Source organism: Mesorhizobium sp. M0830, from assembly GCF_040319965.1.
GTDB lineage: Bacteria > Pseudomonadota > Alphaproteobacteria > Rhizobiales > Rhizobiaceae > Mesorhizobium.
Window position 1 is genome coordinate 1 of the sequence record NZ_JAMYOR010000058.1, and the last position, 43,615, is coordinate 43,615.

At 61.7% G+C, this 43,615-nt stretch carries 38 protein-coding genes; 16 read left to right on the top strand and 22 right to left on the bottom strand.

The features are described 5' to 3' along the window. Window positions 1-126 precede the first annotated feature (126 nt). The gene (locus tag NKI20_RS26565) at window positions 127-396 is read right to left on the bottom strand and encodes a DUF6455 family protein (protein WP_023759211.1); all 270 of its coding nucleotides are present in this window, start codon (window positions 394-396) and stop codon (window positions 127-129) included. Between the two features lie 165 nt (window positions 397-561). After that, entirely contained in the window at window positions 562-1,374 is an 813-nt protein-coding gene (locus tag NKI20_RS26570) for a putative universal stress family protein (protein ID WP_352835935.1), read from the bottom strand. A gap of 229 nt (window positions 1,375-1,603) precedes the next feature. Here NKI20_RS26570 and NKI20_RS26575 point away from each other — a divergent pair, with 229 nt between their 5' ends. Both NKI20_RS26575 and fixJ read left to right on the top strand, forming a co-directional pair. Next, a complete protein-coding gene (locus tag NKI20_RS26575) occupies window positions 1,604-3,115 on the top strand; it encodes a PAS domain S-box protein (protein WP_352835938.1) in 1,512 nt (503 codons plus the stop codon). Beyond that, window positions 3,105-3,719 (top strand): response regulator FixJ, encoded by a 615-nt coding sequence (gene fixJ, locus NKI20_RS26580; RefSeq protein ID WP_352835941.1) that lies wholly within the window; start codon window positions 3,105-3,107, stop codon window positions 3,717-3,719. The genes NKI20_RS26575 and fixJ overlap by 11 nt, the downstream gene beginning before the upstream one ends. Here fixJ and NKI20_RS26585 read toward each other — a convergent pair. Beyond that, on the bottom strand, window positions 3,716-3,940 hold the full coding sequence (locus NKI20_RS26585; protein WP_352835944.1) for a hypothetical protein: 225 nt from the start codon (window positions 3,938-3,940) through the stop codon (window positions 3,716-3,718). The two genes, fixJ and NKI20_RS26585, sit on opposite strands and share 4 nt — an antisense overlap. Window positions 3,941-4,119: 179 nt before the next feature. On the opposite strand from NKI20_RS26585, the gene NKI20_RS26590 reads away from it, so the two are divergent. Continuing rightward, the gene (locus tag NKI20_RS26590) at window positions 4,120-4,566 is read left to right on the top strand and encodes a pyridoxamine 5'-phosphate oxidase family protein (RefSeq protein WP_352835947.1); all 447 of its coding nucleotides are present in this window, start codon (window positions 4,120-4,122) and stop codon (window positions 4,564-4,566) included. A 92-nt stretch (window positions 4,567-4,658) separates the two neighbouring features. Here NKI20_RS26590 and NKI20_RS26595 read toward each other — a convergent pair whose 3' ends face one another. Next, window positions 4,659-4,961, bottom strand: coding sequence for a DUF982 domain-containing protein (locus tag NKI20_RS26595; protein WP_023759217.1), 303 nt, complete (start codon window positions 4,959-4,961; stop codon window positions 4,659-4,661). A 289-nt stretch (window positions 4,962-5,250) separates the two neighbouring features. Between NKI20_RS26595 and NKI20_RS26600 the strand changes: the two genes are divergently transcribed. Beyond that, window positions 5,251-6,708, top strand: coding sequence for an NCS1 family nucleobase:cation symporter-1 (locus NKI20_RS26600; protein ID WP_352835952.1), 1,458 nt, complete (start codon window positions 5,251-5,253; stop codon window positions 6,706-6,708). Window positions 6,709-6,776: 68 nt separating this feature from the next. On the opposite strand, the gene NKI20_RS26605 is transcribed toward NKI20_RS26600, so the two are convergent. The 5 genes from NKI20_RS26605 to tpiA all read right to left on the bottom strand — a co-directional run bounded on the left by NKI20_RS26605 (window position 6,777) and on the right by tpiA (window position 11,887). Next, on the bottom strand, window positions 6,777-7,316 hold the full coding sequence (locus NKI20_RS26605) for a DUF1697 domain-containing protein (protein WP_352835955.1): 540 nt from the start codon (window positions 7,314-7,316) through the stop codon (window positions 6,777-6,779). 81 nt (window positions 7,317-7,397) lie between these two features. After that, on the bottom strand, window positions 7,398-9,035 hold the full coding sequence (gene pyrG, locus NKI20_RS26610; RefSeq protein ID WP_084025403.1) for a CTP synthase: 1,638 nt from the start codon (window positions 9,033-9,035) through the stop codon (window positions 7,398-7,400). 136 nt (window positions 9,036-9,171) lie between these two features. After that, window positions 9,172-10,287: a L,D-transpeptidase gene (locus NKI20_RS26615; protein WP_352835960.1), complete on the bottom strand. Its 1,116-nt coding sequence runs from the start codon at window positions 10,285-10,287 to the stop codon at window positions 9,172-9,174. Between the two features lie 209 nt (window positions 10,288-10,496). Beyond that, a complete protein-coding gene (secG, locus tag NKI20_RS26620) occupies window positions 10,497-10,949 on the bottom strand; it encodes a preprotein translocase subunit SecG (RefSeq protein ID WP_023759222.1) in 453 nt (150 codons plus the stop codon). Between the two features lie 170 nt (window positions 10,950-11,119). Continuing rightward, the gene (gene tpiA, locus NKI20_RS26625) at window positions 11,120-11,887 is read right to left on the bottom strand and encodes a triose-phosphate isomerase (protein WP_023759223.1); all 768 of its coding nucleotides are present in this window, start codon (window positions 11,885-11,887) and stop codon (window positions 11,120-11,122) included. A 143-nt stretch (window positions 11,888-12,030) separates the two neighbouring features. On the opposite strand from tpiA, the gene NKI20_RS26630 reads away from it, so the two are divergent. The 5 genes from NKI20_RS26630 (at window position 12,031) to NKI20_RS26650 (ending at window position 17,536) form a co-directional block, all read left to right on the top strand. Next, entirely contained in the window at window positions 12,031-13,923 is a 1,893-nt protein-coding gene (locus tag NKI20_RS26630; RefSeq protein WP_352835965.1) for a SurA N-terminal domain-containing protein, read from the top strand. Next, window positions 13,920-14,930, top strand: a complete 1,011-nt coding sequence (gene trpD / locus NKI20_RS26635) for an anthranilate phosphoribosyltransferase (protein ID WP_352835969.1) — start codon at window positions 13,920-13,922, stop codon at window positions 14,928-14,930. Before NKI20_RS26630 ends, trpD begins: the two co-directional genes overlap by 4 nt. 3 nt (window positions 14,931-14,933) lie before the next feature. After that, a complete protein-coding gene (trpC, locus tag NKI20_RS26640) occupies window positions 14,934-15,782 on the top strand; it encodes an indole-3-glycerol phosphate synthase TrpC (RefSeq protein WP_352835972.1) in 849 nt (282 codons plus the stop codon). Window positions 15,783-15,848: 66 nt separating this feature from the next. Next, on the top strand, window positions 15,849-16,331 hold the full coding sequence (moaC, locus tag NKI20_RS26645; protein ID WP_352731800.1) for a cyclic pyranopterin monophosphate synthase MoaC: 483 nt from the start codon (window positions 15,849-15,851) through the stop codon (window positions 16,329-16,331). Beyond that, entirely contained in the window at window positions 16,331-17,536 is a 1,206-nt protein-coding gene (locus NKI20_RS26650) for a molybdopterin molybdotransferase MoeA (protein ID WP_352835975.1), read from the top strand. Before moaC ends, NKI20_RS26650 begins: the two co-directional genes overlap by 1 nt. A gap of 46 nt (window positions 17,537-17,582) precedes the next feature. Here the strand turns inward: NKI20_RS26650 and NKI20_RS26655 are convergent, their stop codons facing one another. After that, window positions 17,583-18,413, bottom strand: coding sequence for a hormone-sensitive lipase (locus tag NKI20_RS26655; RefSeq protein WP_352607454.1), 831 nt, complete (start codon window positions 18,411-18,413; stop codon window positions 17,583-17,585). A 318-nt stretch (window positions 18,414-18,731) separates the two neighbouring features. On the opposite strand from NKI20_RS26655, the gene NKI20_RS26660 reads away from it, so the two are divergent. The 4 genes from NKI20_RS26660 (at window position 18,732) to lexA (ending at window position 23,713) form a co-directional block, all read left to right on the top strand. Continuing rightward, window positions 18,732-20,357: an AMP-binding protein gene (locus NKI20_RS26660; RefSeq protein WP_023759230.1), complete on the top strand. Its 1,626-nt coding sequence runs from the start codon at window positions 18,732-18,734 to the stop codon at window positions 20,355-20,357. After that, on the top strand, window positions 20,354-21,190 hold the full coding sequence (gene kynA, locus NKI20_RS26665) for a tryptophan 2,3-dioxygenase (protein WP_031260180.1): 837 nt from the start codon (window positions 20,354-20,356) through the stop codon (window positions 21,188-21,190). The genes NKI20_RS26660 and kynA overlap by 4 nt, the downstream gene beginning before the upstream one ends. A gap of 80 nt (window positions 21,191-21,270) precedes the next feature. Then, window positions 21,271-22,518: a kynureninase gene (gene kynU, locus NKI20_RS26670; RefSeq protein ID WP_352835980.1), complete on the top strand. Its 1,248-nt coding sequence runs from the start codon at window positions 21,271-21,273 to the stop codon at window positions 22,516-22,518. 442 nt (window positions 22,519-22,960) lie between these two features. Next, window positions 22,961-23,713: a transcriptional repressor LexA gene (gene lexA, locus NKI20_RS26675; RefSeq protein ID WP_023759233.1), complete on the top strand. Its 753-nt coding sequence runs from the start codon at window positions 22,961-22,963 to the stop codon at window positions 23,711-23,713. Here the strand turns inward: lexA and NKI20_RS26680 are convergent. After that, entirely contained in the window at window positions 23,707-26,172 is a 2,466-nt protein-coding gene (locus tag NKI20_RS26680) for a ComEC/Rec2 family competence protein (RefSeq protein WP_352835983.1), read from the bottom strand. The genes lexA and NKI20_RS26680 overlap by 7 nt on opposite strands. Before the next feature lie 100 nt (window positions 26,173-26,272). Between NKI20_RS26680 and gltX the strand changes: the two genes are divergently transcribed. From gltX to NKI20_RS26695, 3 genes are all read left to right on the top strand, one after another. Beyond that, window positions 26,273-27,697 carry a glutamate--tRNA ligase gene (gene gltX, locus NKI20_RS26685; protein ID WP_352731757.1) on the top strand — a complete coding sequence of 475 codons (1,425 nt, stop codon included), beginning with the start codon at window positions 26,273-26,275 and terminating at the stop codon, window positions 27,695-27,697. Window positions 27,698-27,882: 185 nt separating this feature from the next. Beyond that, on the top strand, window positions 27,883-29,211 hold the full coding sequence (gene gltA, locus NKI20_RS26690) for a citrate synthase (RefSeq protein ID WP_031260182.1): 1,329 nt from the start codon (window positions 27,883-27,885) through the stop codon (window positions 29,209-29,211). A 431-nt stretch (window positions 29,212-29,642) separates the two neighbouring features. Beyond that, window positions 29,643-31,880 carry an adenylate/guanylate cyclase domain-containing protein gene (locus NKI20_RS26695; protein WP_023759236.1) on the top strand — a complete coding sequence of 746 codons (2,238 nt, stop codon included), beginning with the start codon at window positions 29,643-29,645 and terminating at the stop codon, window positions 31,878-31,880. A 253-nt stretch (window positions 31,881-32,133) separates the two neighbouring features. Here NKI20_RS26695 and lpxB read toward each other — a convergent pair whose 3' ends face one another. The 11 genes from lpxB to pyrH form a co-directional block, all read right to left on the bottom strand. Continuing rightward, entirely contained in the window at window positions 32,134-33,312 is a 1,179-nt protein-coding gene (lpxB, locus tag NKI20_RS26700; RefSeq protein ID WP_352835988.1) for a lipid-A-disaccharide synthase, read from the bottom strand. Beyond that, window positions 33,305-34,222 carry an LpxI family protein gene (locus NKI20_RS26705; RefSeq protein WP_352607472.1) on the bottom strand — a complete coding sequence of 306 codons (918 nt, stop codon included), beginning with the start codon at window positions 34,220-34,222 and terminating at the stop codon, window positions 33,305-33,307. The genes lpxB and NKI20_RS26705 overlap by 8 nt, the downstream gene beginning before the upstream one ends. After that, window positions 34,194-35,027 carry an acyl-ACP--UDP-N-acetylglucosamine O-acyltransferase gene (gene lpxA, locus NKI20_RS26710; protein ID WP_352607474.1) on the bottom strand — a complete coding sequence of 278 codons (834 nt, stop codon included), beginning with the start codon at window positions 35,025-35,027 and terminating at the stop codon, window positions 34,194-34,196. Before lpxA ends, NKI20_RS26705 begins: the two co-directional genes overlap by 29 nt. A gap of 13 nt (window positions 35,028-35,040) precedes the next feature. Then, window positions 35,041-35,508 carry a 3-hydroxyacyl-ACP dehydratase FabZ gene (fabZ, locus tag NKI20_RS26715; protein ID WP_023759240.1) on the bottom strand — a complete coding sequence of 156 codons (468 nt, stop codon included), beginning with the start codon at window positions 35,506-35,508 and terminating at the stop codon, window positions 35,041-35,043. Continuing rightward, window positions 35,501-36,559 (bottom strand): UDP-3-O-(3-hydroxymyristoyl)glucosamine N-acyltransferase, encoded by a 1,059-nt coding sequence (lpxD, locus tag NKI20_RS26720; RefSeq protein WP_023759241.1) that lies wholly within the window; start codon window positions 36,557-36,559, stop codon window positions 35,501-35,503. The genes fabZ and lpxD overlap by 8 nt, the downstream gene beginning before the upstream one ends. Window positions 36,560-36,635: 76 nt before the next feature. Further along, window positions 36,636-39,008, bottom strand: a complete 2,373-nt coding sequence (gene bamA, locus NKI20_RS26725) for an outer membrane protein assembly factor BamA (RefSeq protein WP_352607478.1) — start codon at window positions 39,006-39,008, stop codon at window positions 36,636-36,638. Window positions 39,009-39,225: 217 nt separating this feature from the next. Next, the gene (rseP, locus tag NKI20_RS26730) at window positions 39,226-40,368 is read right to left on the bottom strand and encodes an RIP metalloprotease RseP (protein WP_352835993.1); all 1,143 of its coding nucleotides are present in this window, start codon (window positions 40,366-40,368) and stop codon (window positions 39,226-39,228) included. A gap of 103 nt (window positions 40,369-40,471) precedes the next feature. Next, window positions 40,472-41,287, bottom strand: a complete 816-nt coding sequence (locus NKI20_RS26735; RefSeq protein WP_352835996.1) for a phosphatidate cytidylyltransferase — start codon at window positions 41,285-41,287, stop codon at window positions 40,472-40,474. Next, window positions 41,284-42,018, bottom strand: coding sequence for an isoprenyl transferase (locus tag NKI20_RS26740; protein WP_023759246.1), 735 nt, complete (start codon window positions 42,016-42,018; stop codon window positions 41,284-41,286). Before NKI20_RS26740 ends, NKI20_RS26735 begins: the two co-directional genes overlap by 4 nt. Before the next feature lie 34 nt (window positions 42,019-42,052). Next, on the bottom strand, window positions 42,053-42,607 hold the full coding sequence (gene frr, locus NKI20_RS26745; RefSeq protein WP_352836000.1) for a ribosome recycling factor: 555 nt from the start codon (window positions 42,605-42,607) through the stop codon (window positions 42,053-42,055). 87 nt (window positions 42,608-42,694) lie between these two features. Continuing rightward, window positions 42,695-43,417: a UMP kinase gene (pyrH, locus tag NKI20_RS26750; RefSeq protein WP_023759248.1), complete on the bottom strand. Its 723-nt coding sequence runs from the start codon at window positions 43,415-43,417 to the stop codon at window positions 42,695-42,697. Window positions 43,418-43,615 lie beyond the last annotated feature (198 nt).

A 43,615-nucleotide genomic window follows, 5' to 3' on the forward strand; every position in this document is an offset into this window, starting at 1 on the left:
ACCGTCGTCTCTGAGCTCCACCCCCGACCCTGTGCAGTTCCAGCCAATCCGACTGCTTTGCACACTCGCGCCAAGCAGTTGTTCCCTCTCGCCTTCAGCCTTGACAGGGAACATGAGAGACTACGACTAGCGTTGGCCGGCCGCATGTTGGAGACGTGCGATCAAATCCCGGTTGCGGCAATAGTCGGGTGGATCATCGGCTTGCTGGTGTTCGTCGAGCCAAATTGCGCATTCGTCCTGGTGGCCGCAGGAGCGGCAGCGGTCCGCCGCTCGGTGGACGACGGCTTCATGGTCCGACACGATTTTCAATTGCCTGTCGACGCCAAGCTTGCGCATCATGCGATCCATCAACGCGGTCCTTGCGTCAACCGAGACTAGGTAGTCGAGAAAGTTCATGTCGGTTGCTCCTCCTTCTTTGCGATCATCGCATGCTGGCGGCAGACGACATTGATCTCGGTCAACAGGCGGAGCCGCTGCCAAGCCGAGGGCAGTCAAAGGATGGAGCGACCTCAATATGAGGACGTTCATTATCCAAGCCATCCGGCAGTGGGCATCGAACCGTCAATACGACATGAAACGGCTGATGCTGCTGTCTTCGATCAATGTGCGTGTGATGCCGCCGAACGCCCATTCCCGGAGGCGGCTGTGGCCATAGGCGCCGGAGACGATCAGGTCGGCATGGATCGACCGCGCGAACGCCAGCAGCCGGTCGCCGTCGGCGTCGCCGGCGATCAGTTCGGTTCGCGCCAAAATGCCGTGATGTTCCAGAAAAACGGCGACATCGGCGAGGCTGTCGCGAATGCTTTTGTCATGGTCCGTATCGATCGTGGCGACCACGACTTCGTTGGCCTTGGCCAGGAAAGGCAAGGCATCTGCTATCGCGCGTCGGGCCTCCCTGGCGTCCTTCCAGGCAATAAGCACGGTTTTTGCCACGAGATGGTCGACATTACTCGCAGCAACCAGGACCGGTCGACCGGCACCGAGCACCAGGCTACCGACATCGACTGCGCGAAAGATATTGTCCGCCTTCTCGCTGCCGGTAACGACAAGATCCGCGCCTCGCGCGGAGACACTCAGGAAGCGAGTCGGGCTGCAAATAGCTTGCACCCATTCGCTGAACATCGAAGCAGGAACCAGCCTCTCGAACTCGGCCCGCAGTTCGGCAAGTCGCTTTTCGATTTCCGTCCGCTGGACCTGCATGATCTCGCCTTCGTAGACCATGCCGTCCCCTGTCGCGACCAACGGCGGGACATCTGCAGCCGCCAGGCCAATGAGGCGGGCTCCAAACCGCTCCGCTAGCTCGATTCCGACCTTCACGATGGATACGGGAGGCGCATCGACGGCAAGATTCACGACAATTGACTTGTAGCACATCGCACGGGCCTTTCGCTGAACGACGGAATGCACGATGAATGCATTTGCTGGCACCCGATGCTTTGATGCGCGTCAAAGGGCCTAAGCGCATCCGTATCCGAGAACGTCGGCCCCGATCCGTTTTGCGTGCGCGGCGAGAAGTGGTAGTTAGCCCTTCTCGCAGGCGTGTCGAATCCAAGGATTTCAGGTGAGCCAAGACGAAGCGCCTATTTTGTCGGCCGGCGGGACGATGCTGAAGTCGGTCTTGTCCCAAATGTTCGAACAGGCCCCGGGCTTCATGGCTATCATGCGTGAGCCGGATCATGTCTTTGAACTGACGAATACCGCCTATCAACGGCTCATCGGCGACAGGCAAGTGATTGGGAAATCGCTGCGCGAAGCCCTTCCCGAACTCGAAGGCCAAGGGTTCTTGGAACAGCTGGACCATGTCTACAGGACCGGAGGGCCATACAGGGGCCAAGGCATCAAGGTCGGTCTTCGCAACAGGGACGACCAGCCGCTTGAGGAGCGTATCCTCGATTTCGTCTATCAGCCGATCAAGGCCGACGATGGCCGCGTCACGGCCATCTTTGTCCAAGGCACTGATGTCAGTGAGCTTTCCTTCGCAAATGCAGCCCTTCAGCTGCGCGAAGATCATTTGCGTTCGATCCTGGCGACGGTGCCCGATGCAATGGTGGTTATCGATGAACTGGGCAGCATTCAATCGTTCAGCACAGCTGCGGAAGCGCTGTTCGGTTATCAGGCCAGCGAAGCCATTGGGCGAAACGTCAACATACTGATGCCGTCGCCCTACCGCGACGAGCACGACGCCTATGTGCTTCGCTACCTGACGACCGGTGAGCGCCGGATCATCGGGCTAGGCCGCACGGTCACCGGAATGCGGAAGGACGGTTCGATCTTTCCAATGGAGCTTTCCGTTGGCGAGATGCATCCCGGAACCGGGCGCTTCTTTACCGGCTTCTGCCGTGACCTGACCGAGCGCCACAGGGCGGAAGCGCGAATACAGGACCAGCAGCTGGAACTGCTCCACATGGCCCGGTTCACCGCGCTAGGCGAAATGGCCTCGACGCTTGCCCATGAGATAAACCAGCCGCTCACGGCGATCACAAACTACCTCAAAGGCAGCCGCCGGCTTCTTGAGAAGAGCACGGAAGAGAACGCACCGATGCTGAGAGAGGCCGTCGAGAACGCGGCTGAGCAAGCTTTGCGGGCTGGAGAGGTCATTCGTCATCTTCGCGATTTCGTCGCCAGGGGCGAAAGCGAGCGTCAGGTCGAACGCTTGCCGATGCTGATCGAGGAAGCCTCCTCACTGGCTTTGGTGGGCGCGAGGGAAATAGACGTGCGCGTCAGCTACCAGCTTGATCCGGAGGCCGAACTGGTTTTGACTGATCGCATCCAAATTCAGCAGGTGCTGCTTAACCTGATACGCAACGCCGTGGAGGCCATGCAAGGCGCGCCGCGCCGCGAGTTGAAAGTCACAACTGTCGCCCGGGACGATGGCATGGCGGAGGTAAGCGTGATCGACACCGGCCCCGGCCTCGCGCCGGAGGTCTCCGCACAGCTTTTCCAGCCATTTGTCACCACAAAGAAGCAGGGCATGGGCGTCGGGCTCTCGATTTGCCGTACCATCGTCGAATCGCACGGAGGTCACATCTGGACCGAGCCAATGCCGGCTGGAGGGACCGCTTTCCGGTTCACGTTGCGCATTGTGGAGAAGGAGGAGGTCACAAATGTCGGTTAGTGATCTGGTGCACGTGGTTGACGACGATGTGGACGTGCGCAAATCGCTTGGCTTTCTTCTGGCGACAGCCGACTTTGCCGTGCGGCTGCACGAATCGGCGACAGCTTTTCTGGCTACCGCGACGGGCAATCCCGACGGTTGCATCGTCACCGACGTGCGCATGCCGGGCATCGACGGAATCGAGTTCCTGCGGCAGCTCCGAACCCGCGGACACATGCTTCCGGTCATCGTGATGACGGGCCATGCTGATGTGGCGCTCGCCGTTCAGGCAATGAAGGAGGGGGCGTCCGATTTCATCGAAAAACCTTTCGACGACGATATTCTGATAAGTGCGATCCGTTCCGCTTTGGATAAGCGCAATCAGGCGAACACTACGCACCCACAATCCACGGAAATCAACGGCCGTTTATCGACGCTGTCGGAACGAGAGCGACAAGTGCTGGATGGACTTGTCTCAGGTCTTCCAAACAAGACGATCGCTTATGACCTCGGAATCAGCCCACGTACGGTCGAGATCCATCGCGCCAATGTCATGAGCAAGATGAGCGCGAGCAGCCTGTCGCACCTCGTGCGCATGGCACTGATCGTAGAACCCAAATCCTAGGAACCATCCTCAAAGGAGTTGTCGTCGAGAGCCGGCACACTGTGAGACCCCCAGTCGCGCCAGTGAGTCGGGCGGATGTCTACCCATGCGCCGGTGGCGGCGTTCCTCCAGCCTTCCCGCTCCTTCATGCAGGGAAACACGAGCGCATGCTCGCCATCCTCGTCGAAGACGGCCAGTGTGAGGTTGCGCCCAAACGGAGCGGTGAGGATCGGTTTCCACATCTCCAGATGATTCTCCAGAAGCGCCAGCCCGCGCCTTGATCTGAATCATTTTCCGCAATTGCCAAATGCGCGAATGTGGACTTTGCCAGCCATGAGCCGGGCGGAAGCACCCGGATGGTGATGGTTCAAAGCGGCGCAAACAACACCTTGGGATGGCCGCGAAATAGGAGACGGCACCGATGCTGATCCAAACTCTTTCCACCCTGGAAAGTACGAGATTGCTGACGGCCAATCGGGTCGGACGGCTCGCATGCGCAAAGAACGGGCAGCCTTACGTCGTGCCCCTCTACTACGCACATGCGGATAATCACCTCTACGCATTTTCAATGCCGGGCAAGAAGATCGAATGGATGCGAGCCAATCCGCTGGTATCCGTCCAGGTCGACGAGCGCGGCAAAGGGCGTGGATGGAGAAGCGTCGTAGTCGATGGCCGCTATGAGGAATTGCCGGACCGGGTTGGCCACAAGATCGAGCGCGACCATGCATGGTCAGTGCTGAGCAAACACGCCGACTGGTGGGAGCCTGGTGCGCTCAAGCCGGTCGTGCCTCCTGTGTCGGACAGCACCCCACATGTGTTTTTTCGCATCCTGATCGAGCAGGTGTCGGGTCGCGAGGCAAGTGAATAGCTGAACGACCACCCCGACCACAGATGGGACGGCTGGGCCGACGGAACCCGTTGTCGTAGGTACTTCCCCGTAAGGATGATGATGCGAGCCACCTACCGCCGCAGCGCGTGCACGCTTGCCTTGTCCTCGCCGGCCGCCGGCAATGCCATGTCATCATCGAGAAGGCGTGTTATGCGGGCAAAGCCTGTGAAGGCTTTCCGAGCTTCCTCGGCCGTCATCTGGCCCGACAGGGCGGCCGAGCAGCAATTCAGCGCGCACTGATAAACCGGACCGCGCCGTCCCGTCGGCCATTTCCGCAAGAACGCCATGGCCTCGGCAACACTATCAATTTCTTCAGTAGGGTGCCCCTGCCCGCGCGAGATCCGCACGGGCGAAATGAAATGCAGGTCGTTCATCGTTTCCTCCCCGTCGATCGCGATGCGCTCAATCGAACCCAATGAAACGCGCCATTCGACAGCCGGTTCCACGCAATCCGAGATTTCTTTTTAGGAGATCGGAATTTCGAATCATCGGCCCGGCAGATCCAGAGGCGGCCCACCATGGAGTGCCGTCGATAATCGCAGTTCTCATTGAATATCTTTAAGGCCAAAGCCGACAAATAGATTGCTTGTCGGTTCCCCTGCGTCAGGCTTACCCTGCACCGCCAACGCGTGAGGGCGCGTGCTGCAAAAGGGGACCATTGCAATGACAATACAGGGTGCTTCACCTGATCTGTACAACGACGACCTGGCGCCTGCCAAAACTCGAAACTGGGGACCATTCTCGATCTTCAACGTCTGGACATCGGACGTTCACAGCCTCTGGGGCTACTATCTCGCCGCCAGCCTTTTTCTATTCTGTGGCGGGTTCGTCAATTTCCTCATCGCCATCGGCATCGGTTCACTGATCATCTACGCGCTGATGAACATGGTCGGCTACGCCGGCGTGAAGACAGGCGTGCCCTACCCCGTGCTTGCGCGTGCCTCTTTCGGCATCTGGGGCGCCAACATACCGGCGCTGGTGCGCGCCGTGGTCGCCTGCTTCTGGTACGGCGCACAGACCGCCGCCGCCTCAGGCGCGATCGTGGCACTTTTGATCCGCTCGCAATGGTTTGCCGATTTCAACGCCAACACGCATCTCCTCGGCCATACCGGCCTGGAGGTGATCTGCTTCGTGGTCATCTGGGCGCTGCAATTGCTGATCATCCAGAACGGCATGGAAACGGTGCGCCGCTTCCAGGATTGGGCAGGACCGGCAGTCTGGGTGATGATGCTGATCCTGGCGATCTACCTCTGCGTCAAATCCGGGAGATTTGCCTTCACCAGCGATATCCCTATGGACGTGCTGCTGGACAAGACCAAGGACGCGGGCGTACCGGGCACGCCGGGATCATGGACGTCGCTGTTTGCGGTGGCGGCGATCTGGGTCACCTACTTTTCCGCGCTTTATCTCAATTTCTGCGATTTCGCCCGTTACGCGCCGGACAAGGCATCGCTGCGCAAGGGCAACATCTGGGGCCTGCCGATAAACCTGATCCTGTTTTCCCTGGTCGCCGGTGTCACCACCATTGCCGCCTTTGACGTCTATGGCGAAGTGCTGCTGCATCCCGACCAGATCTCGGCGAAGTTCGACAGCTGGTTCCTGGCAGCGCTCGCGGCCTTGACCTTTGCCGTGGCAACCCTCGGCATCAACGTGGTGGCAAACTTCGTCTCGCCGGCCTTCGACTTCTCCAACGTCTTTCCCAGGCAGATCGACTTCAAAAAGGGCGGCTATATCGCGGCCGTCATCGCGCTCGTGCTCTATCCCTTCGCACCGTGGGAAGGCAGTGCCGCTTCCTTTGTCAACGTCATCGGTGCGACGATGGGGCCGATCTTCGGCGTGATGATGGTCGACTACTATCTGATCCGGAAGGGTGAGGTCGATGTCGAGGCACTCTATCGCGAGGACGGCGAGTTCCGATTCCAGGGCGGCTGGCATGTCAATGCCTTCATCGCCGCCGGTATCGGTGCCATCTTCTCGTCGATCCTGCCGAACTTCACCAACTGGCTGCCGTCGTGGTGGGGCGTCTATGGCTGGTTCTTCGGCGTGGCGATCGCCGGCATCATCTACTACGTGCTGCGCACCGCCGCTTTGGGCGCTGGCGCCAAGACGGCAAAGGCTTGAAAATGAGGCAGTAGGCAGTAGGTGCAAGGGAGTAGAGAACCGCTTCCCTACTGCCTACTGCCTACTGCTTACTGCCTACTGCCCACCATCTCGGCCAGTTTGCGCACCGTGTTCCAGTTGCGGGATGTACCGACGCCCAGGCGCTTGTGGCTGGTTGCCGTCAGAAGCCGTGAACTGGCGCGCGAGAAGACAATCCAGATATCGCCACCGACGGCGTGCATCTTTTCGTCCTTGCCGACATAAGAGCCGAGCGCCGTGACGGCTTCGTCCGGCACCGGTTGGCGCATCACGCGCACCGTCACCTGATCCGCGGTCGCATTCGATTCGTCCGGAAACGGATTGCTGGCGGCAAGCTTCAGCCAGTCCTCGGCACTCCGCACGATGATGTCGATATGGCGGCCGAAGATCTTTTCGAAGGCTGCTTCCAACCGCCGTTCCAGATCGGCGATATCCGTCGCCGGCGCCTCGAAGACCAGGTTGCCTGTCGCCACCAGCGTGCGCGGGTTCTTCAGCCCGAGCTCTTCGGCCATCGCCTTGAGGTCGGCCATGGCGACCCGTCGCCCCTCGCCCAGGACGATGCTGTAAAGCAGCGCGACGTAGGTCTGCATTGTCCGACCGGCCTAAAGCATGATGCCGAAAAGTGTGAAGTGGTTTTCGGACGACATCATGCTCATCTCTTTGACTTGGAGCTACACCAGCCGGCTCTGCTCCACCGCCGCCTCGATGAAGCTGGCGAACAGCGGATGCGGGTCGAGCGGCCGGCTTTTCAGTTCCGGGTGATATTGCACGCCAATGAACCAGGGATGATCGGGGTACTCGACCGTTTCCGGCAGCACGCCGTCGGGCGACATACCGGCGAAGACCAGGCCGCAATCCTCGAGCCGCTCCTTGTAGTCGACATTGACCTCGTAGCGGTGGCGGTGGCGCTCGGAAATCTGTGTGTCGCCATAGATCTCGGCGATCTTCGAGCCCTTGGCGAGCTCTGCCTGATAGGCTCCGAGCCGCATCGTACCGCCGAGGTCGCCGGTCTCGCGGCGCTTCTCCAGCATGTTGCCTTTCAGCCATTCGGTCATCAGGCCGACGACCGGCTCCTTGGTCGGGCCAAACTCGGTCGATGACGCATGCTCGACGCCGGCCAGCGACCGCGCTGCCTCGATGCAGGCCATCTGCATGCCGAAGCAGATGCCGAAATACGGCACTTTTCGCTCACGCGCGAACTTCGCCGCCAGGATCTTCCCTTCCGCGCCGCGCTCGCCAAAGCCACCGGGAACCAGGATGCCATGCACCTTTTCCAGCCAGGGCGTCGGATCCTCCTTTTCGAAGATCTCCGATTCGATCCAGTCGAGCTTGACCTTGACGTGGTTGGCCAGGCCGCCATGCGACAGCGCCTCGATCAGAGATTTGTAGGCATCCTTGAGCCCGGTATATTTGCCGACCACGGCAATGGTGACTTCGCCTTCCGGATTGTGGATGCGGTTGGACACCGCTTGCCAGGGCTCCATGCGCGGCTTCGGCGCCGGATCGATGCCGAAGGCGGCCAACACTTCCGAATCGAGCCCTTCCTTGTGGTAGGCCATCGGCACGTCGTAGATATGCGGCACGTCGAGCGCCTGGATCACCGCACTCTCGCGCACGTTACAAAACAGCGACAGTTTTCTGCGCTCTTCCTTGGGAATAGCGCGGTCGGCGCGGACCAGCAGGATGTCGGGCGCGATGCCGATGCCGCGCAGTTCCTTGACCGAATGCTGGGTCGGCTTGGTCTTCAGCTCACCGGCCGTCGGGATGTAGGGCATCAGCGTCAGATGGACGTAGACGGCATTGTTGCGCGGCAGGTCGTTGCCGAGCTGGCGTATGGCTTCCAGAAATGGCATCGCCTCGATGTCGCCGACCGTGCCGCCGATCTCGCACAACACGAAATCATAGTCGTCATTGCCGTTGAGGACGAAATTCTTGATCTCGTCGGTAACGTGCGGGATGACCTGCACGGTGGCGCCGAGATAATCGCCGCGGCGCTCGCGCTCGATGATGTTCTTGTAGATGCGGCCGGTGGTGATGTTGTCCTGCTGATTGGCGGAACGCCCAGTGAAGCGCTCGTAATGGCCGAGATCGAGATCGGTCTCGGCGCCATCATCGGTAACGAAAACCTCGCCATGCTGGTACGGCGACATCGTGCCCGGATCGACATTGAGGTAGGGATCGAGTTTTTTGATGCGTGCGCGATAGCCTCGCGCCTGCAAGAGAGCCCCAAGGGCCGCTGCGGCTATGCCTTTTCCAAGTGAGGAAACCACGCCGCCTGTGATGAATACATATCGCGCCATGGGAGTCATCGCTTAACGCGGCCGGATTGATTCCGCCAGAGAAAAAACCACCGCGAAGGTTTTTTCCCAAGAAGGCGCTTGGACGATAGGCAAGGCAAAAGAAAAGGGCCGGCTGAGCCGGCCCTTTGGCAGGATGACGAAAACGTCAGATGATGACGACCTTGGTGCCTACCCTGACGCGGCTGTAGAGGTCCATGACGTGCTCGTTGATCATGCGGAAGCAGCCATTCGAGGCGCTGGTTCCGATCGACTGCGGCGCGATGGTGCCGTGGATGCGCAGATGCGTGTCCTTCTTGCCGTCATAGAGATAGATGGCGCGGGCACCGAGCGGGTTTTGGCCACCGCCGGGCATGCCGTCCTTGTACTGGCCGTAATGCTTCGGCTCGCGCTTCTGCATGTCCAGCGTCGGGATCCAGCGCGGCCATTCCTGCTTGTCGCCGACCGCCACCGTGCCTTTGTACTGCAGGCCTTCGCGGCCGACCGCAATGGCGTAGCGGCGAGCGGTCGAAGATGATTCGACGAGGTAAAGCCGCCGCGCGCTGGTGTCGATGACGATGGTGCCGGCGTCATAGCCGGTGAATTCCACGTCCTGCGGCACGAATTCCGGCTTCACCTTGAACTGCTTCTTGGCTTCCTTCTTGGCGAGGGCCTGATCGAGAGCCCGCGTCTCGGGAAGATAGCTCATCGACGAGCCGGATGAGGTACCGCCGAAAAGACCGGCGAACAGACCGCCGCCGCTTGGCCGCTTCTGGCCGACGACCTCGCTGCGCAGCTCGCCATTGTTGCCGGTCAAGGCGACATTCATCGCCTCTGCCGGAAGCGGCTCGGCCGACTGGATCGGCGCGATTGGCTCGATGATCTTTACAGCCTGCGTCTTGGCCGGCTTGGCGTCAGCCACTTCGGTAGCCGGCGCGCTCTTGCCCTTCTTGGCCAGGAACGCCTGCCGTTCAGCGTCGGCCCTGGCCTTGGCCGCCTCGCGCATCGCCAGCTTCCTGGCTTCGAGAGCCTTGGCTTTGGCGGCTTCCTTGTCGGCAACGATCTTGGCCTCGATCTTCTTGATCTGGGCGAGATCGTCCGGCGTCGGATTTTTCTTCTTCTTGAGAAGCTTCAACTGCGACGCGTCACTCTTGACGGCGACATTGATGGCGCCGGTTTTCTCAACGGAAGGTGCGGCCATATTTGCCGGCGCGCCGGCGAAGGCTGGGGAACTCATGCCGAGTGCGGCGCAAAGTCCCAGGAAAATGAAGCTGCGAAGCTGCATGGCGAAGATCCGATCGTTCTATGCTTGTTGCCCACGGCGTCGCCCAGCGCCCCCAAGGCGCCGGAAATGCCGCGCGCAATCTATAGTCGAATAAACGCGAACGCCTCAAGCGCGAGGCCGCGCCTCACCACGTCGAATCTTCGTGATTGTGCTGCATTTGCCGCGACTGTGTTCAATCGACAACAGGCCGCGGCTGCAGAGCCTGGAGATTACTGGTTCGGAACCTGCGGGGCCGCCGGAGCGGTGCCATTGGTCGAAGACGGTTTCGAGCCGGCGGCAGGCGCCGTGCCCGCCGGAGCTGCGGCGTCGTTGCCGGACGGCGGCGTCGGCGTGGCGTTGCCGGCGGGCGCCGGTGTGGTCGTGCCTGGCAATTGGTTGAGGACACCCTTGCCGGCACCATCCGATGTCGCGGGCACGCGGTCGAGGATGTCGATCGGCTTCTCGCCATAGCGGGCGACGATCGACAGTGTCAGCGACGTGGCAAAGAAGGCCGCCGCCAGGATCGCCGTCGCACGCGTCAGCGCATTGGCGGCACCGCGCGCGGTCATGAAGCCGGATCCGCCACCGATGCCAAGGCCGCCGCCTTCGGAACGCTGCAGCAGCACCACCCCGACGAGGGCGAGCACGACCATGAGATGGATGACGATCAGTACGGTTTCCATAGTTTATCCTGGCAAAGCCTTGCCCGGTCGCGGACACGACCGGTGAATTGGAGGCGGCTCAATACAATGCTTTGATGGCATTTCCAAGCCCGTGGCCGGAATATGGGAAGCAATGCCTTCTTTGCAACGATTTCCAGCGCCGGGAGCCCCGTCCGGCGTGGCGAACATGTTCAAGCGATGTTGCGATAAGCCTCGGCGATGGCAAGAAAATCCGCGGCCTTCAGGCTGGCGCCACCGACCAGCGCGCCGTCGACATTCCTGACGCCGAGCAGTTCGACTGCATTTGAGGGCTTGACCGAGCCGCCATAGAGGATGCGCACCTTTGCCGCAACGCCGCCGAGTTTTTCCGCCAGCTTTTCGCGGATATGTGCGTGTGCTTCGGCCACATCGGCCGCGGTCGGCGTCAGGCCGGTACCGATCGCCCATACGGGCTCATAAGCAATGATGGTGTTGGACGGGGTGGCGCTTGGCGGCACCGATCCGTCGACCTGACGCGACAGCACGTCGAGAGTCGCGCCCGCTTCACGCTGCTGCTGGGTCTCGCCAATGCAGATGATGGCCACGAGCCCGGCACGCCAGGCGGCGGAGGCCTTGGCTTGTACCGTCGCGTCATCCTCGCCGCGCTGCTCACGGCACTCGGAATGGCCGACGATGACATGGCTGGCGCCCGCATCCTTGAGCATTTCCGCCGAAATGCAGCCGGTGTAGGCGCCGCTCTCCCTGCTGTGGCAATCTTCACCGCCGGCATGCACCGGCGTGCGCGACAAGATCTCCGCGGCATGGGCTAGCAATGTCGCGGGAACGCAGACCAGCGCTTCGGTCTCCGCATCGAGCCCACTCAGGAAACCGTTGCCGATCATTCTGAGTTCGTTGAGCGAGGCACTGGTGCCGTTCATTTTCCAGTTGCCGGCGACAAGCGGGCGAATTCCTGGCGTCATGGTTTGCTTCTCCGGGCGATATCGGGCTCTGGCCCTCACTACCAAAATCAGCCCACAAAGCAATCGACAGTGGACCGGAAGGGCGCTATTGCGCTTGGTTCAGACTCGGCGCATGCGAAATTGCGCATAAATCGGAAGTAACGATGCTTGGTGTATTGAGAAGCGCGGCAGGTACCTGGGTCGCGAAGACGCTGCTTTCGCTGTTGGTGGTCAGTTTCGCCGCCTGGGGCATTTCCGGACGGCTGATGGGCGGTTTCGCCGGCCATGATTCGGTCATAACCGCTGGCGGCACCAAGGTGTCGATCAAGGAATACCGGCTCGCTTATGATCGCCAGCTTGCGGTCATGTCGCAACAGTTTGGCCAGCGTCTCAGCCACGAACAGGCAAAGGCGCTCGGCGTCGATAACCAGGTTCTTGCCCAGCTCGTCTCGGGCGCCGTTCTCGACGAACAGGCCCGCAAGCTTGGCCTCGGCCTCTCCAAGGACCGGCTGGCCGAACTGACGCGCGAAGATCCGGCCTTCAAGGGCCCGGGCGGCCAGTTCGACCGCAGAACCTTCGAATACATGCTGCGGCAGATTGGCATGCGGCCGGAGGACTATCTGAAGAACCGTGCCCAGGTGGCGGTTCGCCAGCAGATCGTCGAAGCGGTCTCGGATGGTCTGAAAGCCCCGGACACCTTCTTCAAGGCCGTCGCGCTGTATCGCGGCGAAGACCGCACGATCGACTATCTGACGCTGCCCAAAGCACTGGTCGAGCCGATCGAGGCGCCGTCCGACAGCGTGCTTTCCGCCTATTTCGAGGCGAACAAGAAGAAGTATGCGGCGCCCGAATACCGCAAATTCTCCTATGTCAGGCTTGAACCGGTCGACATCATGGATACAACCGCCGTCACCGACCAACAGGTCAGAGACGATTACAACAAGAACAAGGCGCGCTACACCACGCCGGAAATGCGCACCATCGAGCAGCTTGTGTTCAAGACGCCTGATGCGGCCAAGGCCGCGCTCGATTCGCTTAAGACCGGTGTGACGTTCGACAAGCTCGTCACGGCGGAAGGCAAAACCCCGGCCGACACACTGCTCGGCACGTTGGCCAAGGACAAGATCGCCGACAAGGCCGTCGCCGATGCGGCCTTCGCGCTCAATACCAATGAAGTCAGCCAAGTCGTGCAAGGCGCCTTTGGTCCGGTGTTGCTGCGCGTCACCGAGATCAAGCCCGAGGTGGTGAAGCCGCTGGCAGAAGTGTCCGGCCAGATCCGCAAGGACCTGGCGCTGGGCGAGGCAAGCCGCATCCTCCTCGACGTGCGTGACAATTACGAAGACACCCGCGCCGCCGGCGGTTCGCTTGCCGATGCCGCCGCCAAGCTGAAGCTGAAGGTCGTCACCATCGACGCCATCGACCGCAGCGGGCTGCGGCCCGACGGAAGCATCGTCAAGGACCTGCCGCAATCGCCAGAGCTGATCAAGGCCGTCTTCGATGCCGAGCCCGGTACGGAGAATGACGCTTTGACAACCGCCGACAACGGCTTTGTCTTTTATGAACTGGCTTCGGTCACGCCGGCTCGGGATCGCACGCTGGACGAAGTTCGTCAGAAAGTCGTCGCCGACTGGACGGCGGCGGAGACAACCAAGCGGTTGGCCGCCAAGGCAGATGAGCTTGAAAAGCGGCTCAAGGCTGGCACCACGCTCGACGTCATCGCGGGCGAACTGAAGTTGGAAAAGCAGACCAAGCGCGGCGTCAAACGTGAGGCCGACGATGTCGATTTCGGCAAGGAGGGCGCCGCGGCGATGTTCGGAGTCGGCGAAGGCGGCACCGGCCTGATCCCCTCGCCTACCGGAGACGGGCAGATCCTGTACAAGGTCGCCGAAGTGTTCGAGCCTGCAGGGGCCGATGCCAGCTCGGTGCCAGACGATGCGCAGAAGTCCTTCACTTCCGGCATGTCTGACGACCTGCTCGACCAGTTGGTGGCGCAGTTGCAGACGCAGTACGACGTTCGCGTCGACCAGGCCGCAGTCGCCCAAGCCTCGACAAGATGAGCGCGCTGAAAACTTATATCGCCAAGGTCGCGACCGGAAGCGCGCTTTCCTTCGAGGAGGCGCGCGAGGCCTTCGACATCATCATGTCGGGTGACGCCACGCCCGGCCAGATAGGCGGCTTCCTGATGGCGCTGCGCGTGCGCGGCGAAACGGTGAGCGAGATTTCCGGCGCCGTCGCCACCATGCGGGCCAAAATGTTGCGCGTCGAAGCGCCTGACAGCGCCATCGATATCGTCGGCACGGGTGGCGACAATTCCCACAGCGTCAACATTTCGACGGCATCGGCCTTTGTCATTGCCGGAAGCGGTGTGCCGGTTGCCAAGCATGGCAATCGCGGCCTGTCGTCGCTGACAGGAGCCGCCGACGTGCTGGTTGCACTCGGCGTCAAGATCGACATACCGCCCGAGTTTATCGGCCGTTGCATCCACGAGGCGGGCGTCGGCTTCATGTTCGCGCCCGCGCACCATCCGGCGATGAAGCATGTCGGCCCGACCCGCGTCGAGCTCGGCACCCGCACCATCTTCAACCTGCTGGGGCCCCTCTCTAATCCGGCCGGCGTCAAGCGGCAGATGGTCGGCGTGTTCCTGCCGGAATGGATCCTGCCGGTAGCCGAGACGCTGAAGGCGCTGGGCGCCGAGCATGCCTGGGTTGCCCATGGCGACGGCTATGACGAGATCACCACCACCGGCGAGACGCAGGTCGCCGAACTGATCGGCGGCGAGATCCGCAGCTTCACGCTAACCCCTGAAGCGGTCGGGTTGGCGCGCCATACCAAGGATGAGTTGCGCGGTGGCGACGCGGACTACAACGCCAAGGCATTGCGCGATATGCTGGGTGGCGCTGCCGGCGCTTATCGCGACACCGTGCTGATCAATGCCGGCGCCGGACTGGTCGTGGCAGGCAAAGTGACGACGCTTGGCGACGGCATCGCGACGGCGGCGCAAGCCATCGACAGCGGCCGGGCGCTGCAAGTGCTCGACAGGCTGGTCGAGATTTCGAACGGATAGAACGTGTCTGACATTCTTCGCAAGATCGAGGCCTACAAGCGCGACGAGATCGCAGCGGCAAAGGCACATGTGCCGCTCGCCGAAATCAAGGCGCGCGCGAAGGATGCCGATGCACCGCGCGGCTTTCTTGCCGCGCTCGAAGCGAAGCGCAAATCCGGCGCTTTTGCGCTGATCGCCGAGATCAAGAAAGCGAGCCCATCCAAGGGCCTGATCCGCGCCGATTTCGACCCGCCAGCGCTGGCACAGGCCTATGCGAAAGGCGGCGCTGCCTGTCTTTCGGTGCTGACCGATGCGCCGTCGTTCCAGGGTGCGCCTGAATTTCTCACCAGGGCGCGAGCCGCCGTCGCCCTGCCCGCGCTGCGCAAGGATTTCCTATTCGACCCGTATCAGGTCTACGAAGCCCGCGCCTGGGGTGCGGACGCCATCCTCATCATCATGGCCAGCGTCGACGACACCCTGGCCAGCGACCTCGAATCCACGGCGTTCGAACTTGGCATGGATGCACTGGTCGAAGTGCATGACGAGGCCGAGACGCAGCGCGCGCTAAAGCTGTCGTCGCGGCTGATCGGCATCAACAACCGCAATCTGCGCACGTTCGAGACTAGCCTCGAGACCTCAGTGCGGCTGGCGACCATGGTGCCGGCGGACCGCTTGCTGGTCAGCGAGAGCGGAATTTTCTCGCATGACGATTGCCTCAGGCTTCGAAAGAGCGACATTGGCACCTTTCTGGTCGGCGAGAGCCTGATGCGGCAACAGGACGTCGTCGCGGCGACACGCCTGCTTCTGACGGGCAAGGCGCCGGAGGCATCGGCCCGAAAATCGGAATCGATTTTCGGAGAGCACGATGCATAGATTCAAAGTGATAGAGCGTACTTTGTGCGTCCGAACGGACGCACGTCGCTCTATGGCGATCTGACGATGACATCAGGCCTCACCCATCTCGGCGCGCAGGGCGAGGCCAACATGGTCGATGTCGGCGACAAGATGGAGACGACACGCACGGCGATCGCCGAGGGCTTTGTCGCGATGCAGCCCGAGACCCTGAAGACGATTCTCGCCGGCAACGCCAAGAAGGGCGATGTACTCGGCACCGCGCGTATCGCTGGCATCATGGCGGCGAAGAAGACACATGAACTGATCCCTCTCTGCCATCCGCTGCTTCTGACCAAGGTTTCCGTCGACATCGAGCCGGACCATGCCCTGCCCGGCCTGAAGGTCACGGCACTGGCGCGCGTCACTGGCAAGACGGGCGTCGAGATGGAAGCGCTGACCGCCGCTTCGGTGGCTTGTCTGACCATATATGACATGGCCAAGGCGGTGGACCGCGCCATGGTCATCTCTGGCGTTCGGCTGGTCGAAAAGACCGGCGGCAAGTCGGGCGCGTACAAGGCAGGCGCCTGATGGCGCTGGTTCCAATCGCCGAAGCGCTCGAGCGCCTGCTCGAGGGTGCAGCACCTTTGGCCGGCGAAAACGTTCCCCTGTTCGAGGCGGCGGATCGCGTGCTGGCGGAACCGCTTGTTGCGCTGCGTACCCAGCCGCCCTTCAACGCTTCCGCCATGGATGGCTACGCAGTCCGCGCTATCGATGTGGCGTCGGTGCCGTCGCGACTTTCGGTGATCGGCATGGCGCCGGCCGGACGCGGCTTTGACGGCACCGTCAGCCACGCTCAGGCCGTGCGCATCTTCACGGGTGCGCCGCTGCCCGAAGGCGCCGACACCATTGTCATCCAGGAAAATGTCAGGGATCTCGGCGGCAGCGACGTCGAAGTGATCGAACCAACCGCCCAAGGGCGAAACATCCGCCGCATCGGCCTCGACTTTTCAAAAGGCGACGTGCTGCTGGAAAAAGGCCGCGTGCTGGATCCGGCGGCGCTGTCGCTGGCGGCTTCGGCAAACCATTCCCGGGTCAGCGTGGTAAAACGGCCGCTGGTCGCCATCATCGCCACCGGCGACGAATTGTTGCCGCCCGGCAGCGAACTTGGGCCGGACCAGATCATCTCATCCAATGCCTATGGCGTTGCCGCGACAGCGCAATCCGTCGGCGCCCACGCGCTCGATCTCGGCATTGCCGCCGACCGCAAGGACGCGATTGCAGCCTTGGTGAAAGAGGCGGTCAGTGCCGGCGCGGATGTCATCGTCACGCTTGGTGGTGCCTCGGTCGGCGATCACGACCTGATCCATAACGTGCTGACCGGCGAAGGCATGACGCTCGGCTTCTGGAAAATCGCCATGCGTCCCGGCAAGCCGCTGATGTTCGGCCGCCTCGGCGACATCAGGTGCATCGGCCTACCCGGCAACCCGGTGGCAAGCCTGGTCTGCTCGCAGCTGTTCCTGAAACCGCTGCTGGCGCGGCTCGGTGGCCGCGACTATCGCCAGGACATTCGTCCGGCGCGATTGGGCGCCGCAATGCCGGCCAATGATCTGCGCCAGGACTATGTGCGGGCGGTGGTCAGGGAAGACAATGGCGCGCTGGTGGCGACGCCGTTCGGCATCCAGGATTCCTCGATGCTGAGAATGCTGGCCAACGCCAACGGGCTGATCGTGCGCGTGCCGTTTGCTCCCGCTGCGGCCGCAGGCGAGGCCTGTAGCGTGCTGATGCTGCGCTGAAGAAGCTCGGGCAAACCTTTAATAGAGTTGTGAAAATTGTGCTCGGCTATTCCGAGATCAAGGCCTGTGTCAGCGGATGCGCCGGATCTGCGAGGCCGTCGACAATGTTGTAATGATGACGGTCGGGCTCGACCACGGTGCTGGTGGTGGCGCCGAGGCCGGTCCAGATGTTGGCAAGCAGCGCGTTCTGGCGCAGGAATTCGGCGCGCTCACCACCACCAGCCCAGCAGGTGATGCGGGCGCCATCCATGGGTCGCAGCAGCGCCGGGCTTTCAGCCAGCGCCTCTTCTTCGTCGATTGCCAGTGCCTTGTTCATCCCGGTGCGCATAAGCGGGCGCAGGTCGTGGAGGCCGGAAATCGAAATGACGTGGCGTATGCGCCGCGCCACATCGGTCGCCAGGGGCGCGGTCGTCGACACCATCCGGGTGGCGAGATGGCCGCCGGCCGAATGTCCCGTCAGCATCAGCGGCCCGTCGATCATTGCCGCTGCCTTGCCGATAGCCGCGCCGATTTCCCCGACTATACCGGCAATGCGTATGTCCGGGCACAGCGTGTAGGACGGCATCGCCACGGCAAAGCCGCTGCTGACCGCGCCATTGGCGAGGTGCGACCACATGCTCTTGTCGGTCTCCAGCCAGTAACCGCCGTGGAGGATCACCACCAACCCCTTGGGCGCGGCATTGGGAAGGAAAAGATCGAGCCGATTGCGCGGTCCGCCACCATAGGCGATGTCGAGCCGTGCCCGGCCCTCCATTGAGAGCGCATCACGAAATGCTTGCGCCGGCTCCGCCCACGCAGCCGGCCAGCGGTCACTGCCGGCGATGTTCGCGCCGTTGGCATAGGCATCATCCCAATCGACAATGTGACGTTCGAACATCTGCGCCTCCCCCAAAACGTCATCGCTTATGAGCTAGCAATGGCCACCGTCACGCCATGCGTCAATGCTTCAAGGCCAAAACATTTTAGGCTTGAAACAAATTTCGACTGGTGCGATCCTGACAAGACGATCAGCCGACGAAATGGGAGGTCTGCTGTGCTGCCCTGACCCCGTAGATGCTCGTGCTTTCCCGGTGGCATAGTCGAGCTGGCACGATTGGCGGTACGAAAACCTCCCGCGAAAGACAGGAACTTCAAATCCACCACACAGGTCAGGCACATCGCGCACTGGCCAGGCAGCAGACGGGATAGCGGCGACATGCTTGGGCCTTCAGCGCATATCGACACGTTCACGCGCGATCACCTGCCGCCTCCGGAGCAGTGGCCGGATTTCCTGCTCGACGGCTTTGATTATCCCGAACGTCTCAATGCCGGCGTCGAACTGACGGACAGGCTGGTCGAGAGGGGCCTCGGTGACCACACCGCGCTGATCGGCAATGGCCGCCGCCGCACCTACAAGGAACTGTCCGACTGGACGAACAGGCTAGCCCACGCGCTGGTCGAGAACTACGGCGTCAAGCCGGGCAACCGGGTGCTGGTCCGCTCCGCCAACAACCCCGCCATGGTCGCCTGCTGGCTGGCCGCCACCAAGGTCGGCGCCGTGGTCGTCAACACCATGCCGATGCTGCGCGCCGGTGAGCTTGCCAAGATCGTCGACAAGGCGGAAATCACCATCGCGTTGTGTGACACCAGGCTGATGGACGAGATGACAGCCTGCGCCAAGGACAGCGCGTTCCTCAAACAGGTCATCGGCTTCGACGGCACCGCCAACCATGATGCTGAACTCGACCGTGCCGCTCTCGATAAGCCGGTGACGTTCACCGCCGTCGACACCGGCCGCGACGATGTCGCGCTGCTCGGCTTCACCTCGGGCACGACTGGCGTGCCGAAGGCGACGATGCATTTCCACCGCGACCTCCTGATCATCGCCGATGCGTACGCACGCGAAATCCTTCGGGTGACACCGGACGATATCTTTGTCGGCTCGCCGCCGCTGGCCTTCACCTTCGGCCTTGGCGGGCTCGCCATCTTCCCGCTCCGCTTCGGTGCGGCAGCGACACTGTTGGAACAGGCGACGCCGCCCAACATGATACACATCATCGAGACCTATAAGGCGACCGTCTCCTTCACCGCGCCGACCGCCTACCGCGCCATGCTGAAGGCCATGGATGAAGGGGCCGATCTGTCATCGCTGCGTGTCGCCGTTTCGGCTGGCGAAACCTTGCCCGCTCCGGTTTTCGAAGAGTGGACGCAAAAGACCGGCAAGCCTATCCTCGACGGCATCGGCGCCACCGAGATGCTGCACATCTTCATCTCCAACCGCTTTGACGACATGAAGCCGGCGTCGACCGGCAAGCCGGTGGGCGGCTACGAGGCGCGCATCGTCGACGAGGAGATGCGCGAGCTGCCGCGCGGCGCGACCGGCAGGCTGGCGGTGCGCGGACCGACCGGCTGCCGCTACATGGCCGATAACAGGCAGAAGGACTACGTCCGCGACGGCTGGAACCTCACCGGCGACACCTTCACGCAGGACGAAGACGGCTTCTTCCATTTCGCCGCGCGCTCCGACGACATGATCGTCAGCGCCGGCTACAACATTGCCGGACCCGAGGTCGAGGCGGCACTCCTGTCGCACCCGGATGTTGCCGAATGCGCGGTGATCGGCACGGAAGATGCCGAACGCGGCCAGATCGTCGAAGCGCACGTCGTGCTGGTGCAGGGCGTAGCGCCGGACGCATTGACGACCAAGCGCCTGCAGGACCACGTCAAGGCAACGATCGCGCCCTATAAATATCCGCGATCGGTGAAATTTATCGCCGCGCTGCCCAAGACCCAGACCGGCAAGATCCAGCGTTTTCGGCTGCGCACGGAGAAGATCAATTGAGCGAACCCTACGATCCGGCGTCCGAAGGCGCACAGATGTCGTTCAAGGAGAGCATGTCCTACAGCGACTATCTGCACCTGGAGAAAGTGCTGGAGGCCCAGACGCCGCTGTCTTCGGCGCATGACGAGATGCTGTTCATCATCCAGCACCAGACCTCCGAACTGTGGATGAAGCTCGCCCTGCACGAGATTGGCGCTGCGATCCGCTCGATCCGCGCCGATCGCCTCGAGCCAAGCTTCAAGATGCTGTCGCGCGTCGCCCGCATTTTCGAACAGCTCAACAACGCCTGGGATGTGCTGCGCACGATGACGCCCAGCGAATATACCGAGTTCCGCGATGCACTCGGCCAGTCCTCGGGTTTCCAGTCCTGGCAGTATCGCGCCATAGAGTTCATGGCCGGCAACCGCAACCTCGCCATGCTGGGCCCTCACAAGCACCGGCCGGACCTCAGCGGCAAGCTGGAGGCGATCCTGGCGGAGCCGTCGCTCTACGACGAAGCGCTGCTGCTTCTGGCGCGCAACGGATTCGACATCGGCACCGATGCCAGGCGCACGGATTGGCGTGAGACGCGAACCGAGAATGAAGAGGTTCTGGTCGCCTGGCAGACCATCTACCGCGACCCGCAGCGCTACTGGATGTTCTACGAACTGGCCGAGAAGCTGGTCGACTTCGAGGACTATTTCCGCCGCTGGCGCTTCAACCACGTCACCACGGTCGAGCGCATCATCGGCCTGAAACGCGGCACCGGCGGCACGTCGGGTGCTTCGTATCTCAAGAAGATGCTCGAGGTCGTGCTGTTTCCGGAGCTGTGGGCAGTCCGTACCCGGCTTTGACACAATCGAAATGAGAACAGGCACATCGAGGGCGCGCTTGCAGCGGAAAACCTTCGCGAACAACCGAGGACTGACTGACCATGAGTGGAATTCCTGATCTCGCTGCAATCGAAGCGATGGATGCCACGGATCCGCTCCGCGCCATGCGCGATCGTTTCATTCTGCCGGAGGGGGTGATCTATCTCGACGGCAATTCGCTTGGGGCAGCGTCGCATGCCGTTTTCGGCGAGCTGCAGCAGGCGGCCACCGAGGAATGGGCCAAGGATCTCATTCGGGCCTGGAATACAGCCGGATGGTTCGAGATGCCGATCGAACTTGGCGACCAGCTCGGACGCTTGATCGGGGCCGCAGCCGGACAGACTGTTGTCTGCGACACGACGTCGATCAACATCTACAAGGTGCTACATGCCGCGATGGAGATGCGGCCCGGCCGATCGGCCATCGTCGCCGAGGCTGACAGTTTTCCCACCGACCTCTACATCGCCGAAGGCGTTGCCTCGACCCGCGATGGGGTCCTTCTGCGCCTCGCGGGCGTCGACGCGCCAACCATCGAAGAGCTGATCGACGAAAGCGTCGCGGTGGTGCTGATCAACCACGTCAATTACAAATCGGGTGAACTGCGCGACATGGCGGCGCTGACGCGCATAGCTCATGCGGCCGGAGTGCTGATCGTCTGGGATCTATGCCACACCGCTGGCGCTCTGCCAGTCGAGCTCGATCATGCAAAAGCCGATTTCGCTGTCGGCTGCACCTACAAGTACCTCAACGGCGGTCCAGGCGCGCCAGCCTTCATCTATGCCGCGCAACGCCACCACGGCGCGATCAGCCAGCCGCTCAGCGGCTGGTGGGGGCATGCACGGCCCTTTGCCTTCGAACGAGGCTATGTTGCCGGCACCGGTATCCGCCGCTTTCTGTGCGGCACGCAGCCGGTCCTGTCGATGCGGGCGCTCAAAGGTGCGCTCGCAATCTGGAACGACGTCGACGTGGCGGCATTGCGAAAGAAAAGCGTCGCGCTGACCGAACTGTTCATCCAGCTCGTCGAAGCGAAGTGCGGCGCCTATGGCCTCACGCTGGAGAGCACCCGCGACGCGACCAGGCGCGGCAGCCAGGTGTCGTTCGTTCACGATCATGGCTATCAAATCATGCGGGCGCTGATCGAGCGCGGAGTGATCGGTGACTTCCGCGCGCCGTCAACCATCCGTTTCGGATTTACGCCGCTCTATGTCGGCTACAAGGACGTGTGGCTGGCGGTCGAGGTGCTGGAAGACATTCTGCGAACGGATGCATGGAAGGACCAGCGTTTCGCCGTCAAGGAGGCCGTGACCTGACGCAGTCGTCCCAACTGTTGTCGCATCGTTGCCTCTTGGTCGGATGATGGAGGGACGAATTTCCAGTGCACAAATCCGGTTGCCGCTGCTGGCCAACACTGGCATCAACAAATTAACCAAGGTTGGCATTTTGGCTTCGTTTCGTTCACGGCAGACGAACGCATGGAAGGCTGGAAATGCCCCGTCGCGGATCCATGGGCAGCTCATGCCAAAGCTTGGGCCAACGATGGGCGGCAGCCCATTAACCATAACAATTTCAATGCCGGAAAGCGCCTTGTGACGGCATGCCGTGATCACCCAAGCGCGCTGGCGCGCGCCAAATAATTTCAGCGGCCTTAACAGATTCATTAAACTTTAAACGGTTGCAGAACACAACTGGAACATATAGTGTTTGTTCTGGGTTTGTTTTCTGATTCTGGTTTTAGGTACCCTGGGGGCCGCCATGCTGACACGCAAGCAACACGAACTGCTGATGTTCATTCATGAACGCCTGAAGGAAAGCGGCATTCCGCCATCCTTCGACGAGATGAAGGAGGCGCTCGACCTTGCCTCCAAATCCGGGATTCATCGTTTGATCACGGCACTGGAAGAGCGCGGCTTCATTCGCCGGCTGCCCAACCGGGCGCGCGCGTTGGAAGTGCTGCGGCTGCCGGATTCGATCGCGCCCGGCCTCAACGCGGCGAAAAAGTTCTCGCCTAGCGTCATCCAGGGCAGTCTTGGTCAGGCCAGTCTCGGCCAGGGCGGCCTTGGCCGGCAGATCAAGCCGGCGTCTTCACGGATGCCTTCAGCCGGCAATGACGACGACGTGGTCTCCGCCGTGTCGATCCCTGTGATGGGGCGCATCGCCGCCGGTGTGCCGATCGATGCCATCCAGCACCAGACCCATTCGATCTCGGTGCCGCCGGACATGATCATGGGAGGCGAGCACTATGCGCTGGAGGTCAAGGGCGACTCGATGATCGAGGCCGGCATCTTCGACGGCGACACCGTCATCATCCGCAACGCCGATACGGCGAGCCCTGGCGAGATCATCGTGGCGCTGGTGGATGAAGAGGAAGCGACGCTGAAGCGGTTCCGCCGCAAGGGTGCCTCGATTGCTCTCGAAGCCGCCAATCCGGCCTATGAGACACGGATTTTCGGACCAGACCGGGTCAAGGTGCAGGGCAAGCTTGTCGGCCTGATCCGCCGTTACTGAGGCACCTGCGGTTTAACGACGGGCTTGTCCGGTCTCTTGAAGGGCGGCAGGCCCCTCGCCTCACGCGAAAACTTACGTTGCACGTGCCAAGGCCGGTAGGGCCTACCCACCGCAAAGCTGACCGTTGCCGGCGTGGTCGCCGACTGGCGATCGAAGAAGACGGCAGCACTGCCATTGCTAGCCAGTTGCCGTTTGGTGATGACGAGAACCAGCGGGTTGTGACAAGCGTCATAGGCCGTCGCGTCGTTGATGACGATCAGGTCGGCGAAGCCGCAGGCTTTCCAGGTGTCCTTTCGGTCCTCGACATAGGCAATGATAGCACCGGACGGATGCCTGGCGAGACAAACGCCTGATGTGCAATAGAATGGCGCTCCCGCCGGCATTTCAGCCGCATCCTCGACGTCGAATTGCCCGTCGCCTTCGTCGAACACCTCCGGCGCGATAATGCTTTCGGATGTCAGCGCACGCTTCCAGTTGTCGACGGTGAATTCGTTCGGCCTGGCCCGGCTGACCGCGAGTTCGCCGCCGCCAATCGGCAGCGCCACCAGCCTCGCATCCTCCGAGACCAGCACGTCAGGTGCGCGCGTATCCGAGACGGTCAACAGGCCGGCAAGCGCGAAGGGAAGCGCTGCGAGCCGCAACCATGTGGTCGCCATCGTCGCGATGACCAAGGCAATCGTCACCAGCACGACGGATTGCTGCGAAATCAAACCGATTGCGTCGACTGGCGAACGCTCGGAAATCCATCCGGACATCGCGATCATCACCGTCAGGCCTTTGCCCATCAGATAGAGGGCCGGCCAGTCCAACCCGAATGGCATCAGCAGCGCGCTGGCGACAGCCAGGAACATTACGACTGTTACGATAGGCATGATGGCCAGGTTGGCGAACAGGCTGAGCGGCGACACACGCTGAAAATGCCAGATGGCAAACAGCGCCGTGGCGCTGCCAGCGATGATGGAGGTCATGGCAAGGCCGGCTGCCGCCAGCAGGAGTTTTCGCGTCAGGAAGCCGGGCAAGGATCGCTTTGGCGGCGGTGGCCTCGCCTTCCCCGCACGATGATCCGCCCAGCCGGCATAGGCACCGACCAGCGCGGCCGTCGCGGCAAACGACATTTGAAAACTCGGGCCGACCACTTCATGCGGCGACACCATGATGACCGCGATCGCCGAGATCGCCAGATTGCGCATCGTCAGTGCTGCCCGATCAAAAAGAACGGCAATCAGCATCACCGCCAGCATGATGAAACTGCGCTCGGCGGCAACGACGACGCCTGAGATGATAAGATAGGCGGCGATCGAGAACAGTGCGGCAGCCGCAGCATACTTCTTGACCGGGCGACGCGCGGAAAAATCCGGAAACAGGGCGAAGGCGCCACGCAGCAAACCCATGATGGTGCCAGCGACCAGCGCCATGTGCAGTCCGGAAATGGAGATGATGTGATAGATGCCGGTACGCCGCATCGCCTCGTTCACGTCATCGGGAATGCCGGCGCGAACGCCGACGATCAGCGCCGCGGCGATCTCGCCTTCGGCGCCACCGACGCTGCCCCTGATGTGATCGGCAATGGCCTCACGGGCTTTTTCGATCCCCGAGGAAAGCCGGGCCGCCAACGGCATGTTATCGTCGTCGGTGACGACAAGTTTTGGATTGCCGAGAAAGAAACCGCTGCCGCCGATGCCGGCGAAATAGCTGTCGAAGGAGAAGTCGTAGCTGTCCGGCCGCACCGGCCCGGTCGGTGGCAACAGCTTGGCATACCCAGTGATCAGGGAACCGGCGGTCATGTCCGCCGGGATATTGCGTGCCGAAAGCCGCACCCGCTCCGGCGCATAGCGCAGTTTCGGCCTTGCAGTCGATGCCACGTCGATTGTCAGCCGGATGCGACCGCTCTCCATCCGTTCGAGCGAGACGACCCGGCCGGTCACTTGCGTCGAGATTTCCGAGCCCAGCATCTGCGTTCCGGCTCGCCATGTCTCGACCTTCGCGGCGAGCAGGCCGAGTGTACACAAAAGCGCCGCCATGAAGGACAGATGGGTTTTCGGCCAGGAACGCGAGACCAGCGCACAGAGCCCCGCCAAGATGACAACTGCGACAGGCTTTGCGAAGTCCGGCTCCGCCACAAGCGAAAAATAGCCGATCGCCCCGCTTGCCAGGCAGACCGGCACCAGCAGGAAGGCCACGCCTCGGTCGAGTTCCAGGCCCGCCGCCATGGCCAGGCTATTGCGCAGGCGCGGCGGTGATATCAGGCCAATCTGCCGGCGCAAGCGCACGATCCTGCTGGCTTCGGCAGTTGGAACAGGGGCGGAGACACCGGCTTGCAAAGGCGCCTTGTCGGGTGCCGGCACAAGGGGCGATGGCGGCGGCAATGAAGCTGGCAGTGGCGCTGCAAACAGGGACCGCTCGCTGACGCCAATGACAGCGTCCTCGTCCTGATCCGAGCCCCAGCCTCGTCCAGCCATCGGGTCTGCCCCTTGCGCCCTCGACACCCTATGCTACATGAACGCCGGGCGCGCGAAAGTCCGCGCACCGCACCCGCTTCAGATGGTTTCCGAGAGTTACATGTCCGACAAGGTCGTCACCCGTTTTGCTCCCTCGCCCACCGGCTACCTGCATATAGGCGGCGCGCGCACGGCGCTGTTCAACTGGCTGTATGCAAGGCACACCGGCGGCACGATGCTGCTGCGCATCGAAGATACCGATCGCGAACGCTCCAACGACGCGGCGACGGCTGCCATTCTCGACGGACTTTCCTGGCTCGGCCTGACCTGGGACGGCGAGCCGGTGTCGCAGTTCGAGCGCGCGCCGCGCCACCGCGAGGTGGCCGAGGAACTCGTGCGCCTGGGCAAGGCTTATTATTGCTATGCCACGCCGGCCGAACTGGAGGCGATGCGCGAGGCCGCCAGAGCCAAAGGCCTGCCGCCCCGCTATGATGGCCGCTGGCGCGACCGTGCCCCCTCAGAGGCGCCTGCAGGCGACAAGGGTGCCATCCGCATCAAGGCGCCGACCGAGGGCGAGACGATTGTCCATGACCGTGTCCAGGGCGAGGTACGCTTCCCCAACAAGGATCTCGACGATTTCATCATCCTGCGTTCGGACGGCAATCCGACCTACATGCATGCAGTCGTCGTCGACGATCATGACATGGGCGTCACCCATATCATCCGCGGCGACGATCATCTGACCAACGCCGCGCGCCAGACTGTGATCTACAACGCCATGGGCTGGGCCGTGCCCTCGATGTCGCACATCCCGTTGATCCACGGTGCCGATGGCGCCAAGCTGTCGAAGCGGCATGGCGCGCTCGGCGTCGAAGCCTATCGTGCCATGGGTTATCTGCCGGAGGCATTGCTGAACTACCTGGCGCGCTTGGGCTGGAGCCACGGCGACGACGAGATCATGTCGATCGACGATATGATCTCCTGGTTCGACATCGGTGACGTCAACAAAAGCGCGGCCCGATTCGACTTCGCCAAGCTGGAGGCGATCAACGGCGCGCATATGCGCCGCATGGGCAACGCCGAGCTGTTCGATATCTTCATCGCCACCCTGCCCTATCTCGAAGGCGGCTCGGCGATGGCCGCGCGTCTGAACGACAGCAACAAGGCGCAGCTGCTGGCCGCGTTGCCGGGCCTGAAGGAGCGCGCCAAGACGCTGGTCGAACTCGTCGATGGTGCTGCCTTCCTGTTTGCCACCCGGCCACTACCGATCGACGACAAGGCGGCCCTTTTGCTCAATGACGATGCCCGCAAGATCCTGCGCGGCGCTCACGAAGCTTTGAATGGGCTTACAAGTGATTGGACGGCCGCCTCGGCAGAGGCCGCGATCCGCGAGGTTGCCATGGCTGGTGGCCACAAGCTCGGCGCTGTGGCCCAGCCTCTGCGCGCCGCTTTGACCGGCAAAAGCACCTCGCCGGGCGTGTTCGATGTGCTTGCCGTGCTCGGCCGCGAGGAAAGCCTGGCGCGCATAGAAGACCAAATCGATTAGGAGCAAACTGGCCCAAGAAGATTGGCATTGAAAGGCGGGTTTCGCAGTGCAACATTAGGCCTTGGCCCAATCTGGCACGCACCTCCTGAAATGCGGTGGCGAATACGCGCATTGCGGTGATCTCAACGTGTCGCTCTGCGGAATTTTTGCCTTTGCCGGCATGAGGAAACAAGAAGGAGTTTGCAATGACCGACGCTGCTAAAAAACTGGACTTGGGCGGCAAGGGCCAGGAGGCCACGGCAACGCTTGCATTCGCCGGCAAGACCCACGAATTCAAGGTGCGAAGCGGTTCTGTCGGGCCTGACGTCATCGACATCGCTTCGCTCTACACCACCACCGGGGCCTTCACCTACGATCCCGGCTTCACCTCGACCGCAAGCTGCGAATCCGAAATCACCTTCATCGACGGCGACGCCGGCATACTGCTGCATCGCGGCTACCCGATCGACCAGTTGGCCGAACACGGCGACTTCCTCGAGGTCTGCTATCTCCTGCTCTACGGTGAATTGCCGACCAAGGCGCAGAAGGACGATTTCGATTACCGCGTGACGCGCCACACCATGGTGCACGAACAGATGTCGCGCTTCTTCACTGGATTCCGCCGCGACGCGCACCCGATGGCGGTGATGTGCGGCGTGGTCGGCGCGCTGTCGGCCTTCTATCACGATTCCACCGACATCTCCGACCCGTATCAGCGCATGGTGGCGTCGATGCGGCTGATCGCCAAGATGCCGACGATCGCCGCGATGGCCTACAAATACCACATCGGCCAGCCCTTCATTTATCCGAAGAACGAGCTGAATTTCGCCGCCAATTTCCTGCATATGTGCTTTGCCGTGCCATGCGAGGAATACAAGATCAACCCGGTGCTGGCGCGCGCCATGGAGCGCATCTTCATCCTGCATGCCGATCACGAGCAGAATGCCTCGACCTCGACCGTTCGTCTCGCCGGCTCTTCTGGCGCCAACCCGTTCGCGTGCATCGCCGCCGGCATTGCTTGCCTGTGGGGGCCGGCCCATGGCGGCGCCAATGAAGCGGCGCTCAACATGCTGGGCGAGATCGGCCATGTCGACAATATCCCGGAGTTCATCGCCCGCGCCAAGGACAAGAACGACCCATTCCGGCTGATGGGCTTCGGCCACCGCGTCTACAAGAACTACGATCCGCGCGCCAAGATCATGCAGAAGACGGCGCACGAGGTTCTGGGCGAGCTCGGCATCAAGGACGATCCGCTGCTCGACATCGCTATGGAACTGGAGAAGATCGCGCTGACCGATCCCTATTTCATCGAGAAGAAGCTCTACCCGAATGTCGACTTCTATTCCGGAATCACGCTGAAGGCGCTGGGCTTCCCCACCACGATGTTCACCGTGCTGTTCGCGGTCGCCCGCACCGTCGGCTGGATCGCGCAGTGGAAAGAGATGATCGAGGATCCGCGCCAGAAGATCGGCCGCCCGCGCCAGCTCTACACCGGCGCGCCGGAGCGCGACTACGTGCCGATCGCCAAGCGGTGATGAGAGCGAATAGCGAATAGCGAATAGCGAATAGCCAGTAGCGAATAGGGACTTTTATATAGGGCGTAGCGTTGGTTTCCCGCTAAACAACGCTAAGGGGGAGCGAAGCTTGAACATCGTCATGCTGCCCGCTGTTTCGCGGACAGATTGAGAGCTTTCCGGCCGGCTGCCTTGGCTGCTCGATCCCAAAGGAAGTCGCCGGAGAAGGCAATATGCTCCCACCCGCTCGGCCGAATTCAGATCCATGACCCAAACGAGCCATTCCGACAGGTAAGCTCGAATGTCTTGAATGTGGTAGAATACGATATTGGTCAACCGTCGCCGCATCAGCCATCAATGAACGCGCGGAAAATAGGGATTTGCTGAGTGCTGGTGAGGTCAGTTTCTTATCGGAACAACCAATGCTATGTTCCGCCGGGGCCAGGCCAACAATGGACCGCAAGCTTTCCGCGATTCTAGCCGCAGATGTAGTGGGCTATTCGTCTCTGATGGAGCGCGACGAGGCCGGTACATTCGAGCGCCTTCGTGCCGGACGCAAAGAGCTGTTCGAACCCGAAATCGCTCGCCACCACGGCCATATCTTCAAGCTGATGGGCGATGGGATGCTGGCCGAATTCGGCAGTGTCGTCGATGCCGTCGAATGTGCAGTGTCGCTGCAGCGCGGCCTGTCCGAGCGCAACGCCTCGCTTCCCGAGTCGGAACAGATCCTGGTGCGGATCGGTATCAACCTCGGCGAGGTGATCGTTGACGGCGACGACCGGTATGGCGATGGGGTCAACATCGCGGCCAGACTTCAGCAGTTAGCGGAACCGGGCGGCATCTGCGTCTCGGGAAAAGTGGCCAAGGAGGTCGAGAGGAAGCTAGCGTTCACATTTGCGTCAATGGGCGAACAGAGGGTTAAGAACATCACCGAACCAGTTCGGGCGTATCGCGTACTGCTTGATCCAGCGGCAGCGGGCAAGACCCTCCATGCTCGCCGCCAGCCGCGCGCCTGGCGTCTTCCAGTCACGGCGGGTGTTCTCGTCCTGGCTCTCGGCCTTGCAGTAGCATGGTGGCAGCCGTGGGAGAGGCCTGCACAGCTTGCCGTTCCGACCGTCAGCGAGGCAGCCGACACCCGGGCCTCGCTAGTCGTCCTGCCCTTCGACAATCTCAGCGACGACAAGGAACAAGAATATCTCGCCAACGGCTTCACCGAGGATCTGACGACCGCACTGGCGCGTGTGCCGGGTCTTTTCGTCTTCTCCCCCAACGCGGCCTCCGCTTACAAGGACAAGGACCCAAAGCCGGCGGAGATTGCGGCGGCATTGGGCGTCCGGTACCTGCTGAAAGGCTCGATTCGCCGCGTCGGCGACGACATGCGCATCAATGCGCAGCTGATCGATGGCTCGACTTCCAGACATCTCTGGGCGGAGCGTTTCGACGGCCGGTGGGCAGACGTATTCGCGCTGCAGGACAGCGTTGTCAGCAGCATAGCGGGTGCGCTCCAGCTCCGCCTGGTGAGCGGCGCGCCGGCTACCCGGGCCGGAGGCACCAGTAATCCCGAGGCCTATGAGGCCTATCTCAAGGGGATGGACATCTACAACCGTATCAACACGCCCGAGGAGTTTGCGCAGGCTGTGAAGTATTTCCAGCAAGCCGTGCAACTCGACCCCGATTTCGGCGCGGCGTACGCCCAGCTCGCCTGGGCCTACTGGGACGCGGATGTCGGTCGGGTCGTAGTAATGGGGCTTACGACCGACGTGGCCCAGGGCAAGATCTATGAAACCCTGGAAGCGGCGGCCAGGTATCCTTCGCCGGGCTACTATCAGCTCGTCGCCGAGTTGATGGTCCGCGAGCACGACTCGGACGACGCAGTTACCGTTCTTCTGAAGTCGGTGGCGCTAGATCCCAGCGATACTTGGAATTATCTCTCGCTGGCCAATGCTCTGAATTTCAACGGCAGGCCGAAGGAAGTGCTTAGCTATCTCGATGCGGCTGCGCGCGTCGACCCAAACTCGTGGATGGACTACAGGCGCTACCAAGCCGGACTGGCCGAGTTCGGCCAGGAGAAGTTTGAGGACGCGGTTCGCTCTATCGAGAAGATGGACCTTATATCGGCCGATCCACGGGCGAAATTTTATGCCCTGCAGGTCCTTATTTCGGCCTATGGGCATCTTGGGCGCACAGACCAGGCCGCGGCGGCTTTGGAAACGCTTAGGAAGGTTGTTGCGCAGAGAATGGAATGGGAGCCGAGCCAGTTGATGACCCAGGATTACATGGTGTTCAAGAATACAGCCGATATCGAACGCCTTTTGGCCGGGCTGACCAAGGCAGGTGTGCCAGAGCTGTCGGCATTGGCAAAGGCAGGCATGAATCCGAAGGACCGGCTCACAGGGGCGGAAATAAAGTCTCTCATGTTCGGGCACGAAACGCGCGGAAAATTGGTAATGCCCACGTTCCTGCCGATGCAGCGCACAACCTCGGTCGACGGCGCCGTCAGCGAGACCGTTGGCCAGAGGAGCCGCGTAGGAACCTCGTGGGTGCAAGGCGATTTCTTGTGCAACGCCTTTCCCATAGAACTGACAAGCTGTGGGGCGATTTTTCGCAATGTGTTCAGGACGCCAGGGCGCGACGACGAATACAAGGCCGTTTACCGCGGGGACCAGTTCGAGTTTTCGGTCGTCAAGTGAACTCCAAAATGCCGCAAAAGCCCGAAAGTCTGCTTGCGGATATACATGCGACCTTGTTCGCCATAACCGCAAATGACCGGAAGTGGCGCTGCTTGCTCGTTCCCACCGACGAGAGAAGGGCAACGTTCCACCCACAGAGAAGTTCAGCACACCATCCGGTTCGTGTTCGCGATTTGATCTCCCTTGGCGTTGTTTAGCGGGAAACCAACGCTATGCCCTCATATAGACCGAGGCGGTGAGAACGGCCTTCTTCCTATTCGCTATTCGCTCTCTTAATGTACCGCATCACGACCTGCGCAGCGATCTCTCCGGATGGCTTCTCGGTCGCCATGCGCCGCGTGATCTCGGCGAAGCCTTGCTTCTGCCAGGCCCGCATGCCGCTGTCGGCAAACAGCGCCTCCAATTGCCGAGCCAAATTGTTCGGCTTGACGTACTCATTGTAGAATTCAGGGATCAACGCTCGATCCGAGATCAGATTGGGCAGCAGTGCCGACCAGACCGAAACCATATACGGCGCGACGACGCGCGCGACAGGATCGAGCCGATAGCAGGAGATCATCGGCACACCGGCCAGCGCCAGTTCCAGGGACACCGTCCCGGACGCGATGAGTGCGGCATCGGCTTTGCCGAACGCTTGCCATTTGCGCTGCGGATCGATGATGATCTCAGGCTTTTCATCCCAACGGTTTACCGAGGATTTGACCAGGTCGGCGACATGCGGAACTGTCGGCAGCAACAGCCGCAGGCGGTGCCCGCGCGCGCGCAGCATCGACACGGTTTCGCCAAACGGATCGAGCAGCCGACGCACCTCGCCGCGCCGCGAGCCGGGCAGAACGAGCAGCGTCTTCACGCGGTCCGCAGCAAGGTCGCGCGGCAGGTCCTGTGCCTTGGCCGCGCTGAGCACGCCCGCATCATGCATGAGGCGATGCCCGACATAGGTGCCCAGGGGGCCGCCCAGCCGCTCAAGCTCCTTCACCTCGAACGGCAGGATGCAGAGGATATGGTCGACATAGGGCTTCATCGCCGCCGCCCTGCCCGGCCGCCACGCCCAGACGCTCGGGCAGACATAGTGGATGATCGGGATCGACGGATTGGCCGCACGGACCTTTTTGGCGACGCGCAACGAAAAGTCCGGGCTGTCGATGGTGATGAGGCAATCAGGCTTCTCGTCCGCAACGCTCCTGGCCAGCTCGTTGATCCGCCGCATCAGCCGCGGCAGGTCGCGCAGGATGGCGCTGAAGCCCATGAGGGCGATCTCACCGGCATCGAATGGCGGGACCAGTCCCTGTGCCTGCAAATGGCGACCGCCGAGGCCGACGAGTCGCACGTCGCGCCCGGTAGCCTGCTTGAGCGAACGCACGATGTCGGCACCGATCAGATCGCCGGACTCCTCGCCGGCAACGATTGCGATCTTCAATGCCCTGTCAACCATTGTTTGGCTCCGTCGCGGCAGGCAGGCCAATGACGAACAGCCCAAGCGCGTTGGCGCGCGCGATGGTTTCCGGGCCTTCGAGAACCAGCGAACGACCCGCTTCCACCGCAATGCCGGCAAGCCCGGCCGCATGCACCGCTTCGACCGTCTGCGGGCCGATTGAGGGAAGATCCGCGCGCAGTTCCTGACCAGGCTTGGCGCACTTGACCAGGACACCGCGGGTCTTGCCGGCAATACGGCCGTGGCCACGCAGCAGCTTCGCACGGTCGAGCAGTCCTGCTGTTCCCTCGATACCTTCCAACGCGATGGTCCGGCCGCCGACGGCGATCGCCGCCTGGCCAATATCGAGCGCCCCTATGGCCTTAGCCGCCGCAAGGCCGGCCTCGATGTCGCGCCAGTCGGTTTTTCTTGGCGAGGTTTTCGTCAGCACGCCTTCGGCAGCGACAAGGTTCGGCACAATTTCGTGAGCGCCGACGACCTTTATTCCCCGCGCTTCGAGGCCTCGCGCCAAGACCTTCAGCAGGCCATCATCGCCACGCGCCAGCGCCGCGACAACGACCGGTATCACTGCGAGCAGACCGAGACTTGGACGCAGCTGTGTCAGTCTTGGCCGGCGCTTGATCTCGCCTGCAAGCACCAGATGGGTGATCCGGTGCCGCCGCAGCAACGATATCAGCGAGCCGATGCCTTCCAGAGCGAGGCTTTCATGCTCATACCGGGAGAGCTCCGCCATGCGGTCGACCTCGCCGTCCATCAGGATGACGAAGGGCGGATAGCCTTGTTCAGCCGAACCGGCCGCGACCTCGACGGGCAGACTGCCACCGCCGGCGATAATGCCGACCCTGGCGCCTGGCGGGAGATCAAGACGCGCTGCCGCTGTCTCAGTCTTCGTCATCGACATCGTCGCCATCGCCGCCCTTGAGCGACGGCACAGCGTAGTGCCGCTTGCCGCGACTGGTGATGAAATCGATGATTTTCATGGCGGTCGGCGAAGACGCGAACTCAGCCTTGGCGAATTCGATGTTCTCGCCAACGGTGCGGGAACGATCGAAGATCATCCTGTAGGCCTTGCGCAGCACATGGATCTCTGACCTCGGCAGGCCGGAGCGCTTCAGGCCGATGATGTTGAGACCGCGCAGGCTGGCGCGGTTGCCGACCGCGATGGCGTAGGGAATGACGTCGCCGACGACCGCCGAGCAACCGCCCAGAAAGGCGTTGTCGCCGATGCGGACAAACTGATGCACGGCGGTCAGCCCACCGATATAGACGTTGTTGCCGACCTCGCAGTGGCCGCCCAGCGTCGCGCCATTGGCGAACGTCGCGTTGTTGCCGACCACGCAATCATGGGCGATGTGGGCGTAGGCAAGGAAATTGCCATTGTCGCCGACCGTCGTCTCGCCGCGGCTGGAATCGGTGCCGAGATGCATGGTCACGCCTTCGCGGATCGTACAGTTCCTGCCGATGACCAGAGTGGTGCGGCCGCCCTTGTGCTTGGTGTTCTGTGGTGGGGCGCCCAATGTCGCCATTGGGTAGACCTTGGTCGAGGCACCGATTGAGGTCACGCCCATTACCGAGACATGACTGACCAGTTCGACGCCGTCGCCGATCACGACGTCGGCGCCGACGTGGCAGAACGGTCCGATGCGCGCACCTTCACCGATTTGGGCGCCTTCCTCCACTACGGAAGAAGCATGGATGAATGTCTTGATTTTCATAAGCATTCGATCGTCAGTCGCTGGTGACCATCATGGCTGAAATCTCGGCCTCGGCCGCCTTGGCGCCGTCGACCATGGCTTCACAAGCGAATTTGAGCAGATTGCCGCGTTTCTTGATTTTCTTCACATAGATCTTCAACTGGTCGCCGGGGACGACCGGTTTGCGGAATTTGGCGTTGTCGATGGTCAGGAAATAGACCAGCGACGGCTTTTCAGTGCCGAGGCTACGGATGCAGATGGCACCAGCCGTCTGCGCCATCGCTTCGACGATGAGCACACCCGGCATGACAGGCTGCTCTGGGAAATGCCCCTGAAAATGTGGCTCGTTTATGGTCACGTTCTTGATGCCGACGGCGGACTCGTCGCCATCGATGTCAACGATGCGATCGATCATCAGGAACGGATAGCGGTGCGGCAAGAGCTTTATCAGCCCCATAATGTCGACCGCTTCCAGCGTCGTCGACGCGATCATGTCAGCCATTGCCTCCCTCGCCCTTTTTGCGGCTCCTGGCGAGCTTGCGCAGCATGGCTATCTCCCGCATGGCTTCCGCCATCGGCTGTGCCGGATAACCGCCCCAGATCTCGCCTGCAGGGACATTGCTCATAAATCCACTTCTGGCGGCAAGTTTGGCCCCTGTCCCGATGGTTAGGTGATCCGCAAGCCCGACGCCACCGCCCATAGTGACGTTGTCACCCACGACCACGGACCCAGAAATACCCGAAAGCCCGGCGATTATGCAATTGCGGCCGATGCGAACGTTATGGGCGATCTGCACGAGATTGTCGATTTTGGTACCCTGGCCGATGATCGTATCGGACATGGCGCCGCGATCGACGGTGGTGTTGGAGCCGATCTCGACGTCGTCCTGAATGACGACACGGCCGATCTGCGGCACGCGTTCCGGGCCCTTGGCGCCACCGACGAAGCCAAAACCATCCTGGCCGATCCTGGCACCGCCATGGATGATGACGCGGTTGCCGATCAAGGCATACTGGATGCTGGCGCCGGGACCGACATAACCGTCGCGGCCGATCTGGCAGGATTGTCCGATGACCGCATTGGGCGCGATGACGGTACCGCTGCCGATCGACGCTCCCGGCCCGATGACCGCTCCGGCCTCGACGATGGCACCTGCTTCGACATGCGCGGTCACATCGACATGAGCATGCGGCGAGACACCGGTTTCACTGGTCATCGGTCCCGGCGTCGCCGCCCTCGGAAACAGCAGCCGTCCGACCAGCGCGAAGGCCTGCTGCGGACGGGCATGAACCAGAACGGCCATGCCGGCCGGCGCCTTGCCGGCAAATTCCGCCGGACACAGCACCGCGGCCGCCCGCAGCGACGGCATCAGCGCGGAATTACGCCTGCCGTCGACAAATACGAGCGCATTCTCACCGCCTTCGCTGGCCGGCGCGAGCGCATCGATGAAAATATCGGATTGGCCGGAATCGACAAGCACCGAGCCGGTCAGATTCGCGACTTCGCCCGCCGTATACCGGCGTGATGGCGCGAAGAACACCGGATCGGTCATTCCAGAAGCTATATCCAGCTAGATCGGAACATTTTCTCCCGGACCTTAAAGACCCGGGAGCATCGTTGGCCACCGATCAGAAGCGGGTCGATATGCCGAAGTTGAATTCCTGCACATCGTCGGACGCTTCCTTCTTGACCGGGATCGCATAGTCGATACGGATCGGACCGAACGGCGACGCCCACATAAGGCCGACACCGACCGAGGCGCGCAGCTTCATGTCGACCGACGACTGGTCGACCAAATCGTGGGCGACCTTGCTGCCGTAGAGCGTTGCCGCGTCCGCAAACACCGCGCCGCGCAGGCCGAAACTCTCCGGAACTACCGGCAGCGGGAACTGGGCTTCCGCCGAAGCATTGAAATAGGTGGTGCCGCCCAGGTGGTCGCCCGCACCATCACTGTCGACGGGACCAATGCCACCGTAAGCGAAGCCGCGGATCATTCGGTCGCTGCTCTGGAAGTGATCGAACACGCGCAGATCGCCATCGCCGCCGTAGCCTTCGACATGACCGGCGCCGCCCGAAATAAGCCCGACCAGATCATATTGCTCAGACAACGTCTGGTAGATGCTGCCCCGTCCGGTGATCTTGACGAACTTTGCATCGCCACCGAGACCTGCAACCTCCACAGTCGTGTTGGCGTAGATACCCTCATGCGGGTTCTTCATGTCGTCGATAGTGTTGTAGACCAGCCCCAGGCTGACAGAAGACTTGATCCATGGACTTTGCTCTATGCCATCCAGGATAGCGTCTGAAACCTTGCACTTAAGGGGGTCATAAACGCCATCGGTCACGCAACCATCATCCAGCTTGTATTTCTCTTGCGAGATGTTGTACGCGAGCTGCGTCGAGATGCTGTCCGTGATCGGCAGACCGAAGCGAACGGTCGCACCCGTGGTGTCGCTGTCGTAGTGATCGTAGTTCCGGGTCTGCTTAAAGATGTCGAAGCCGGCAGCGATACGCCGTCCGAGGAAATAGGGCTCGGTGAAGGACAGGCTGTAATCGCGCGAATTCTTGCCGCCGCCTGCCGACACCTTGATGAACTGGCCACGACCAAGGAAGTTGCGCTCGGTGATCGACCCTTCGACGGATGGGCCAGCCGTATCGCCACCGGTCGAATAGCCAGCACCAACCGAGAATTCACCGGTCGACTTCTCGACCACGTCGACCACCAGAACGACCTGGTCAGGCTGCGAGCCCGGAACGGTCGAGATATCGACTTTGTCAAAGTAATTAAGGTTTTCCAGACGCTTCTTCGCGCGCTGGATGAGCACCTGGTTGAAGGCGTCGCCCTCACTGACGTCAAACTCGCGACGGATGACATAATCGCGCGTGCGGTCGTTGCCACGGATCTCGATGCGCTCGATATAGGCTTTGGTGCCTTGGTCGATCGTGTAGACCACCGAAATGGTGTGGTTTTCGAAATTGCGGTCGCCGCGTGGCGTCACCTGCGCGAAGGCATAGCCGGAACCGGCCACCTTCTCGGTCAGGGCAATGATGGAATCCTCGACGTCCTTGGCGTTGTAGACGTCGCCCTTGCGGGTCTCGATCACCGATTCCAGTGCCTTGCCGTCTACTTCCGGGATCGTGCTTTCGACGCTGACGTCACCGAATGTGTAGCGGTCGCCTTCCTGGACGGTAATGGTGACCGTGTACTTGTTCGTCGCGCTGTCGAGTTCGCCGACTGCGGACACGACCTGGAAGTCGGCATAGCCGTGATTGTAGTAGAAGCGGCGCAGCAGTTCCTGGTCGGCGCGCAGCTTGTCCTCGTCATAGACGTCGTCGCGCAGGATGAACGAAACCCACGACGAACGCTTGGTATTGATCACATCCGACAGGCGGCGGCTCGAATAGGCGCTGTTGCCGACGAAATTGATCGCCGCGATTTGCGTACGTTCGCCTTCGGTGATGTTGAAGACCACGTTCACGCGGTTGTCGCCGAGCTGCATGACCTGGGTGGTCACCGTCACATCGTCCCGGCCGATACGTTTGTAGGCAGCCTTGATCGATTCGACGTCGGCATCGAGCGTTGCCTGCGAGAACGTCCCGCGCGGCTTCAGCTGCACCGCCGCCGCAAGCGCATTGTCCTTGAGCTTCTTGTTGTTCTGGAACAGCACCTGGTTGACGACCTGGTACTCGGCAACCTTGACCACCAGGGTCGATCCGACCTGGTTGATCTGCACATCCGAGAACAGGCCGGTGCCGAACAGCGCCTTGATGGCGCTATCAATATCGGAACTGGAGAACGCCTTGCCCGGCTTGATGGTGATGTAATTGCGGATTGTCTCAGCGTCGATACGCTGGTTGCCGCTCACTTCGACTCTGCTGACGACAGCGGCTTCGGCCGCCGATGTGGCAACGAACTGCACTGCGAGAGCGCCTGGCACGACAAGAGCCGCGGACAGGGTCACCGCGGAAGCGGCGCTCAGAAACTTGGATGCTGCCTTCATCGGGCTTAATAACCTTTTCTCGTAGTCCCCACGGCGAGAAAACCGGACGTGCGGTAATTTCCCCTACCGTATTAACCGGATTTTCCCTACACGCAAGGCTTCTGGTTAATTTGTATTTACTTAGCCTTGCGGCGTGGCTTTCGCGTCACTCATATCCCGGTGCATGGTAAACGGCGTCTCAACACCGGCCATGCAGAAGCCGAATTTCTTCATGATTTCAGCATCCAAACAGATCGTTCCAGAAAACGAACCCCATGAAGCACAGCACCAGAAGCAACCCGGCCCGATAGGCCATTTCCATCATCCGTTCCGACACCGGACGGCGAATGACGGCCTCCACCCCGTAGAACAGGAGATGGCCGCCGTCGAGGGGGGGAATCGGCAAAAGGTTGAGAAACCCGATGCCAACCGACAGCATTGCAACCAGCTGCACGAGCCATTCGAATCCCAGTTTCGCCGCCTTGCCGGCCATGTCCGCGATCTTCACCGGGCCGCCCAGCTGACATTTGTCCTCGCGCCCAACGACAAAGCGCTGCAGGAACTGGCCGGTGCGCTGGATGACATGCCCGGTTTCCTGGACGGCCGCTGCAACCGCCCGGACGGGTGTGTAGGTGACGAGCCGCGGCTGGCCGAGTTCCTTGTTGTTGACGACGCCGATCACGGCGACCTTGACCTTGTTGCCGAGCGCGTCTTCCTGTTCCATCAGCCGCGGCGCCGCGGTCACCGTGACCTCCTTGCCGCCGCGCAGCATGACGAAGGTAATGACGTCGTCGGCGCGGCCCGAGACCAGGCGCTGGACGTCGCCAAAGGTTTCGACCTTGTTGCCGTCGACGCTGACGAATCGATCGCCGGGCAGGATGCCGGCCTTCGCCGCCGGGCTGTCGGCCGTCACCTCGGCCACCATCGGCTCCGCGACATAACGGCCATAGGCAGTGAACAGCACGGCAAAGACGACGATCGTCAGCAGGAAATTGAACACCGGCCCGGCCACCACTGTTGCCGCGCGCTTCCAGATCGGCTGCGTGTGAAAGGCGACCTTGCGCTCCTCCTCCGTCAGGGTCTTGAGTTCTTCCGTCGAGGGCTGGCTCGAGGTGGCGCTCATGTCGCCGACGAATTTGACATAGCCGCCAAGCGGTATCGCGCAGAGTTTCCAGCGCGTGCCGTGGCTGTCGTTGAAGCCGAAGAGTTCGGGACCGAAGCCGATCGAGAAGGCCTTGACACCGATGCCGCACCAGCGCCCGACAAGGTAGTGGCCCATCTCATGGACGAATACGACCACGGTCAGCACGAAGAGGAACGGCACCAGCGTGCCGAGGACAAAGCCTTCTGTGCTGAAAAGCGCGTGAAGAATCTCGTTCAAGACCAACCCTCAAATTCTTCCACGGCGCGGATTGCGCCGTGACTGTGACACCAATCCGGGCGAATCCAAGGCGCATCGCGCATCGGACCTGAAATGACACCACTCAAACGGGAAACAGACCCTGCGCCGGATGATCGGCGGTCGCCGAAATCCAGCCAATGACGTATAGGGCGAAAGCCGCCGCGACAAGCCCATCGACGCGATCCATCACGCCACCATGGCCTGGGATCAGCGTACCCGAATCCTTGCGGCCGTGGCGGCGTTTGACCCAGGATTCAAACAGGTCCCCGGCCTGTGAGACAATTGACAACACGAGCGCCACCAGGCTGAGCAACGCCAGGTTGCCGACACCGGCAATGGCGCCGAGGATCAGCCCCGCGACGACGCCTCCAACAGCGCCGCCGAGCGCGCCGCTGCGTGTCTTGCCAGGTGAGATCGCCGGCGCCAGCTTCGGGCCTCCAACCGCACGGCCAACGAAATAGGCAAAGATATCAGTGGCCCAGACGACCGCGAACAGGAACAGGATGGCGACAAGGCCTGAACGGTCACCGTCGCGCAGCAAGGCGAGCGACAGGCCTGAAACGGCAGCATAGGCAAGACCGCTCGCGTCCCATTGCCCGGCCTTGCGAATCGATGCGGCAATCGCCGTTGTGGCAACCATGACCACGACAAATGGCAACAGCCAGGACGCGCCAAGGCCACCAATCAAGGCGCCAATGAAGACAACCAGCAGCGCTTCCGGCAGGAAACCCAGACCCGTGGCCCCGGCCGGGCGCGACATGCGGGTCCATTCATAGAAGATGACCCCAGCGATCACGGCGCACAGCAAGCGGAACGGCAGACCGCCGAGCCAGGTCAAGCCAAGGGTGATGATGGCAAGCACGATCGCCGAAATGACGCGCAGCCGGAGATTGCTCATCCCGCGGCCGGTCGCGAAGCGACGTCCTGGGCTCCAAGTCCGCCGAATCGGCGTTCGCGGCCGGCAAATTCACGCAACGCTTCGGCAAGATGCTCGCGGCTGAAGTCGGGCCAATAACAAGGCAGGAAGACGAGCTCGCTATAGGCGGCCTGCCACAAAAGGAAGTTCGACAGCCGGAGCTCGCCGCTGGTGCGGATGACCAGCTCGGGGTCGGGAATGCCATGCGTGTCGAGGGCGCCGGCAAAGCTTTCGGCTGATATCGCGTCGCTCTCGAGTTCGCCACGCGCCACCGCCGAAGCAAGCTTGCGCGCCGTGCGCACGATCTCGTCGCGTCCGCCATAGTTGAAGGCGATCACCAGCGTCAGCGATTCATTGGCTGATGTCAGCGATTCGGCCTCGTCGAGCAGCCCCCTGATGTCGGGCTGCAGCCCTGCCCTGTCGCCGATGATTCTGATCCGCACGCCACTTTGGTGCAGTTCGGCCAGGTCCCGGCGGATGAACATTTTCAAGAGGCCCATCAGGTCGCTGACCTCGGACTTCGGACGCGACCAGTTCTCCGACGAGAACGCATAGACGGTCAGGTAGGAGATGCCGAGCCCGGGTGCGGCGCGAACCGTCTTGCGCAGCGCCTCGACGCCGGCACGATGGCCCGCAAGACGAGGCATGCCGCGCGCCTTGGCCCAGCGTCCGTTTCCGTCCATGATGATCGCGACATGCGCGGGCGTTGCCATGTTCTCGCTTTCGGGTCAGCCTATGGCCACGACCCTAAACCTGCATGATTTCAGCTTCCTTATCGGAAAGCAGGTGGTCAATGGTGCTGATCGTCTCGTCGGTAAGTTTCTGGACCTGGTCCGAGCGCTTGCGCTGATCGTCTTCGCTGATCTCGCCGTCCTTCTCCGCTTTCTTCAGGAAATCCATGCCGTCGCGGCGCACATGGCGCGCGGCGACCCGGGCATTCTCGGCATAGGTGTGCGAGATCTTGACCAGTTCCTTGCGGCGCTGTTCGTTGAGTTCGGGCAGTGGAATTCTGAGATTGGTGCCGTCGACGATCGGGTTGAAACCCAGATTGGATTCGCGGATGGCGCGGTCGCCCGCGCCGACCATCGACTTGTCCCAAACCGATACCGAGATCATACGAGGCTCCGGCACCGAGACGTTGGCGACCTGGTTGATCGGCATCGTGGTGCCATAGGCCTGCACCTGGACCGCATCGAGCAGATTGCTGGAGGCGCGACCGGTCCGCAGCGAAGCCAGATCATGCTTGAACGCTGCGATTGCTCCATCCATGCGCCGCTTGAGATCGTCGTACTCACCACTCATCTTAATCTCCTCGACCCGTCTGACGCGGGTTCACTGCTTTGGGGCCGTGTTCGAGCCTGCTCCCCTTTCTTCGGGATCAGGCCCGGGTCAATCATCCGTGACGACCGTGCAGCGGCCGCCGCCCCTCAGGATATCGCCGAAACCACCTTTTTCGTGGATCGAATAGACGATTATCGGAATGTTGTTTTCGCGCGCAAGTGCAATCGCTGCCGTATCCATGATGGAAAGGCCGCGATTTATGACTTCGCCATGGCTGATGCGCTCGAAACGTGTCGCATTTGGGTCCTTCTTCGGGTCCGCCGAGTAGACCCCGTCGACCTGGGTGCCCTTGAACAGCGCGTCGGCGCCGATTTCAGCCGCGCGAAGTGCGGCGGCCGAATCAGTGGTAAAGAACGGATTGCCGGTGCCGCCGGCAAAGATCACCACCTTGCCCTGATTCATGTAGCTGGTCGCCTGGCGCTGCGAAAAACTCTCGCAAAGCTCAGGCATGGCGATAGCCGAAAGCACCACGGCGTCGACACCGATCTTGTTCAATGACGTGCGCAGCGCCAGCGAATTGATGACCGTGGCAAGCATGCCCATGTGGTCGCCGGTGACACGGTCGCCACCTTTGGAGGCAACGGCCACGCCACGAAAGATATTGCCGCCGCCGATGACGACGCCGACCTCGATGCCCAGTGCACGCGCCTCGGCGATGTCGCCGGCGATGCGGTCGACGACCGAAACGTCGATGCCGAAATGCTGTTCGCCCATCAATGCTTCGCCCGACGCTTTCAGCAAGACACGTCGGTAGAGGGGCTTCACCGTCATCTGGTCCTCGTCATTTGCGTGTGGCGCGTCCGGATGGCAACCCTCGCGCAGTCACCGCCCCGAACAATCGCGTTCCGATACACGCAGGGCGCCCCCCAGGGAACCCGCGCCCCGGCCGGCAGTGTGGAGCCGCACCGGAACAACCCCCCGGCAAATCGCCAATAAAAAACAGCTGCGGCACAGGATGGAATAACCAAA

Bases quoted from the DNA above. Each gene is read 5' to 3' on its own strand.
- NKI20_RS26740 (WP_023759246.1), bottom strand. From the start codon at position 42,018: ATGGCAACGCCCGCGCATGTCGCGATCATCATGGACGGAAACGGACGC.
- lexA (WP_023759233.1), top strand. From the start codon at position 22,961: ATGCTGACACGCAAGCAACACGAACTGCTGATGTTCATTCATGAACGC.
- lpxD (WP_023759241.1), bottom strand. From the start codon at position 36,559: ATGACCGATCCGGTGTTCTTCGCGCCATCACGCCGGTATACGGCGGGC.
- gltA (WP_031260182.1), top strand. From the start codon at position 27,883: ATGACCGACGCTGCTAAAAAACTGGACTTGGGCGGCAAGGGCCAGGAG.
- lpxB (WP_352835988.1), bottom strand. From the start codon at position 33,312: ATGGTTGACAGGGCATTGAAGATCGCAATCGTTGCCGGCGAGGAGTCC.
- NKI20_RS26595 (WP_023759217.1), bottom strand. From the start codon at position 4,961: ATGAACGACCTGCATTTCATTTCGCCCGTGCGGATCTCGCGCGGGCAG.
- NKI20_RS26695 (WP_023759236.1), top strand. From the start codon at position 29,643: ATGGACCGCAAGCTTTCCGCGATTCTAGCCGCAGATGTAGTGGGCTAT.
- NKI20_RS26600 (WP_352835952.1), top strand. From the start codon at position 5,251: ATGACAATACAGGGTGCTTCACCTGATCTGTACAACGACGACCTGGCG.
- lpxA (WP_352607474.1), bottom strand. From the start codon at position 35,027: ATGAAAATCAAGACATTCATCCATGCTTCTTCCGTAGTGGAGGAAGGC.
- NKI20_RS26630 (WP_352835965.1), top strand. From the start codon at position 12,031: ATGCTTGGTGTATTGAGAAGCGCGGCAGGTACCTGGGTCGCGAAGACG.
- NKI20_RS26655 (WP_352607454.1), bottom strand. From the start codon at position 18,413: ATGTTCGAACGTCACATTGTCGATTGGGATGATGCCTATGCCAACGGC.
- NKI20_RS26565 (WP_023759211.1), bottom strand. From the start codon at position 396: ATGAACTTTCTCGACTACCTAGTCTCGGTTGACGCAAGGACCGCGTTG.
- fixJ (WP_352835941.1), top strand. From the start codon at position 3,105: ATGTCGGTTAGTGATCTGGTGCACGTGGTTGACGACGATGTGGACGTG.
- kynU (WP_352835980.1), top strand. From the start codon at position 21,271: ATGAGTGGAATTCCTGATCTCGCTGCAATCGAAGCGATGGATGCCACG.
- fabZ (WP_023759240.1), bottom strand. From the start codon at position 35,508: ATGGCTGACATGATCGCGTCGACGACGCTGGAAGCGGTCGACATTATG.
- NKI20_RS26605 (WP_352835955.1), bottom strand. From the start codon at position 7,316: ATGCAGACCTACGTCGCGCTGCTTTACAGCATCGTCCTGGGCGAGGGG.
- pyrH (WP_023759248.1), bottom strand. From the start codon at position 43,417: ATGACGGTGAAGCCCCTCTACCGACGTGTCTTGCTGAAAGCGTCGGGC.
- NKI20_RS26680 (WP_352835983.1), bottom strand. From the start codon at position 26,172: ATGGCTGGACGAGGCTGGGGCTCGGATCAGGACGAGGACGCTGTCATT.
- NKI20_RS26615 (WP_352835960.1), bottom strand. From the start codon at position 10,287: ATGCAGCTTCGCAGCTTCATTTTCCTGGGACTTTGCGCCGCACTCGGC.
- NKI20_RS26660 (WP_023759230.1), top strand. From the start codon at position 18,732: ATGCTTGGGCCTTCAGCGCATATCGACACGTTCACGCGCGATCACCTG.
- moaC (WP_352731800.1), top strand. From the start codon at position 15,849: ATGACATCAGGCCTCACCCATCTCGGCGCGCAGGGCGAGGCCAACATG.
- NKI20_RS26650 (WP_352835975.1), top strand. From the start codon at position 16,331: ATGGCGCTGGTTCCAATCGCCGAAGCGCTCGAGCGCCTGCTCGAGGGT.
- NKI20_RS26585 (WP_352835944.1), bottom strand. From the start codon at position 3,940: ATGTGGAAACCGATCCTCACCGCTCCGTTTGGGCGCAACCTCACACTG.
- NKI20_RS26570 (WP_352835935.1), bottom strand. From the start codon at position 1,374: ATGTGCTACAAGTCAATTGTCGTGAATCTTGCCGTCGATGCGCCTCCC.
- NKI20_RS26705 (WP_352607472.1), bottom strand. From the start codon at position 34,222: ATGGCGACGATGTCGATGACGAAGACTGAGACAGCGGCAGCGCGTCTT.
- tpiA (WP_023759223.1), bottom strand. From the start codon at position 11,887: ATGACGCCAGGAATTCGCCCGCTTGTCGCCGGCAACTGGAAAATGAAC.
- NKI20_RS26575 (WP_352835938.1), top strand. From the start codon at position 1,604: ATGCTGAAGTCGGTCTTGTCCCAAATGTTCGAACAGGCCCCGGGCTTC.
- trpD (WP_352835969.1), top strand. From the start codon at position 13,920: ATGAGCGCGCTGAAAACTTATATCGCCAAGGTCGCGACCGGAAGCGCG.
- NKI20_RS26735 (WP_352835996.1), bottom strand. From the start codon at position 41,287: ATGAGCAATCTCCGGCTGCGCGTCATTTCGGCGATCGTGCTTGCCATC.
- gltX (WP_352731757.1), top strand. From the start codon at position 26,273: ATGTCCGACAAGGTCGTCACCCGTTTTGCTCCCTCGCCCACCGGCTAC.
- secG (WP_023759222.1), bottom strand. From the start codon at position 10,949: ATGGAAACCGTACTGATCGTCATCCATCTCATGGTCGTGCTCGCCCTC.
- frr (WP_352836000.1), bottom strand. From the start codon at position 42,607: ATGAGTGGTGAGTACGACGATCTCAAGCGGCGCATGGATGGAGCAATC.
- pyrG (WP_084025403.1), bottom strand. From the start codon at position 9,035: ATGACTCCCATGGCGCGATATGTATTCATCACAGGCGGCGTGGTTTCC.
- bamA (WP_352607478.1), bottom strand. From the start codon at position 39,008: ATGAAGGCAGCATCCAAGTTTCTGAGCGCCGCTTCCGCGGTGACCCTG.
- NKI20_RS26590 (WP_352835947.1), top strand. From the start codon at position 4,120: ATGCTGATCCAAACTCTTTCCACCCTGGAAAGTACGAGATTGCTGACG.